This window comes from Mycolicibacillus koreensis, from assembly GCF_002104795.1.
In the GTDB taxonomy this organism is placed as follows: Bacteria; Actinomycetota; Actinomycetes; order Mycobacteriales; family Mycobacteriaceae; genus Mycobacterium; species Mycobacterium koreense.
Genome location: NZ_NCXO01000033.1, coordinates 1 through 48281 on the forward strand (window position 1 = coordinate 1; position 48281 = coordinate 48281).

At 69.4% G+C, this 48281-nt stretch carries 46 protein-coding genes and 1 pseudogene; 33 read left to right on the forward strand and 14 right to left on the reverse strand.

All coding sequences use genetic code 11. From position 1 onward, the window contains the following. Nucleotides 1-166 precede the first annotated feature (166 nt). Genes fadD17 through B8W67_RS14175 form a run of 3 tightly spaced genes read right to left on the reverse strand, consistent with a single transcriptional unit; the run spans nucleotide 167 to nucleotide 3992 of the window. The gene (gene fadD17 / locus B8W67_RS14165) at nucleotides 167-1684 is read right to left on the reverse strand and encodes a long-chain-fatty-acid--CoA ligase FadD17 (RefSeq protein WP_264033582.1); all 1518 of its coding nucleotides are present in this window, start codon (nucleotides 1682-1684) and stop codon (nucleotides 167-169) included. Between the two features lie 8 nt (nucleotides 1685-1692). Then, a complete protein-coding gene (locus tag B8W67_RS14170) occupies nucleotides 1693-2790 on the reverse strand; it encodes an acyl-CoA dehydrogenase family protein (protein WP_085304603.1) in 1098 nt (365 codons plus the stop codon). 23 nt (nucleotides 2791-2813) lie between these two features. Continuing rightward, nucleotides 2814-3992 (reverse strand): acyl-CoA dehydrogenase, encoded by a 1179-nt coding sequence (locus B8W67_RS14175; RefSeq protein WP_069393884.1) that lies wholly within the window; start codon nucleotides 3990-3992, stop codon nucleotides 2814-2816. Between the two features lie 190 nt (nucleotides 3993-4182). Between B8W67_RS14175 and B8W67_RS14180 the strand changes: the two genes are divergently transcribed. From B8W67_RS14180 to B8W67_RS14235, 12 genes are all read left to right on the forward strand, one after another. Next, a complete protein-coding gene (locus B8W67_RS14180) occupies nucleotides 4183-4374 on the forward strand; it encodes a ferredoxin (RefSeq protein ID WP_069393888.1) in 192 nt (63 codons plus the stop codon). Nucleotides 4375-4387: 13 nt separating this feature from the next. Further along, a complete protein-coding gene (locus B8W67_RS14185; protein WP_085304604.1) occupies nucleotides 4388-5296 on the forward strand; it encodes a 3-oxoacyl-ACP reductase in 909 nt (302 codons plus the stop codon). 147 nt (nucleotides 5297-5443) lie between these two features. Further along, on the forward strand, nucleotides 5444-6205 hold the full coding sequence (locus B8W67_RS14190) for an MlaE family ABC transporter permease (protein WP_069393882.1): 762 nt from the start codon (nucleotides 5444-5446) through the stop codon (nucleotides 6203-6205). Between the two features lie 10 nt (nucleotides 6206-6215). Further along, complete coding sequence (locus B8W67_RS14195; protein WP_085304605.1) at nucleotides 6216-7058, forward strand: MlaE family ABC transporter permease; 843 nt, start codon at nucleotides 6216-6218, stop codon at nucleotides 7056-7058. A gap of 9 nt (nucleotides 7059-7067) precedes the next feature. After that, a complete protein-coding gene (locus tag B8W67_RS14200) occupies nucleotides 7068-8267 on the forward strand; it encodes an MCE family protein (protein WP_085304606.1) in 1200 nt (399 codons plus the stop codon). Next, nucleotides 8268-9305, forward strand: a complete 1038-nt coding sequence (locus B8W67_RS14205) for an MCE family protein (protein WP_085304608.1) — start codon at nucleotides 8268-8270, stop codon at nucleotides 9303-9305. A gap of 13 nt (nucleotides 9306-9318) precedes the next feature. Beyond that, entirely contained in the window at nucleotides 9319-10362 is a 1044-nt protein-coding gene (locus tag B8W67_RS14210) for an MCE family protein (protein ID WP_085304610.1), read from the forward strand. Next, nucleotides 10359-11684: an MCE family protein gene (locus tag B8W67_RS14215; RefSeq protein WP_085304612.1), complete on the forward strand. Its 1326-nt coding sequence runs from the start codon at nucleotides 10359-10361 to the stop codon at nucleotides 11682-11684. Before B8W67_RS14210 ends, B8W67_RS14215 begins: the two co-directional genes overlap by 4 nt. A 5-nt stretch (nucleotides 11685-11689) precedes the next feature. Further along, the gene (locus tag B8W67_RS14220) at nucleotides 11690-12862 is read left to right on the forward strand and encodes an MCE family protein (protein ID WP_163797346.1); all 1173 of its coding nucleotides are present in this window, start codon (nucleotides 11690-11692) and stop codon (nucleotides 12860-12862) included. Beyond that, nucleotides 12862-14541, forward strand: coding sequence for an MCE family protein (locus B8W67_RS14225; protein WP_085304614.1), 1680 nt, complete (start codon nucleotides 12862-12864; stop codon nucleotides 14539-14541). Before B8W67_RS14220 ends, B8W67_RS14225 begins: the two co-directional genes overlap by 1 nt. Continuing rightward, nucleotides 14541-15215 (forward strand): Rv1363c family protein, encoded by a 675-nt coding sequence (locus B8W67_RS14230; RefSeq protein ID WP_085304616.1) that lies wholly within the window; start codon nucleotides 14541-14543, stop codon nucleotides 15213-15215. The genes B8W67_RS14225 and B8W67_RS14230 overlap by 1 nt, the downstream gene beginning before the upstream one ends. Further along, on the forward strand, nucleotides 15215-15709 hold the full coding sequence (locus B8W67_RS14235) for a mammalian cell entry protein (protein WP_069393685.1): 495 nt from the start codon (nucleotides 15215-15217) through the stop codon (nucleotides 15707-15709). Before B8W67_RS14230 ends, B8W67_RS14235 begins: the two co-directional genes overlap by 1 nt. A 10-nt stretch (nucleotides 15710-15719) precedes the next feature. Here the strand turns inward: B8W67_RS14235 and B8W67_RS14240 are convergent, their stop codons facing one another. The 3 genes from B8W67_RS14240 to B8W67_RS20345 are packed head-to-tail and all read right to left on the reverse strand — an operon-like array spanning nucleotide 15720 to nucleotide 17890. Continuing rightward, a complete protein-coding gene (locus B8W67_RS14240) occupies nucleotides 15720-16232 on the reverse strand; it encodes a hypothetical protein (protein WP_069393686.1) in 513 nt (170 codons plus the stop codon). 11 nt (nucleotides 16233-16243) lie between these two features. After that, on the reverse strand, nucleotides 16244-17725 hold the full coding sequence (locus B8W67_RS14245; RefSeq protein ID WP_069393687.1) for an alpha,alpha-trehalose-phosphate synthase (UDP-forming): 1482 nt from the start codon (nucleotides 17723-17725) through the stop codon (nucleotides 16244-16246). Next, nucleotides 17726-17890 carry a hypothetical protein gene (locus B8W67_RS20345; RefSeq protein ID WP_109470214.1) on the reverse strand — a complete coding sequence of 55 codons (165 nt, stop codon included), beginning with the start codon at nucleotides 17888-17890 and terminating at the stop codon, nucleotides 17726-17728. A 61-nt stretch (nucleotides 17891-17951) separates the two neighbouring features. On the opposite strand from B8W67_RS20345, the gene B8W67_RS14250 reads away from it, so the two are divergent. The 4 genes from B8W67_RS14250 (at nucleotide 17952) to B8W67_RS14265 (ending at nucleotide 21503) form a co-directional block, all read left to right on the forward strand. Continuing rightward, on the forward strand, nucleotides 17952-18857 hold the full coding sequence (locus tag B8W67_RS14250; protein ID WP_069393688.1) for an enoyl-CoA hydratase: 906 nt from the start codon (nucleotides 17952-17954) through the stop codon (nucleotides 18855-18857). Between the two features lie 62 nt (nucleotides 18858-18919). After that, nucleotides 18920-19741 carry an SDR family oxidoreductase gene (locus B8W67_RS14255; protein WP_069393689.1) on the forward strand — a complete coding sequence of 274 codons (822 nt, stop codon included), beginning with the start codon at nucleotides 18920-18922 and terminating at the stop codon, nucleotides 19739-19741. Beyond that, the gene (locus B8W67_RS14260) at nucleotides 19741-20598 is read left to right on the forward strand and encodes an SDR family oxidoreductase (protein ID WP_069393690.1); all 858 of its coding nucleotides are present in this window, start codon (nucleotides 19741-19743) and stop codon (nucleotides 20596-20598) included. The genes B8W67_RS14255 and B8W67_RS14260 overlap by 1 nt, the downstream gene beginning before the upstream one ends. A 44-nt stretch (nucleotides 20599-20642) precedes the next feature. Then, nucleotides 20643-21503 (forward strand): alpha/beta fold hydrolase, encoded by an 861-nt coding sequence (locus B8W67_RS14265; RefSeq protein WP_069393691.1) that lies wholly within the window; start codon nucleotides 20643-20645, stop codon nucleotides 21501-21503. Nucleotides 21504-21651: 148 nt separating this feature from the next. On the opposite strand, the gene B8W67_RS14270 is transcribed toward B8W67_RS14265, so the two are convergent. The 4 genes from B8W67_RS14270 to B8W67_RS14285 all read right to left on the reverse strand — a co-directional run bounded on the left by B8W67_RS14270 (nucleotide 21652) and on the right by B8W67_RS14285 (nucleotide 27184). Beyond that, nucleotides 21652-23205 (reverse strand): LCP family protein, encoded by a 1554-nt coding sequence (locus tag B8W67_RS14270; RefSeq protein WP_085304618.1) that lies wholly within the window; start codon nucleotides 23203-23205, stop codon nucleotides 21652-21654. A gap of 53 nt (nucleotides 23206-23258) precedes the next feature. Continuing rightward, nucleotides 23259-24482, reverse strand: coding sequence for a PPE family protein (locus B8W67_RS21545; RefSeq protein WP_069393693.1), 1224 nt, complete (start codon nucleotides 24480-24482; stop codon nucleotides 23259-23261). 14 nt (nucleotides 24483-24496) lie between these two features. Beyond that, entirely contained in the window at nucleotides 24497-25315 is an 819-nt protein-coding gene (locus tag B8W67_RS21550; RefSeq protein WP_085304620.1) for a PE family protein, read from the reverse strand. 255 nt (nucleotides 25316-25570) lie between these two features. Next, on the reverse strand, nucleotides 25571-27184 hold the full coding sequence (locus tag B8W67_RS14285) for a flavin-containing monooxygenase (RefSeq protein ID WP_174254796.1): 1614 nt from the start codon (nucleotides 27182-27184) through the stop codon (nucleotides 25571-25573). A 171-nt stretch (nucleotides 27185-27355) separates the two neighbouring features. On the opposite strand from B8W67_RS14285, the gene B8W67_RS14290 reads away from it, so the two are divergent. The 4 genes from B8W67_RS14290 (at nucleotide 27356) to B8W67_RS14305 (ending at nucleotide 31443) form a co-directional block, all read left to right on the forward strand. After that, on the forward strand, nucleotides 27356-28537 hold the full coding sequence (locus B8W67_RS14290; protein ID WP_069393696.1) for an acyl-CoA dehydrogenase family protein: 1182 nt from the start codon (nucleotides 27356-27358) through the stop codon (nucleotides 28535-28537). Nucleotides 28538-28547: 10 nt separating this feature from the next. Continuing rightward, nucleotides 28548-29462, forward strand: a complete 915-nt coding sequence (locus tag B8W67_RS14295) for a VOC family protein (protein ID WP_085304623.1) — start codon at nucleotides 28548-28550, stop codon at nucleotides 29460-29462. 137 nt (nucleotides 29463-29599) lie between these two features. After that, entirely contained in the window at nucleotides 29600-30484 is an 885-nt protein-coding gene (locus tag B8W67_RS14300; protein WP_069393698.1) for an IclR family transcriptional regulator, read from the forward strand. Beyond that, a complete protein-coding gene (locus tag B8W67_RS14305; RefSeq protein ID WP_234806763.1) occupies nucleotides 30481-31443 on the forward strand; it encodes a LipP1 family hormone-sensitive lipase in 963 nt (320 codons plus the stop codon). The genes B8W67_RS14300 and B8W67_RS14305 overlap by 4 nt, the downstream gene beginning before the upstream one ends. Here the strand turns inward: B8W67_RS14305 and B8W67_RS14310 are convergent. After that, nucleotides 31363-32652, reverse strand: a complete 1290-nt coding sequence (locus B8W67_RS14310) for an NADH:flavin oxidoreductase (RefSeq protein ID WP_069393700.1) — start codon at nucleotides 32650-32652, stop codon at nucleotides 31363-31365. The genes B8W67_RS14305 and B8W67_RS14310 overlap by 81 nt on opposite strands. Before the next feature lie 101 nt (nucleotides 32653-32753). Between B8W67_RS14310 and B8W67_RS14315 the strand changes: the two genes are divergently transcribed. Beyond that, entirely contained in the window at nucleotides 32754-33131 is a 378-nt protein-coding gene (locus tag B8W67_RS14315; protein WP_085304625.1) for a hypothetical protein, read from the forward strand. Further along, entirely contained in the window at nucleotides 33124-33747 is a 624-nt protein-coding gene (locus B8W67_RS14320; RefSeq protein WP_069393702.1) for a Dabb family protein, read from the forward strand. Before B8W67_RS14315 ends, B8W67_RS14320 begins: the two co-directional genes overlap by 8 nt. Before the next feature lie 6 nt (nucleotides 33748-33753). Here B8W67_RS14320 and B8W67_RS14325 read toward each other — a convergent pair whose 3' ends face one another. Together B8W67_RS14325 and B8W67_RS14330 are read right to left on the reverse strand one after the other, a co-directional pair. Further along, entirely contained in the window at nucleotides 33754-34641 is an 888-nt protein-coding gene (locus B8W67_RS14325; RefSeq protein ID WP_069393703.1) for an SDR family NAD(P)-dependent oxidoreductase, read from the reverse strand. Continuing rightward, on the reverse strand, nucleotides 34638-36563 hold the full coding sequence (locus tag B8W67_RS14330) for a flavin-containing monooxygenase (RefSeq protein ID WP_085304626.1): 1926 nt from the start codon (nucleotides 36561-36563) through the stop codon (nucleotides 34638-34640). Before B8W67_RS14330 ends, B8W67_RS14325 begins: the two co-directional genes overlap by 4 nt. 117 nt (nucleotides 36564-36680) lie before the next feature. Here B8W67_RS14330 and B8W67_RS14335 point away from each other — a divergent pair, with 117 nt between their 5' ends. The 11 genes from B8W67_RS14335 (at nucleotide 36681) to B8W67_RS14385 (ending at nucleotide 48147) form a co-directional block, all read left to right on the forward strand. Then, nucleotides 36681-38315 carry an acyl-CoA synthetase gene (locus tag B8W67_RS14335; RefSeq protein WP_085304628.1) on the forward strand — a complete coding sequence of 545 codons (1635 nt, stop codon included), beginning with the start codon at nucleotides 36681-36683 and terminating at the stop codon, nucleotides 38313-38315. A gap of 20 nt (nucleotides 38316-38335) precedes the next feature. Continuing rightward, nucleotides 38336-39445 carry a zinc-binding dehydrogenase gene (locus B8W67_RS14340; protein ID WP_069393705.1) on the forward strand — a complete coding sequence of 370 codons (1110 nt, stop codon included), beginning with the start codon at nucleotides 38336-38338 and terminating at the stop codon, nucleotides 39443-39445. Between the two features lie 17 nt (nucleotides 39446-39462). Then, nucleotides 39463-40881: an aldehyde dehydrogenase family protein gene (locus B8W67_RS14345; RefSeq protein WP_069393706.1), complete on the forward strand. Its 1419-nt coding sequence runs from the start codon at nucleotides 39463-39465 to the stop codon at nucleotides 40879-40881. Further along, the gene (locus B8W67_RS14350) at nucleotides 40878-41660 is read left to right on the forward strand and encodes a crotonase/enoyl-CoA hydratase family protein (RefSeq protein ID WP_069393707.1); all 783 of its coding nucleotides are present in this window, start codon (nucleotides 40878-40880) and stop codon (nucleotides 41658-41660) included. The genes B8W67_RS14345 and B8W67_RS14350 overlap by 4 nt, the downstream gene beginning before the upstream one ends. After that, nucleotides 41660-42811 carry an acyl-CoA dehydrogenase family protein gene (locus B8W67_RS14355; RefSeq protein WP_069393712.1) on the forward strand — a complete coding sequence of 384 codons (1152 nt, stop codon included), beginning with the start codon at nucleotides 41660-41662 and terminating at the stop codon, nucleotides 42809-42811. The genes B8W67_RS14350 and B8W67_RS14355 overlap by 1 nt, the downstream gene beginning before the upstream one ends. Then, the gene (locus B8W67_RS14360; protein ID WP_069393708.1) at nucleotides 42808-43863 is read left to right on the forward strand and encodes an acyl-CoA dehydrogenase family protein; all 1056 of its coding nucleotides are present in this window, start codon (nucleotides 42808-42810) and stop codon (nucleotides 43861-43863) included. The genes B8W67_RS14355 and B8W67_RS14360 overlap by 4 nt, the downstream gene beginning before the upstream one ends. A 96-nt stretch (nucleotides 43864-43959) precedes the next feature. After that, nucleotides 43960-44433 carry a nuclear transport factor 2 family protein gene (locus tag B8W67_RS14365; protein ID WP_174254755.1) on the forward strand — a complete coding sequence of 158 codons (474 nt, stop codon included), beginning with the start codon at nucleotides 43960-43962 and terminating at the stop codon, nucleotides 44431-44433. Then, nucleotides 44430-45314, forward strand: coding sequence for an SDR family NAD(P)-dependent oxidoreductase (locus B8W67_RS14370; protein WP_069393709.1), 885 nt, complete (start codon nucleotides 44430-44432; stop codon nucleotides 45312-45314). The genes B8W67_RS14365 and B8W67_RS14370 overlap by 4 nt, the downstream gene beginning before the upstream one ends. Then, entirely contained in the window at nucleotides 45311-46312 is a 1002-nt protein-coding gene (locus B8W67_RS14375; RefSeq protein ID WP_069393710.1) for an alpha/beta hydrolase, read from the forward strand. Before B8W67_RS14370 ends, B8W67_RS14375 begins: the two co-directional genes overlap by 4 nt. A gap of 130 nt (nucleotides 46313-46442) precedes the next feature. Continuing rightward, nucleotides 46443-47519, forward strand: a complete 1077-nt coding sequence (locus B8W67_RS14380) for a hypothetical protein (protein ID WP_069393714.1) — start codon at nucleotides 46443-46445, stop codon at nucleotides 47517-47519. A gap of 28 nt (nucleotides 47520-47547) precedes the next feature. Beyond that, on the forward strand, nucleotides 47548-48147 hold the full coding sequence (locus B8W67_RS14385; protein WP_069393711.1) for a TetR/AcrR family transcriptional regulator: 600 nt from the start codon (nucleotides 47548-47550) through the stop codon (nucleotides 48145-48147). Nucleotides 48148-48161: 14 nt separating this feature from the next. Here the strand turns inward: B8W67_RS14385 and B8W67_RS14390 are convergent. Next, nucleotides 48162-48281 (reverse strand): annotated as a pseudogene (locus B8W67_RS14390) (4-hydroxy-2-oxovalerate aldolase); the annotation flags it as partial.

Here is a 48281-nt window from a genome sequence, read left to right on the forward strand (position 1 = left end):
CACCGAAGTAGTTGAACCTCAACAGGAAATTTCGCTGAACAGCAAGAAGGCGCCCACCAAAACTCTAGGAGCGCCACATAGTTTCGATTGTAGGGAGGGGGTCCGACATTGTTCGGACGGGCGCGGAGCACCCCCGCGGATCACCGCCGCGGATCAGCCCCGCGGATCACCGCCGGATCGCGAACACCGGGTCGGAGCAGTCGGTGGCCTCGGCGGACAGCGTGCGTTTGAGGACCTTGAACGTCTCGGTGCGGGGCAACTCGGTGGCGACTCGCACGACCGCCGGCCATTGTTTGGGCCCCAGGTCGGGTTGGGCGGCGAGGAACCCGCGGAACGCGTCGGGGTCGAACGCGGCGCCCGGGGCGATGACCAGCGCCGCCATCACCTGGTCGCCCACCGCCGGGTCGGGGATGGGGTACACCGCGGCCTCGACGACGTCGGGATGGCGCAGCAGCGCCCGTTCGATGGGGGCGGTGCCCAGGTTTTCCCCGTCCACCCGCATCCAGTCGCCCAGGCGCCCGGCGAAATAGGCGAAGCCGGCCTCGTCGCGGTAGGCCAGATCGCCGCTGTGGTAGATCCCGCCGGCCATCCGCTGCGCCTCGGCGTCGGGATCGTTGTAGTAGCCGCGGAACTGCCCGGGGCCGGCGGTGTTGACCAGCTCGCCGACCACGCCGGGCGGGCATTCCTCGCCGGTGTCGACGTCGACGATCGTCACCCCGTCGAGCAGCGGGCCCAGTGCGCCCTCGGGGGTCTCGGGGGTACGTCCGATGCTCACCCCGCCCTCGGTGGATCCGAACCCGTCGACGACGGTGACGTCGAACCGTTCGGCGAAGCGCGCCAGGTCGCGCGCGGCGCCCTCGTTGCCGTACACCAGTCGCAGCGGGTTGACCGCGTCGTCGGGCGCGGGCTCGGTGGCCACGATGTAGGACAGCGGCTTGCCGACGTAATTGGCGTAGGTCGCCCCGTAGCGTCGCGTGTCCGCGATGAACTGGGACGCGGAGAACTTGCGCCGCAACGCGATTGAGGCGCCCGCAGCGACTGCCGGAGCCCAGCCGGCCATGATCGCGTTGGAGTGGAACAGCGGCATCGCCAGGTAGCAGGTGTCCGCCGGGGTCAGGCCGAACCGCTCGGAGAGCAGGCGACCGGGGTGGGCCACCTTCCACTGGGTGCAGCGCACCGCCTTGGGGTCTCCGCCGGTGCCGGAGGTGAAGATCAACATGAACAGATCGTCGGGGTCGACGGACGGAAAGCGCAGCTGCGCACCGCGATAGCCGGCCACCTCGGCGGCGAACCCGGCGGATTCGACGTCGATGGCGCCCGCGATCTCCGGCGCGGGGGACGACGAGGCGGGCGACACGGCGGAGTCGGTGAGCACCAACTGGCAGTCGGCGTGGGCGATGTCGCGCTCCAGCGCCGGCCCGCGCCGGGTCGGGTTGAGGCCCACCGGCACGATCCCGGTCACCGCCGCGGCCACCAGCATCGCCGAGAAGAACGGGGTGTTTCCCGCCAGTATCCCGACGTGCGGTGGCCGGTCGGGGTCCAGGCGCGCCCGCAGTGCTGCACCCAGCTCGGCGCCGAACTGAAGGTGCTCGCGCCAACCGGTGAACGTGTCCTCGGCGTAGACGCCCCGATCATCGACCGCGGCCAGCGGCTCGAGCATTGCGGTGACGGTCGGATCGGCCACGGTGGGCCTCAGGCCGGGGTGTCGGCCAGGTTGCGTCCGATGGCCAGCAACGCCCCGGTCGCCCCACCGATGGTGAACTCGGTCTGCTTGGCGGCCAGGAAGTAACGGTGCACCGGGTGGTCGACGTCGATGCCGACCCCGCCGTGCACGTGCACGATCGTGTGAGCGACCCGGTGACCGGCTTCGGCCGCCCAGAACGCGGCGGTCGCGACCTCGTTGTCGGCGGGCAGATCCTCCCCGACGCGCCAGGCGGCCTGGGTCAGGGTCAACCGCAGCCCCTTGAGGTCGATGTACCCGTCGGCCATCCGCTGGGCCACCGCCTGGAAACTGCCGATCGGCCGGTCGAACTGTTCACGTTCCCGGGCGTACTCGGCGGTCAAACCCAAGCCGCGCTCGAGCACGCCGAGCTGGTATGCGCTGCGCCCCAAGATGTCTCGGATCGATAGCCAGTCGATCACGGTGGCGTCGCCGACCTTCTGGGAGGCGGGGATGCGCACACCGGCCAACTCCAGGTGCCCGACGCTGCCGTGGCCGGTGGTGTCCAGGGCGGTCACCGTCACGCCGGGAAGATCGGCGTCGACCAAGAACACCGCCGTGCCCTCGTCGGTGTCGGCCGGAACCAGGATGGCGTCGGCCACCGGGGCGTAGCCGACCTGGGTGCGGGTGCCCGTGAGGGTGTAGTCGTCGCCGGAGCGCACCGCGCGTACCGGACCCTCGCCCATCTCACCGGCGAGAGCCGCCGTCAACACCGTGGTTCCCGCCACCGCCGGGGTGGCCCAATCCTGTTGCAGCGACTTCGATCCGAAGCGGGCAAGGGCTCCGGCGCCGAGGACCACCGACTCCAGGTAGGGCACCGCGGCGAGCTGGCGGCCCAGGGCGACGAGCACCGCGTTCTGCTCGAGCACGCCGAGCCCGCCGCCGCCGACCGATTCGGGCGCGGCGGCCGAGAGGATGTCGGCGTCGGTGAGCTTGCGCCACAGCTCGCGGTCGAACCGCTGCTCCTGGTGGTCGAGGGTGCGCTGATGCTCGGGTGTGCAGACGCTGTCGACGATCGTGGTGACCAGACCGGAGAGGTCCTGCGCGGCTTCGGTAGTGGAGAAATCCATGGTGATCCTTATGGCGTGACGGGTCAGCGGCTGCGGGGCAGCCCGAGGGCCACCATCGAGATGATGTCGCGTTGCACCTCGTTGGTGCCCCCGCCGAAGGTCAGAATCAGTGCCGCACGGTGCATGCGCTCCACCCGGCCGCGCAGCAGCGCGCCGGCGGAATCCTGGCGCACGGTGGCAGCGGTGCCGAGCACCTCCATCAGCAGCCGGTAGGCCTCGGTGGCCAACTCGGTGCCGTAGACCTTCGCCGCGGACGCGTCGGCCGGCGACGGTGAAGCGCCCTCGGCGGAGGCGAGTTCCCAGTTGTAGAGCTTGAGGACCTCGGCCTTGGCGTGTACCCGCGCCAGGTTCAGCTGCACCCACTGGGAGTCGATGAGCCGATTGCCGTGGACGTCCTTGGTGTTCTGAGCCCACTCGCGGACCTCGCCCAGGGCCAGGAAGATCGGCTGCGCGGACACCAGGGCGACGCGCTCGTGGTTTAGCTGGTTGGTGACCAGTTTCCAGCCGGCGTTCTCCTCGCCGACCAGGTTGGTCACCGGCACCCGCACATCGGAGTAGTAGGTGGCGCTGGTGTCGGGGCCGGCCATGGTGTGTACCGGGGTCCAGGAGAAGCCCTCGGCGGTGGTCGGCACGATCAGCATCGAGATCCCGCGGTGCTTCTTGGCCTCGGGGTTGGTGCGCGCCGCCAGCCACACGTAGTCGGCATAGGCGATCAGCGACGTCCACATCTTCTGGCCGTTGATGACGTACTCGTCGCCGTCGCGCACCGCGGTGGTGCGCAGGGCCGCCAGATCGGTTCCTGCCTCCGGCTCGGAGTAGCCGATCGCGAAATGCAGGTCCCCGGCGGCGATTCGGGGCAGAAAGAACTTCTTCTGCTCCTCGGTGCCGAACGCCATGATCGTCGGCGCGACACTGTTGATCGTCAAAAACGGCACCGGGGCGCCGGCGATCGCGGCCTCGTCGGTGAAGATCAACTGGTCCATCGGGGGGCGCGCCTGCCCGCCGTACTCGGTGGGCCAGCCCAGCGCCAGCCACCCGTCGGCGCCCATCTGGGCGACGGTCTCCCGGTAGACGTTGCCGGTGCCGTACTCGCCCTGGGTGCTGCTGAGGGCCTCGCGGCGCTCCGGGGTCATCAGGGTCGTGAAATAGGACCGCAGTTCCCGGCGCAGGTCCTCCTGCTCGGGCGTGTAGCTAATGCGCATGGGCGCAGTGACCTCCTCGCGACCACCAAGTCTGATTCAGCATCGTGCCACAGGACGCCCGCCGGCGGCCCCCGCACTCGCCATTCCTTGTAACACGTTCTAGTCTGAGGGTCCAAGCCGTATTCTGAGGGGGCAGCCCCCCAAGCCCCGGGCGGCTCGGCCAGTGCAAGGCCAGTACAAGGAGGTAGTCATGCGAGTGGAAGTCGACCTCGACCGCTGTGAGGGCAACGCCATCTGCGTTGGCATCGACCCCGACCTGTTCGAGCTCAACGACGACGAGCAGTGCCACGTCAAAATCGCCCCCGTCCCCGCGGACAAGGAGGCTCACGCCCAGCAGGCGATCGACGAGTGTCCCCGTGCCGCGCTGATCCGTAGAGACTAGAGGTATTCACAAATTGACTGACAGCAACAACGCGACCGATCTGTCCGGCACGGTTGCGGTGGTGACCGGTGCCGCCGCCGGGTTGGGCCGCGCCGAGGCGATCGGGCTGGCCCGCGCCGGCGCCACCGTGGTCGTCAACGACATCGCCGGGGCGCTGGAGAACTCCGACGTTCTCGACGAGATCGCCGCCGCCGGCTCCAAGGGCGTGGCCGTCGCCGGGGACATCAGCGCCCGGGCCACCGCCGATGAGCTGGTGAGCACCGCCGACAAACACGGCGGGCTGGCCATCGTGGTCAACAACGCCGGGATCACCCGCGACAAGATGCTGTTCAACATGTCCGATGAGGACTTCGACGCGGTGCTCGCGGTGCATCTGCGCGGACATTTCCTGCTCACCCGCAACGCGGCCGCCTACTGGCGCGACAAGGCCAAGGCCGGCGACGGGACCGTCTACGGACGCCTGGTCAACACCTCCTCCGAAGCCGGGCTGGTCGGCCCGGTGGGGCAGGCCAACTACGGCGCGGCCAAAGCCGGGATCACCGCGTTGACGCTGTCGGCGGCCCGGGCGCTGCAGCGCTACGGCGTGCGGGCCAATGCGATCTGCCCGCGGGCGCGCACCGCGATGACCGCCGACGTGTTCGGCGACGCGCCGGCCGACGGCGAGGTGGACCCGCTCGGCCCGGAGCACGTGGTGACCCTGGTGCAGTTCCTGTCATCGCCGGCCGCCGAGGCGGTCAACGGGCAGGTGTTCATCGTCTACGGCCCCGAGGTCACGTTGCTGGCGGCGCCGACCGTCGAACACCGCTTCACCGCCGACGGGCCCGCCTGGCAGCCGGCCACGCTCGGGGCGACGTTGCACGAGTACTTCGCCGACCGGGACCCGTCGGTGAACTTCGCCGCGACCGCGGTGATGGGCTCCTGACCCGACGTTTGCCGGATTTTTCTGCACAAAATCGCCTTTGACTGCGAGAACACGTTCTCGTTAATATGATCCGGCTCACGTAGCCCGTACCAATCCGTACAGTCCCATCCAAGCGTCTCTGAGCTCTGCGCGAGAGAGGAATCGAAGTTGATCCAGCAGCTTGCGGTTCCTGCCCGGGCTGTCGGCGGCTTCTTCGAAATGTCGATGGAGACGTTTACCGGGATGCTGCGCCGACCGTTCCAGCTGCGCGAATTCCTGGACCAGACCTGGATGATCGCGCGGGTCTCGCTGGTGCCGACGCTGCTGGTCGCGATCCCGTTCACCGTGCTGGTGTCGTTCACGCTCAACATCCTGCTGCGCGAGATCGGCGCCGCCGCCCTGTCCGGGGCCGGCACCGCGTTCGGCACCGTCACCCAGCTGGGTCCGGTGGTCACCGTGCTGGTGGTCGCCGGTGCCGGGGCCACCGCGATCTGCGCCGACCTCGGTGCGCGCACGATCCGCGAGGAGATCGACGCGATGCGGGTGCTGGGCATCAACCCGATCGACCGGCTGGTGGTGCCGCGCGTGCTGGCCTCGACGTTCGTCGCGTTGCTGCTCAACGGCCTGGTTTGCGCGATCGGGCTCTCCGGCGGCTACCTGTTCTCGGTGTTTCTGCAGGGAGTGAACCCCGGCGCGTTCGTCAACGGGCTGACGGTGCTCACCGGTCTGCCCGAACTGCTGCTCGCCGAACTCAAGGCGCTGCTGTTCGGGGTGGTCGCCGGGCTGGTCGGCTGCTACCGCGGCCTGACGGTCAAGGGCGGGCCCAAAGGGGTCGGCAACGCAGTCAACGAGACCGTGGTCTACGCGTTCATCTGTCTGTTCGTCATCAACGTAATCATGACCGCCATCGGCGTGCGGGTGCTGAGCTGATGAGGCGCCGATGAGCTACGACGCCACCCTGCGCTTCCGCCGACTGGTGGCCGAGGTGCCCCGTTTCGCCGACGGTTTCGGTGAACAGGCCCTGTTCTACGGCCAGTCCATGCGCTACATCCCCAACGCGCTGACCCGGTATCGCCGCGAAACCATCCGGCTCATCGCCGAGATGACCATGGGCACCGGCGCACTGGTGCTCATCGGCGGCACCGTCGGGGTCGCCACCTTCTTGACCCTGGCCTCCGGCGGTGTGGTCGCCGTACAGGGGTTCTCCTCGCTCGGCGACATCGGCATCGAGGCGCTGACCGGATTCCTCTCGGCGTTCCTCAACGTGCGCATCATCGCCCCGGTGGTCGCCGGGATCGCGCTGGCCGCCACCATCGGCGCCGGCGCCACCGCCCAGTTGGGGGCGATGCGGGTCGCCGAGGAGATCGACGCCGTCGAGGTGATGGCGGTGCACTCGGTGTCCTATCTGGTCTCCACCCGGCTGATCGCCGGGCTGATCGCGATCATCCCGCTGTATTCGCTGGCGGTGCTCGCGGCGTTCTTCGCGGCACGGTTCACCACGGTGTACATCAACGGACAGTCCCCGGGACTCTACGACCACTACTTCGACACCTTCTTGAACCCGACCGACCTGCTGTGGTCGTTCCTGCAGGCGATCGTGATGTCGGTGGCGGTGATGCTGGTGCACACCTACTACGGCTACAACTCCTCCGGGGGACCGGTCGGCGTCGGGATCGCCGTCGGTCAGGCGGTGCGCACCTCGCTGGTCGTCGTGGTCGTGATCACGTTGCTCATCTCACTCGCCGTCTACGGCGGGTCCGGCAACTTCAACCTCTCGGGATAGCGGGGGGATATGGCCGACACCGAAGCGAACCGCACACACGTCAGAATTGCCGCGGCAATCCTGGCGTCGATTCTGCTGGCCGCCGCCGTGTTCACCTACCTGGCCTACACCTCGGCGTTCTCCCCGACCGACACGATCACTGTCACCGCGGAGCGCGCCGGGCTGGTCATGGACCCCGACGCCAAGGTCAAATACCGCGGGGTGCAGGTCGGCAAGGTCACCTCGATCGACTTCCTCGGCGACCAGGCCCAGTTGACGCTGTCGATGCAGCGCGGCGAACTGCACCACATCCCGTCGAACGCGACCGTGCGGATCGCCAGCAACACCATCTTCGGGGCCAAATCGGTGGAGTTCCTGCGCCCGGACACCCCGGCCGAACCGCTGCGGCCCGGCACCGTCATCCAGGCGTCGTCGGTGCAGATCGAGGCCAACACCTTGTTCCAGACGCTGACCGACGTGCTCAACAAGATCGACCCGGTGCACCTCAACGCCACCATGACCGCGGTCGGGCAAGGGCTGCGCGGCCACGGCGACGACCTCGGTGTGACGCTGACCGGACTCAACGACTATCTGGGGCGGCTGAACCCGAAACTGCCGACGCTGCATGCACTGTTCGCCAAGACCGCCACCGTCGGCAACATCTACGCCGACGCCGGCGACGACCTGGTCACGGTCATCGCCAACACCCCGTCGATCAGCGACACCATCGTCGACCAGCAGGACAACCTCAACGCCGCGCTGCTGGCCGCCACCGGGCTGGCCAACAACGCCTACGAGACCCTGGAGCCGGCCGCCGACGACTACATCGCCGGGATCCAGCGGATGCGCGCCCCGGCGCGGGTGCTCGGCGAATACTCCCCGGAGTTCGGGTGTGTGCTCGAAGCGCTGGTCACCGCGAAACGCAACTTCGGCCCGATCATCGGCGGGATCAAACCGGGGCTGTTCGTGTCGTCGAACTTCGTGCCCGGCGTGCCGGCCTACACGTATCCGGAGAGCCTGCCGCTGGTCAATGCCTCCGGTGGGCCGAACTGCCGGGGTCTGCCGAACTTCCCGAACAAACAGATCGGCGGCACCTGGTATCGGGCCAAGTTCCTGGTGACCGACAACGCCTATGTACCCTTCGAGCCCAACACCGAGCTGCAGTTCGACGCGCCGTCGACCGCGCAGTTTTTGTTCAACGGGGCATTCGCGGAACGGGACGAGTACTAGATGCGCGCCGACAAGACGATGGTCAAGGTCACGGTGTTCACCGTGGTCATGCTGCTGGTCGCCGCGGCGCTGGTGGTGATCTTCGGGGAGTTCCGGTTCGCCGCGGGCAATACCTACCACGCCACCTTCACCACCGCCTCCCGGCTCCAGTCGGGCCAGGACGTGCGCATCGCCGGTGTCCCGGTGGGCAGCGTGAAAAAGGTTGCTTTGCAACCGGATAACACCGTCGACGTCACCTTCGACGTCAACAAGCGTTATCAGCTCTACACCTCCACGCAGGCACTGGTCCGCTACGAGAACCTGGTCGGCGACCGGTATCTGGAGATCACCTCCGGGCCCGGGGAGCTGGACAAGTTGGCACCGGGTGCCACACTGCCGGTGGACAACACCCGGCCGGCGCTGGACCTCGACGCGCTACTCGGCGGGCTGCGGCCGGTCCTCAAGGGCCTCGACGGCAACAAGGTCAACGAGATCACCGGGGCGGTCATCGAACTGCTGCAGGGCAACGACGGCGCGCTGTCGCAGATGCTGGCCTCCACCAGCGCGTTCAGCCAGTCCCTGGCCGCCCGCGACGAGCTCATCGGTGACGTCATCACCAACCTCAACACGGTTTTGACCACCGTCGACGCCAAGAGCGCGGAGTTCGACGCCAGCGTCGACCAGTTGCAGCAGCTGATCACCAGCCTCGCCGAGGGGCGCGACCCGATCGCCGGGGCGATCGGCCCGCTGGCCACCGCGGAGACCGAGCTGACCGACATGCTGGTCAAGGGCCGCCGCCCGGTGCAGGGTGTGCTGGAGAACGTGCGGCCGCTGGCGACCACCCTCGACGACCGCAAGGGCGACCTCAACGACGTGCTCGAGCCGCTCGCCGAGAACTACATGCGGCTCAACGCGCTCGGCGCCTACGGGTCGTTCTTCAACATCTACTACTGCTCGGTGCGGCTGAAGTTCAACGGTCCGGCCGCCAGTGACATCCTGATCCCGTTCGGCGGTCCTGCCGACCCGTCCAAGGGGAGGTGCGCTCCTGTCAAGGATTGAGGGCACGACGCTCATGGATCGCACCCTGCGCACCGGAATCTTCGGTGTGGTGCTGGTGGCTTCCCTGGTGCTGGTGTCGTTCAGCTACACCGCGATCCCGTTCTGGCCACAGGGCAAGAACTACGTCGCGTACTTCACCGATGCCAGCGGCATCTCGCCGGGCAGCGACGTGCAGATCTCCGGGATCAAGGTCGGCAAGGTCGGCTCGGTGTCGCTGGCCGGCGCCAACGCCCGGGTCGATTTCACCGTCGACCGCAAGCTGCGCATCGGCGACCAGTCGCTGGCGGCGATCAAAACCGAGACCGTGCTCGGGGAGAAGGCACTGGCGATCACCCCCGCCGGCGCCGGCTCGGTGACCACCATCCCGGTGGGCCGCACCTCCACCCCGTACACGCTGAACACCGCCCTGCAGGATCTCGGCGCCAACACCAAGGCCCTGGACAAAAAGCAGCTGGAGCAGGCGCTCGGTGTGCTCACCGACGCGCTGGCGCAGGCCACCCCGCATCTGCGGGGCGCCCTCGACGGCATCGCCGGGCTCTCCCGCAGCCTCAACAAACGCGACGGTGCGCTCGCCGAGCTGTTGAGCCACGCCAAGTCGGTGACCTCGGCGCTGTCCGAGCGCGCCGACCAGGTCACCGCGCTGGTCAACGACGGCAACCAGCTGTTCGCCGCGCTCGATCGGCGTCGTCAGGCGCTGGCCGCGCTGATCGCCGGCATCGACGACGTCTCCACCCAACTCTCGGGCCTGGTCGCCGACAACCAGAGCGAGTTCGGCCCGGCGCTGAGCAAACTCAACCTGGTGCTCGACAACATGCTCGAGCGCAAGGAGCACATCAGTGAGGCGCTGCGGCGGCTGCCCGGCTACGCCACCGCGCTCGGCGAGGTGGTCGGCTCCGGTCCGGGTTTCCAGATCAACCTCTACGGCATGCCCCCGGCCACCATCGCCGAGGTGCTGCTCGACGCCTACTTCCAGCCCGGCAAGCTGCCCGACAGTCTGTCGGACTACCTGCGCGGCATGATCTCTGAACGCATCGTGGTGAGGCCGAGGTCGCCATGACGGTTATGTCTTCGCTGAGTTACCGCAACCACCTGGCGCGCCGCATCCTGGTCGGCGCGCTGGTCGCGATGCTGGTCGCCGGGATCTATGTGGTCTGGCCCAAACAGCACGGCCAGAAGGTCGTCGCCTACTTCAGTTCGGCGGTCGGGCTGTACCCGGCCGACGACGTGCGGGTGGCCGGGGTGCCGGTGGGGCGCATCGACGCGATCGAGCCGCGCGCCGACGACGTCAAGGTCACGATGACGCTCGATCCGGGTGTCAAGGTGCCCGCTGAGGTGCAGGCGATCGTGGTGGCCCCCAACATCGTGTCCGCCCGGTTCGTGCAGTTCGTCCCCGCCTACACCGACGGGCCGACGCTGCCCGACGGCGCCGCCATCAAACTGGAAAACACCGGGGTGCCGGTGGAGTGGGACGAGGTCAAAGCCGAGTTGACCAAGCTCAGCCGTGAACTCGCCCCGCAGGTCGATGAGATGTCCGGCCCGTTGAGCGCGCTGGTCAACCAGGCCGCCGACACCTTCGACGGCAACGGCGACTCGTTCCGTGCGGCGCTGCGGGAGCTGTCGCAGTCCGCCGGGCGTCTCGGGGACTCCCGCGGCGACGTGTTCGGCACCGTGCGCAACCTGCAGATCCTGGTGGAGGCGTTGTCGGGCAGCAACGAGCAGATCGTGCAGTTCTCCAACCATGTGGCCTCGGTGTCGCAGGTGCTCGCCGACAGCGCGGTCGGTCTCGACGACACGCTGGGCACCCTCAACCAGGCGTTGGCCGATGTGCGCGGGTTCCTCAACGAGAACAATCAGGTATTGATCGACTCGGTGAACAAGGTGACCGAACTGAGCCAGATCACCTACGACCAGAGCGATGATCTCGAACAGGTGCTGCACATCACGCCCAACGGGCTGGCGAACTTCTACAACATCTACGACCCCGCCCAGGGCACCGTGACCGGGCTGCTGTCGGTGCCGAACATGGCCAACCCGGTGCAGTTCATCTGCGGCGGCACGTTCGACCCGGGCACCAGCCCCGACAACTACAAGCGGGCCGAGATCTGCCGTCAGCGGATGGGGCCGGTGCTGCGCCGGGCGTCGATGAACTTCCCGCCGCTGCTGTTCCACCCGATCAACTCGATCACCGCCTACAAGGGGCAGGTCATCTACGACACCCCGGAGACCGAGGCGAAGGCGAAGACCCCGCTGCCCTACCTGCAGTGGCAGCCCGCGCCGGGGGTGACCCCGCCGAGTGCGGAGGAGATCTCCAAGATGTTGTTGCCGGCCGAGCCCGGCACCGAATCCGAGACCGATCCCGAGAAGGGGGAGGGGCAGTGAGACCGGTGGTGGTGGGCGCGGCGCTGCGCCGGGCCGGCGGGCGCGTGCTGGCCGCGGGGCTGGCCGGGCTGCTGTTGGCCGGATGCCAGTTCGGCGGGTTGAACTCGTTGGACCTGCCCGGCACCAAGGGCCACGGCAGCGGCTCCTTCGACATCTGGCTGCAGGTTCCCGACGTCACCACGCTGCCGCAGAACTCCCCGGTGATGATCGACGACGTCACCGTCGGCAGCGTCTCGGGTGTGCGGGCCGTCCAGCGTCCCGACGGCACCTTCTACGCGCTGCTCAAACTGTCGCTGGAAGGCCATGTGGCGCTGCCGGCCAACGCCACCGCCACCGTCGCGCAGACCTCGCTGCTGGGGTCGCAGCACATCGAGCTCGCCGAACCGCGCGACGTGGCACCGATGGGCAAACTCACCAAGGGTTCGGAGATCCTGCTGGAGAAATCCCACCGCTACCCGAGCACCGAGGAGGTGCTGGCCTCGCTGGGGGTGGTGGTCAGCAACGGCAACCTTGGTGCGCTGCAAGACATCACCGACGAGATGTACACCGCGGTGGCCGGGCGCACCGACGGGCTGGGCACACTGCTGCCGCGGCTGGCGGAGCTGACCTCGTCGCTGGAGGACCAGACCGGCGACATCATCGCCGCGATGGACGGGCTCAACCGGTTCGCCGGCAAACTCGCCGCCAACAAGGATGACCTGACCGCGGCGTTGGCCGCACTGCCCGGCGCGTTGGGCGTGCTCAACGACAACAGCGCCACCATGGTCGACGCGTTCGCCGCGCTCGGCCGGGTCGGGGAGGTCGCCGCCCGGGTGCTCAGCGAGACCAAAGAGGACTTCGTCGCCGACATGATCGACTTCTACCCGGTCATCAAGGCGCTGGCCGAGAACGGCGACCACCTGGTGTCGGCGCTGCCGATCGTCGCGACGTTCCCGTTCACCGGCAAATACATCAAGAACGCGGTGCGCGGGGACTACCTCAACGTGTTCGTCACCTTCGACATGACCCTTCGGCGGTTCGGTGAGACGATGTTCACCACCTCCGGCATCGACCCGAACATGGCGCACATGGCCGAGATCCTCAACCCGCCGGACTATCTGGTCGGCGCGATGGCCAACCTGTCCGGGCAGGCCGCCAACCCGTTCGACGTGCCACCGAAGAACGGGGGTGGGGGCTGATGCTCGACCGCCTCACTCGCATCCAGTTGGCCATCTTCTCGGTGGTCACGGTTCTGGCCGTCGGTGCGATCTCGATCTTCTACCTGCAGGTGCCCTCGGCGCTGGGGATCGGCACCTACAAGGTGACCGCCGATTTCGTCGCCGCCGGCGGCCTGTACGAGAACGCCAACGTCACCTACCGCGGGGTCACCGTGGGCCGGGTGGAGTCGGTGCGCCTCAACGACGACGGCGTGGACGCCCGGATGCGGCTCAACGCCGGGATGGCGATCCCGGACAACGTCACCGCCACCGTCAAGAGTGTCTCGGCGATCGGGGAGCAGTACGTCGATCTGGTGCCGCCGGACAACAGCGCCACCGACAAATTGCGTGACGGCGCCCGCATCGGCCAGGACCGCACCCACATCGGCCAGGACATCGCCGGGCTGCTCGAGGAGGCCGACGCGTTGGTCTCCAGCCTGTCGGACACCCGGCTGCGGGATCTGCTCGCCGAGACGTTCAAGGCGTTCAACGGCTCCGGGCCGGAGCTGGCCCGGATGATCGAGGCGTCCCGGCTGGTCATCGACGAGGCCAACGCCAACGCCGACCAGACGTTCGCGCTGATCGACCAGGCCGGCCCGCTGCTGGACGCCCAGATCCGCAGCGGTGACGACATCAAGGCGATGGCCGACGGGCTGGCGCGGTTCACCACCGAGATGCGCGGCGCCGACCCGCAGTTCCGTCAGACCCTGGCCGCCGCACCCGGCGCCGCGGATGCGGCCAACACCGCGTTCTCCGGCATCCGGCCGTCGTTCCCGGCGCTGGCGGCGAACATCGCCAACCTGGGCCGGGTCGGGGTGATCTACCACAAGTCGATCGAGCAGGCGCTAGTGATCTTCCCCGCCCTGGTCGCGGCGCTGATCACGGTGGCCGGGGGCGTGCCGCCGGATGAGGGCGGCAAGCTGGACTTCAAGGTCGACCTGGGCGATCCCCCGCCGTGCATGGTCGGGTTCGTGCCGTTCACCGAGATCCGGTCCCCGGCCGATGAGACGCTGCGGGAACTGCCCGACGACCTGTACTGCAAGACCGCCCAGAACGACCCGGCGGTGGTGCGCGGCGCGCGCAACTACCCGTGCATGGAGGTCCCGGGCAAACGGGCGCCGACCGTGCAGCTCTGCCGCGACCCGGAGGGCTTCAAACCGATCGGCTCCAACCCGTGGCGCGGCCCGCCGATCCCCTACGGCAGCGTCCCGGTGACCGACCCGCGGATGACCAACCCGATGAACAAGTTCCCCTACATCCCGCCGGAGGCCGACTACGACCCGGGCCCGCCGGTGGTGAACCTGCCGCCCGGGGTTCCGCCCGGGCCCGGGCCCGCCCCCAACCCGCCGTTCCCGCTGCCGGTACCGCCCAACGAGGTGGGTCCGCAGCCGGCGCCGTGGCCGTACTACGCGCCGCCGGAGGAGAACATGCCCACCTCCCCGGGCGGCAACGACGGGCTGCCGCCGTACAACCGGCCCCCGCCCGGGCCGCCGCCCGGGCCGGATCCGCAGGCCGCCGGCCCGGCCTACGGCACCTATGACGAGAGCACCGGGGAGTTCGTGGACCAGGACGGTACCCGTAGCGTGTTCGCCGCCGGGGCACGTGACGGGCTGCCGGCGGAGAACTGGGTCGATTTGATGCTCGACCCGCGACCCGCATAATGGCCGACGTGGTGAACGAGGAGACGACGCGGATCCGCCGCCGGGCCTCCCGGCAGGCCGGCCCGGCCGGTGAACCCGCGACCGCGCGGGTGCCGCTGCCGGCCACGGCGGCCCCGGCACGCCCCCCGACGCTGCGCCGGCCCGGCCGCCGCCGCGCCCCCGAGGCGCTGCTGGCGGCGGCCGCCGGCGTCACCGCGCTGGTGATGACCGTCGCGCTGGCGGCCGCGGTGGCGGTGCTCGCGGCCCGTCAGCACACCGCCCACGCCGAGCAGCAGCGGGCGCAGCGGTTCGTCGACACCGCCAGCCAGACCGTGGTCAACATGTTCACGTTCCGCCAGGACGCGTTGCAGGAAAGCATCGACTTGTGGATCAACGACCTCGCCGGTCCGCTGCGCGACAAGTTCTCCCAGCCGGGCGCCGTCGACGCGCTGACGAAGTTCCTGCACTACACCAACAACGACTCCGAGGCGACGATCAACTCCGCGGCGCTGGAGGACATCGACGAGGAGACCAACCGGGCGTCGGTGCTCATCGCGGCCCGGGTCACCCCCACCAACATCGACGACGGGGTCAACCAGCCGTCCCAGCCGTACCGGCTGCGGGTGGTGGTGCAGGAGGACAGCAGCGGGACCATGCGCGCCTACGACCTGCTCTGGCCCGGCGGGGGCAACTGATGACGGTGTGGGCGCGGCGGGCGTCGGTGGCGCTGATCGGGGTGCTCGCCTGCGCGGTGGTCGCACTCGGCGCCGTCGGCGGCGGGCTGTACTGGGATCGGGTGCAGTCCCGCGCCGAGCAGTCCGCCCGCGCCGAGCTGCCGGCGTTGGCGGCCGAGACCATTCCCCGGATCTTCGGCTTCGACTACCAGACCGTGGAAACCACCATGACCGACGTCTACCCGATGCTCACCCCGCGCTACCGGCCCGATTTCGAGCAGCAGGTGACCACCGTGGTGATCCCGCAGGCCCGGGAACGCAAGCTGGTCAGCCAGATCTCGGTGATCGGTCAGGGGATGGTCGACGCCGGCCGCACCTCGGCGAGCGTGCTGGTGTTCCTCAACCGCACCGTCACCGACCCGAGCGGGGAACCGTTCGTCGAGCCGGCCCGGGTGCGGGTCGACTACCGCAAGATCGACGGCAAATGGCTCGTCGACATGATCAAGCCGGTCTGAGCGGCACCGCTCAGAACGGGCACCACCACGGGTCGTCGCACCACAGCGGGTGCTCGTTGTTGGGGATCGGGGTCGGCTCGACGTAGGTCAACGTGAACGGTTTGCTGACCTTCGCCGCCGGCAGCCCACAGACCGGCGCGTGGGTGGTGGTGTGGGTGCCGGCGAGGGTGTTGCTGTCGAAGGTGTAGGTCTCCATCGTGTAATCGTGGCTGCCGTCGTCGCACTTGACCCCGTCGGGCACCGGGATGGTGGCCGCCCACTGGCCGCTGGTCAGCCGGAACTCGCCGGCCTTCTCGATCGAGGTGTGCGGCACCGTGGTGGAGATGTGCAGGGTGCAGCCCAGCGGCACACAGGTCGAATAGATCACCCACATCTCCAGCGGGGCGTCCGGTTCGTGGTAGTCGTACACCCCGGTGATCGTCGGCATCGGCGGTGGCGGCGGGGGATCGGCGACGGCCGCCGGCAGGCCCGCCGCACCGGCGAACGCGACCGCGGCGGCGGTCAGGCCACTGGCAAATCTCATGGTGTCCCCATCTAAGCAGAGTCGCCCGGACCGCTCGCCGGATTGGTCGGCGCCGCCGTGCTCGCCAACGCATCCAGAAACGAGCGGGCCCAGCGGTCCACGTCGTGGGTGAGCACCTGGCGTCGCAGCGCCCGCATGCGCCGCCGGCCGTCCTCGGGGGTCTGGGTGATCGCCGTCTCGATGACGTTTTTGACCCCGTCGAGGTCGTGCGGGTTGACCAGGTAGGCCTGGCGCAGTTCGTCGGCGGCGCCGGTGAACTCGCTGAGCACCAGCGCCCCACCCAGGTCGCTGCGGCAGGCCACGTACTCCTTGGCGACCAGGTTCATGCCGTCGCGCAGCGGGGTGACCAGCATGACGTCGGCGGCGACGAAGAACGCGATCAGCTCGTCGCGCGGGATCGGCCGGTGCAGGTAGTGCACCACCGGATGCCCGACCCGGCTGTACTCGCCGTTGATGTGGCCGACCTGGCGCTCGATGTCGTCGCGCAGCGCCCGGTAGGACTCGACCCGCTCCCGGCTGGGGGTGGCCAACTGCACGAACACGGTGTCCTCGCCGTGGGCGCGGCCCTCGGCGAGCAGTTCGGTAAACGCCTTGAGGCGCACGTCGATGCCCTTGGTGTAGTCCAGCCGGTCCACCCCGAGCAGGATCGTGCGCGGATTGCCCAGCTCGGCGCGGATCTCCCGGGCCCGTCGGCGGATGTCGCGGTTGCGGGCCCGCCGGTCCAAGGCGGCGGAGTCGATCGAGATCGGGAAGGCCCCCACCCGCACCACCCGGTCGTCGTAGGCGGCCTCGCCGAACCGGGAGCGCACCCCCACCGACGCGCGGGAGGTGGCCGCCCCGGCCAGCCGGCGCGCCAGGATCAGGAAGTTCTGCGCGCCGCCGGTGAGGTGGAAACCGACCAGGTCGGCGCCGAGCAGGCCCTCGGTGATCTCGGTGCGCCACGGCATCTGCATGAACAGCTCCACCGGCGGGAACGGGATGTGCAGAAAGAACCCGATCGTCAGATCGGGGCGCAGCTCCCGCAGCATCCGCGGCACCAGTTGCAGCTGATAGTCCTGCACCCAGACGGTGGCGCCGTCGGCGGCCGCCGCCGAGGTGGCCTCGGCGAACCGGCGGTTGACCTCCACGTAGCGGTCCCACCAGCCGCGGTGGTAGATCGGTTTGACGATCACGTCGTGATACAGCGGCCACAGGGTGGCGTTGGAGAACCCCTCGTAGTACTGCGCGACGTCGTCGTCGCTGAGCGTGACCGGGTGCAGCACCAGGTCGCCGTCGATGATCGGCTCCCGCTCGGCCGGTGAGAGGTCGGCCACGCCCGGCCAGCCCACCCAGGCGCCGCGCCGGCGGCGCAGCAGCGGTTCCAGCGCGGTCACCAGACCGCCGGGGCTGCGTTGCCAGGTGGTGGTGCCGTCGGGGTGACGTTCCAGGTCGATCGGCAGACGGTTGGCGACCACCACGAAGTCCGACGTGCCGGTCGGGACCCGTTCGGTCACTCAGGCCTCGATCTTGGCCGGCCCGATACCCAGCATCGACAGGAACACCCGGCACTCGTCGGCGTCGGTGGCGTAGGCGGCCACCACCCGCCGGGCCTGACGCTCGGTGGTGTCGGCCAGGGGTTCCACCTCGCCGAGTTCGGAGGAGTCTGATTTAGCAGCCATGGGCCAACTCTAGGCGAAATGCCCTGCTGGTGGCAGCCCGGTGACCGGTATCGTGCCGGGGATGACCGCTGAACCGGTCACCGACCTGGTGACCTACGAGACCCTCGAGGACGGGCGGATCGCCCGGATCTGGCTCAACCGCCCCGAGACCCACAACGCGCAGACCCGCACCCTGCTGGTCGCCCTCGACGAGGCGTTCACCCGCGCGGAGGCCGACGACACGGTGCGGGTGGTGATCCTCGCCGCCCGCGGCCGGAACTTCTCCGCCGGGCACGACCTCGGCTCGGAGGCCGCCCTGGCCGAGCGGCGCCCCGGACCCGGCCAGCACCGCACCTTCACCACCCACGGCGGCACCCGCAGCGGCGTGGCGGAGAAGACCTACCTGCAGGAATGGCATTTCTACTTCGAGAACACCCGGCGCTGGCGGGACCTGCGCAAGATCACGATCGCCGCCGTGCAGGGCAACGTGATCTCCGCCGGGCTGATGCTGATGTGGGCGTGCGACCTGATCGTCGCCGCCGACGACGCCCGGTTCTCCGACGTGGTCGGGGTGCGCCTGGGTATGCCCGGGGTGGAGTACTACGCCCATCCGTGGGAGTTCGGCCCCCGCAAGGCCAAGGAACTGTTGTTGACCGGGGACTCCATCGACGCCGACGAGGCCCACCGTCTGGGCATGGTGTCGAAGGTGTTCCCCGTCGACGACCTCGCCGAGAACACCCTGGCGTTCGCCCGCCGGATCAGCGAACTGCCGACGATGGCGAGCCTGCTCATCAAGGACTCGGTCAACGCCGCCGCCGACGCGATGGGCTTCACCGAGGCGCTGCGGCACGGGTTCCACATCCACGAACTCGGCCATGCGCACTGGTCTGCGGCCAACGACAACCGGTTCCCGGTGGCGCTGCCGCCGGAGGTGCCCGACTGGCGCACCGCCGGGCCGACCCAGCTGGCGCGCCGCGACCGCCCCTAGAGGCGGCCCGCCGGCGGTGTAGCGTCCGCAGCAGACATGGCGGTTCGGCGACAGGAGTCGATGTGCAGCTGGGCTTAGCGGATCGCGCCTATCTGGTCACCGGCGGGGGCAGCGGGATCGGCCGCGGCGTGGCCGACGCGCTGGTCGCCGCCGGCGCGGCGGTGCTGCTGGTCGGGCGCGACGAGCAGCGGCTGGCCGCCGCGGCCGATGGGCTCGGCGAGCCCGACCGGGTGCGCTACCGCAGCACCGACATCACCGACGAACGGCAGGTCGCCGACGCGGTCGCGGAGGTGGTCGACTGGCGCGGCCGGCTGCACGGGGTGGCGCACTGCGCCGGCGGCTCGCAGACGATCGGGCCGGTCACCCAGATCGACGCCGCGGCCTGGGACGGCACCGTCGCGCTGAACCTCACCGGCACCATGCATGTGCTCAAACACAGTGCCGCGCAGCTGGTGCGCGGCGGGGGCGGGGCGTTCGTCGCGATCTCGTCGATCGCGGCGAGCAACACCCACCGCTGGTTCGGCGCCTACGGGCCCACCAAGGCCGGGGTCGACCACCTGGTGATGTTGGCCGCCGACGAGCTCGGCGCCTCCCGGGTCCGGGTCAACGGGATCCGGCCCGGGCTGATCCGCACCGAGCTGGTCACCGCCATCCTCGACTCCCCGGCGCTGTCGGCGGACTACCGGGTCAACACCCCGCTGCCGCGGCCCGGCGAGGTCGGCGACATCGCGAACCTGACCCTGTTTTTGCTCTCCGACGCCGCCGAGTGGATCACCGGGCAGATCATCAACGTCGACGGTGGCCAATCATTGCGCCGCGGACCGGATTTCACTGGGATGCTCGAGCCGGTATTCGGCGCCGAGGGGTTACGGGGAGTGCTCTGATGGGCGTGTACGCAGTCACCGGCGCCGCATCCGGGATGGGTCGACAGGCCGCGGAGAAGCTCCGCGCGGCCGGCCACCGGGTCATCGGGGTGGATATGCGCGACACCGAGGTGACCGCGGACCTGTCGACGCCGGCCGGGCGGGCGGGTGCGGCGCAGGCGGTGCTCGACGCCGCCGAGGGGAGTCTGGACGGCGCGGTGCTCGCGGCCGGGCTGGGCCCCACCCCCGGGCGCGGCGGTGTGCGGACGTTGCTGCAGGTCAACTATTTCGGTGTGGTGGAACTGCTGGGGGCGTGGCGTGCGGCGCTGGCCGCCTCCGACGGGGTCGCCAAGGTGGTGGTGATCGGCAGCAACTCCACCACCGTCACCCCCGCGGTCCCGGGTCTCGCGGTGCGCGCACTGTTGGCCTCCAAGGCGCGCCGCGCCGAACGGGTGGTGGCGGTGTTCGGCCCCGGGGCCCCGTCGCTCGCCTACGCCGCCTCCAAGATCGCGGTGTCGCGCTGGGTGCGCCGTCACGCGGTGCTCCCGGCGTGGGCCGGCGCCGACATCCGGCTCAACGTGTTGGCGCCGGGGGCGATCATGACCCCACTGTTGGAGAAACAGCTCGCCACCCCCGGACAGGCCAAGGCGGTGCAGGCGTTCCCGGTGCCGGTGGGCCATTTCGGCGACGCCGGGCAGCTCGGCGACTGGATGATGTTCATGCTCTCCGAGCCGGCCGAATTCCTCTGCGGCAGCGTCATCTTCGTCGACGGCGGCTCCGATGCCTTTTTCCGGGCCGACGATTGGCCGCGCAGCGTTCCGGTGCGCACCCTGATCGGCTACGGCCGGCGGTTCCGGGCGTTTCGGGCCACCCGATAAAATCGATCGTGGCCCAACCGGGTCCCAACCAGGTCAGGAGAGAGATGGCGGCAGAGCTCAGCTACGACGACACCCTGCGGGAAGTCAGCACCGAGAACGGGGTGCTGCGCTACCACGAGGCCGGCGACGGTCCGCCGCTGGTGCTGTTGCACGGCTCCGGGCCCGGCGTGACCGGCTGGCGCAACTTCCGCGGCGTGCTGCCGACGTTCGCCGAGCGGTTCCGCTGCCTGGTGCTGGAATTCCCCGGGTTCGGGGTCAGCGACGACTTCGGTGGGCACCCGATGATCACCGCGTTCGCCGCGGTTCCGGCGTTCACCGAGGCGCTGGGGTTGGAGTCGGTGGCCATCGTCGGCAACTCGATGGGCGGTGCGGTCGGCATCAACTACGCGATCAGCAACCCCGAGCGGGTGCGCCGGCTGGTCACGATCGGCGGGATCGGCACCAACCTGCTCACCCCCGGCCCGGCCGAGGGAATCCGGCTGCTGCAGGAGTTCACCGACGACCCCACCCGCGACCGGCTGGTGCGCTGGCTGCGGTCGATGGTCTACGACCCGGCCGTGATCACCGATGAGCTCATCGAGGAACGGTGGGCGCTGGCCACCGACCCGGAGACCCTGGCCGGTGCGCGCCGGATGTACGGCAGCGAGGCGTTCGCGGCGATGGTCGCGATGATGCGCTCCGCCAAGGCCCCGCAGCCGTGGGCGATGATGCACCGGCTGTCGGTGCCGACGCTGGTGACCTGGGGCCGCGATGACCGGGTCAGCCCGCTGGACATGGCCCTGATCCCGCTGCGCACCATCCCCGACGCGGAGTTCCACGTCTTCCCCAACTGCGGGCACTGGACGATGATCGAGGCCAAGGACGCCTTCGAGCGCGTCGTGATCGACTTCCTCACCCGTCCCTGACCCCGGCATCCCCACGTCCCGGACCCCCGGAGCCCGGGTGGCGACTGAGATCGACGCCTGAGCGGACACACACCCGCGTATAGGGCCCCGTATGTCCGCTGAGACGTCGATCTCAGCAGGCTTCAGCCTCCGGCCGAGCCGGGAGGGGTCAGTTGACGCAGGGGATGCCGCCGCCGCCCTCGATGGGCCGGCCCTCGTCGGGGGTGGGCTCGGTGTTCCACGGGTCGTCGTCGGATTCCCATGTGCTGGCGGTGGTGCTGGTCGTGCTCGTGGTGGTCGTGGTGGTCAGCGCCGGCGGGTAGTAGCCGGGGCCCAGCGTGACCTGGATCCGGTCGGCCGGCAGCGCCGGGTCGGGGGCCTCGGCGACATCGATGTCGAGCAGTTCGCCGATGCGGGCTGCGTCGATGTCGGCGCCGGCGCCGTAGCTGATCACGGTGGTGGTGGGATCGCCGTCCTCGGCGTCGCGCACGGCGTCGGTGCCGTAGCCGATCTCCTCCAGCGAGTAGGAGACGGTGGAGGCCAGCCCCGCGGTGTCACCGGCGTTGACCACGTCGACGAGCGTGTTCGGGTCGGGCATGTGGTCGGTGGTGGTCGTCGGGGTGGTGTCCTTGCCGATCGCGGCGGCCACCTCCGCCCGGATCGCGGCCGGGTCGACGATGTTGACCGACTGGCCGTCGATCATGTCGTAGCGCAGCACCGGCAGCGTGCGGTACTCCACCTCGCCGCCGGCCAGGGCCTGCATCCGGCGGAACTGCTCTTCGCCCCACCCGGCGGAGAGCACCACGTTCTTGCGGACCACCGCCATCAGCCGTTTGAGTTTGCCGAGGTCGCTGAAGGTGCCGGAGTCGTTGAGTTGGTGCATCACCGACACCAGGAACGCCTGCTGGCGGTGGGTGCGGTCCAGATCGCCGTTGTCCAGGCCGTGGCGCTGGCGCACGAACGCCAACGCCTGGGCGGCGGTCAGACGTTGGCGTCCGGCGGGGAAGTCCGCGCCGGAGTACTCGTCGTAGACGGCGTGGTTGAGGCAGACCTCCACCCCACCGAGGCTCTCGGTGAGATCGTAGAAGCCGCCCAGGTTGACCTCGGCGAAGTAGTCGATCGGCACCCCGGTCAGGTTGCGCACCGCCCGCAGGGTCGCAACCCGTCCCGCTTCCCGGCCGCGGGTCTCCAACTCTTTTTGGTCCTCGACGCCGTCCTCGGCGAGCTGGTTGGCGGTGTAGGCCTTGGTCAGCCCGTAGGCCTCCTTGATCTTGATGTGGTCGTAACCCGGGATGCCGCTGAACGCGATGTAGTCGTCCCGCGGGATCGAGAACGCGACCACCCGGTTGTCGGCGCCGACATGCACCAGGATCAGCGTGTTGGTGTTGTAGCCGCCGTCGTCGGAGTCCCCGGCGTGCAGCTGGCTGAGCACGGCGTCGGGCAGGTCGTTGCCGTCCTGGTCCTTGCGGGAGTCCAGGCCCATCAGCAGGATGTTCATCTCCCCGCCGGTCGAGTGCGGGTCGTCGGCGGTGAGCGCGTCGGAGACGGTGATGCCGTCCAGGGCGCCGTGCGCCACCCAGTAGCCGGCCCCGGTCACCAGCATCGCGGCCACCGAGACCAGCGCGGTGAGGCTGCGCGCCAGGCCGCGCGCGACGCGCACCGACTGCCGCGGCATCCGGTGGCGGCCACCGGGGCGCGGCGCGGGACGGGCCTGCGCGGTCATCCCTCAAGTATGGGGCAGTGCGGGTGCGGAACGAAAAACGCCGGTGACCCGGCTCACTCGGCCTTCGGCTGGGCGCGGCGGCGCGGCGTCTTGCGTTTGCGTGCCTTCGACCGGGACAGCAGCGACGGGGATGCGACGTCGGCGCTGCGCCGGTTGCGCAGCGCCATCGGTGCCAGGGCCCCGGCCGCGACGAACCCGGCCGCGCTGGGGATGGTGAACCCGTCGGCCGACGCCGGTTCGGCGGCGTCGGCGAGCACCACGCCGTCCGACCCGTCCAGGTCGGGTGCGCCGTCCAGGTCGGGCGGGGCGGTGGCCGCCCAGCTCGGCGGGACCGACAGCCCGTCGACCTCGTAGGCGTCGCCGAGCGCGGCCACCGTCGCGTGCGGGGTGGCGGTCGGGCCGCCCGACGCCCCGGAGATGAGGTCCAGGCCCTGAGCGGTGGCGGTGGGCACCACACCGCGCCCGGCGGCCGACGCCGAGTTACCGACCGCGGCGGCGATGGCGGTGAACACGTTCCAGGACACGATGTTGCCCGCCGCGTTGGTTACCGTGGTGGCGCCGTTCCACAACCCGACGCCGCCGGTCGAATTCACCAGGTCGCCGAGGAAACCGGCGGGAGTGATGCTGCTGGCCGCGTTGCCCAGCGTGGTGGGTGAGATGGCGGTGTTGAGTTGCTGCATGGCGGCGGGCAGCTGGTCGACCAGCTGGGACAACCCGGCTTGGCCGGTGGCTGCCGGGGCGGCGACCCCGGTACCGTGCGGGCCGGTCGGTGCGGACAGCGGGGTGAGCTGCGCGGCGGCCGCCGACGCGGCGAGATAGCCGTACATGGCGGAGGCGTCCTGGGCCCACATCTCGGCGTAGTGGGCCTCGGTGGCGGCGATCGCCGCGGTGTTCTGGCCGAGGATGTTGGTGGCGACCAAGGTGGCCAGCTGCACCCGGTTGGCGGCGATCACCGGGGGCGGCACCGTCATCGCGAACGCGCTCTCGTAGGCGGCGGCCGACGCCATCGCCTGCGCGCCGGCCTGCTCGGCGGCCTCGGCGGTCTGGAACATCCAGGTCACGTAGGGCGCCAGCGAGGTGGCCATCGTCATCGCGGTCGGGCCCAGCCACTCTTCGGTGGTCAGCGCGGTGATCACCGACTGGTAGGCGATCGCGGTGGTGCCCAGCTCGCTGCCCAGCCCGTTCCACGCCCCGGCGGCGGCCATCATCGGGCCCACCCCGGGTCCGGTGTACATCCAGCCGGAGATGATCTCCGGGGGGAGTGCGGCAAAAATCATCGGGGTCCTTCCCGCTACACGGCCGGCGGTCGCGGCGTCAGTTTGGCTTTAATGGCGTACTTGGCGGCCCCGGCGGGTCCGTGGTGGTCACCGCCGGCGGCCGCCGGAAGCCCGCCCGGCACCCCGGCGAACGGCATCTGCGCCGAGGCCGCGCCGGCTCGGGCCACCCCGTTCAGGGCGGCGGCGGGATTGGCCGCGGTGGGTGCGGCGGTGCCCCAGCTGGCCGGCACCGAAAGGCGCCCGGCGCTGGCGGCCTGCCCGGTGGCGGCGCTGACCGGTGTGGCTGCGCCCGCGGTGCTGGCGGCCGGCGCGGCGGCCGGGGCGGCGCCCTCGGCCGCGATCGCCTCCCCAGCGCCCAGGTCGGTCTCGCCGGTGAGCGCCGCCGGCGGGATGGCGCTGAAAATGGAAGCGGCCGAGCCGAAGTTGCTGACCTGGCCGATGCCCATCATTGCGGCGTTACTCAGCAAGCTGGCCACCGGGCCGTAGGAGCCACCGCCGGTGACCATCCCCAGCAGACCCGACGACGCCGCTGACGAGCCGACATCCAGCGTGCTCAGCGACTCGGTGCCGCCGTAGGAGGCGGCGTTGGAGCCGAGGGTGTGCACCACCATCTGATGAATCGCGTCGGCCTGGGCGCTGATCTGCTGATACAGGGTGCCGTAGGCGGAGAACTGGGTGGCCTGCAGCGCCGAGACGGGGTCGGCGGCGGCCGGGGCGATCGTCGTGGTCGGGGCGGCGGCGGCGCCGTTGTGGGCGGCCAGGGCGGAGCCGAGTGCCTCCAGGTTGCCGGCGGCGACCGACAGGGCCTCCGGGCGGGTGGTGACAAAAGACATGTCTGCTCCTCGTCTGCAGAACGCGGACTCAACGAATGTGTTGCCACGCTAATGAATTGCGGGCTCAGCCTGCGCGTTCGAGTGACGAGAGAAAGGATCGTTAACGGTCTTTTAACACCCGGGCCCCATTTTTTAACGGAGTGTTTTCACCGGGCGTTTTCTCTGGAAATTTGCTGAAAGAATGGTGGGAGTGGTCGGGGTCGAGAACACCGGGACCGAGAACACCTAGGCAGCCCTAGGCAGCCCTAGGCAGCCCTAGGCAGCACGGTGCAGCACGAACCCCCGGTAGCCCTCGCGGGCGACCTCGTCGCAGATGTCGAGATACACCCCGAAGCCGCCGATGAACAGCATGAAGATCCGCGGTTTGCCGGGAACGTTGGCACCCATATACCAGGAGTTCGCGCGGGGGAACAGCGTCGCGTCGGCGAGTCGGTTGCATTCGGCGATCCAGTCCGAGACCGCCTCGGGGGAGGCCTCGATCGCGGCGTACCCGTGCTCGTCGAGGTAGGTGATCGCCGCGGCGATCCAGTTCACATTCGCTTCGGCGTGCAACACCATGTTGGCCAGCACCGCCGGGGAGCCGGGCCCGGACAGCAGGAACAGGTTCGGGAAGCCGTCGATGGCCATCCCGAGGTAGGTTCGCGGCCCGTCGGCCCATGCGTCGACCAGGCGCCGGCCGTCGCGACCGGCGATGTCGATCTTGGCCAGCGCACCGGTCATGGCGTCGAACCCGGTCGCCAACACGATCGCGTCGAGGTCGTAGTGCGCGTCGGAGGTGTTGATCCCGGTCGCATCGATGGATTCGATCGGTGTGGAGCGGACGCTGATCAACTCGACGTGCGGGCGGTTGAAGGTGGCGAAGTAGTTCGTATCGGTGCAGATCCGCTTCGTGCCGATCGGATGGTCGTTGGGGATCAGCAGGTCCGCCAGGTCGGGGTTGTCGATCATGGCGCGGACCTTCTCCTCGTAGAACTTGCGCGCCTCCTCGTTCGCCTGCAGGTCGGTCATCTGGTCGGCGAAGGTCTTGGAGAACAACACCCCGCCGAGATCCCAGCGCTTCTCGAATGCGGCGCGACGCTCCGCGGGGGAGGCCTCCATCGTCAGCTTCGGGTGCGTCACATGCGGTGAGCCCCCGCCGCTCTGCCACGAGCGCCGCCGGCGCTCGGCGTAGGTGGCCTTGATCTCGACGAGTTCGTCGTCGGTCAGCGGGCGGTTGCCCGCCGGGACGCTGTAGTTGGGGGTGCGCTGGAAGACGTAGAGGTGATCGGCCTGCTCGGCGATCACCGGGATCGACTGGATCCCCGAGGAGCCGGTGCCGATGACCGCGACCCGTTGACCGGTGAAATCCACGCCCTCGTGCGGCCAGTGGGCCGTGTGATAGATCCGGCCGGCGAAGTCCTTGAGCCCGGGGAAATCCGGTGTCAGTGCCGCCGACAGCGGTCCGGTCGCCATGACGACGAAACGGGCGCAGACGTTCTCGGTTCCCTCCGGGCCCTCGGCGGTGACCTGCCAGCGGCCGGTCGCCTCGTCCAGCGTCGCCGCCGTCACCCGGGTGTTGACGGTGATTCCGTTCCGCAACTGCAGTTTGTCGGCGACCCAGTTGATGTAGGCGAGGATCTCGGTCTGGGTCGCGTACTTCTCGCTCCACGACCACTCCTGCTGGAGCTCATCGGAGAACGAGTAGCAGTAGTCGACGCTCTCGACGTCGCACCGCGCGCCCGGATAGCGGTTGAAATACCACGTGCCGCCCACGTCGGGCGCCGCCTCGAACACCCGCACGGAGAGCCCCTGGCCGCGGAGTTTGTGCAGAGCGTAGAGCCCGCCGAATCCGGCTCCGACCACAACGACATCGGTCTGGCTGTCCGTCATATTCGTCACGGTCCGCACCGTAGGGTCGGCGGCGGGCCGCAGCAGACCCGCTTCCCGGTGACCGGGCGACGCGGTCTGGTCCCGGCGGTCCGGACCGCTGCGGTGATGATTAACTTCCGCTGACCGGGACAGCCGCCCGCGAACACCGCTCCGGCCGTCACCATCATGGGCATGACGAAACGGGTTATCGACAGCGTCGCCGAACTCTCCGACAAGCTCCGCGATCAGGCCGCCGAAGCCGAGAAGATCGGCAAACTGACCGACGACACGGTCAAGATCATGAAGCAGATCGGGTCCATCCGCTTGCTTCAGCCGAAACGCCACGGCGGCTTGGAGGTCCATCCGCGTGAGTTCGCCGAGACCGTGATGGCGACCGCGGCCCTCGACCCGTCGGCGGGCTGGATCAACGGCGTCGTGGGTGTGCATCCCTATCAGCTCGGATATGCCGACCCCCGTGTCGCCGAAGAGATCTGGGCCGACGACGCCGACACCTGGATCGCCTCCCCCTACGCCCCGCAGGGGGTCGCGAAGCCGGTCGACGGCGGCTACATCTTCAACGGCCGGTGGCAGTTCAGCTCCGGCACCGACCACTGCGACTGGATCATATTGGGCGCCATGGTCGGTGGCAGCGACGGCAAGCCGCTCATGCCGCCGCAGATGCTGCACATGATCCTTCCCCGCAAGGACTACGAGATCGTCGAGGACTCGTGGGATGTCGTAGGTTTGCGCGGCACCGGGTCCAAAGACGTGATCGTGAAGGACGCGTTCGTTCCGGACTACCGCACGATGGACGGAATGAAGGTCATGGACGGCTCGGCGCAACGGGAAGCCGGGATGACCGAGCCGCTGTATCTGATGCCGTGGTCGACCATGTTCCCGCTGGGCATCAGTTCCGCGGCCATCGGCATCGCCGAGGGCGCGCTGGCCGCCGCCCTGGACTATCAACGGGAGCGGGTGACCTCCAGCGGGGTCGCGATCAAGGACGACCCGTATGTGATGTTCGCGATCGGCGAGGCCGCGGCCGATATCGAATCCGCGCGTACGGAGCTGCTGGTCAACGTCGACCGCATCTACGACGTCGTCGCCGCCGGCGGCGAGGTCGACTTCGCCGATCGGGCCGCCGGGCGCCGCAACCAGGTGCGGGCGGTGTGGCGTGCGGTCTCCGCGGTCGACGAGGTGTTCGCCCGCTGCGGGGGGAACGCGACCCGCATGGACAAGCCGCTGCAACGCTACTGGCGTGACGTCCACGTCGCCCAGGCCCACGCCATCCACGTCCCCGGTACCGTGTACCACGCCTCGGCGCTCAGCTCGCTGGGTGTGGACCCGCAGGGGCCGCTGCGGGCGATGATCTGAGGGCCCGGCGATGATCAGCAGTCCGATCAAGAGTCTCGGCTACGTCATCGTCCAGGCAACGGACCTGGACCGCTGGCGTCACTTTGCCTTCGACGTTCTGGGCTTCGCCGAGGGCACCGGCGCCGATCCCGGCGCGCTGCACCTGCGGATGGACGAACGGTCCGCGCGCATCGTCGTCACGCCCGGCGAGGCCGACAGGATCGTCACCATCGGATGGGAGGTCCGCGACGGTGAGGCGCTGACCGATCTGGCGCGCGCCCTCGACGGCGCCGACGTGCCCTACCGGCACCTGTCGCAGCAGGAGGCCGACGACCGCCGGGTGGAGCAGGCCATCGCCTTCGACGACCCGTCCGGGCGGGCGCTGGAGGCGTTTCACGGCCCGGTCCTCGACCACAGCCCGGTCGTCACCCCGTTCGGCGCGCGGTTCGTCACCGGCGATCAGGGGCTCGGCCACGTCGTGGTGCCGGCCCTCGACGTCGAGGCCAGCGTCGACTTCTACACCCGGGTGCTCCGATTCCGGTCCCGCGGCGCCTTCCGGGTGCCGGTGCCCGCGGAGTTCGGGCCGGTGCGGGTGCGTTTCCTCGGGGTCAACCAACGTCACCACAGTCTGGCGCTGTGCCCGGCGTCGACCCTGCGCGACCCCGGCCTGATCCATCTGATGGTCGAGGTGGACACCCTCGACGCGGTCGGCCAGGCGCTCGACCGCGTGAACCGCGACGGCTTCCCGCTGTCCTCGACGCTGGGTCGGCACACCAACGACAAGATGGTGTCGTTCTACGTGCGCGCCCCCGGCGACTGGGACATCGAGTTCGGCACCGCCGGTGCGCGGGTGGACGAAGCGTTCTACACCGCCGAGGAGATCACCGCCGACAGCTACTGGGGACACCAGTGGGTCGATGACCTCCCGGCGGCGATGCGGCCCTAAAGGAGGGTCCAGCCGGCCCACCCCGTGCCTGGGGCCCCATTCGGTCCGATCATGTGACAAGACGCACATATGTGTGATAGTCATATTTCTAGACGACATATGCCTATCAGTAATATCTGGTCTTGGAGGACTGATTCATGACAGCGACCTTCGCGCCGCCCGCCCCGATCGCCCCCGCCGAGCCCAGCGATGCGCCGAAGGCGGTCATCGACCGTGTCTCGCTGATCCTGGACGCGTTCGAGGGGCCGGGGCGGCTCACCCTGGCCCAGATCGTGCGTCGCACCGGCCTGCCGCGATCGTCGGCGCACCGGATGCTGGAGAGCCTCGTCCAGCTGCGCTGGCTGCGCCGCGACGGCCGGGACTACGAACTCGGCATCCGGCTGGTCGAGCTGGGATCGCTGGCGATGCACCAGGATCGCCTGCACAACGCCGCCCTGCCCAAGCTGCGCGAACTGCACGCCGCAACCGGGCTGGTCGTGCACCTGGCGATCTTGGACGGGCCCGACGTCTTCTTCATCGAGAAGATCGGCAACCGGATGGCCTCGGCCATCCCCACCCGCGTCGGCGGGCGCCAGCCCGCGCACTGCACCGCGCTGGGCAAGGCGCTGTTGGCCTACGTCGACCCCGCCGAGCTCGACGAGATCTGTGCCGGGCCGTTGGCACACCGCACCCGCTACTCGATCGCCACCGGTACGCAGCTGCGGGCCGAGCTGGGCCGGATCCGCGAACGCGGTGTCGCCGTCGACCGGGAAGAGGCGATGGCCGGCGTGGGCTGTCTGGCGGCGCCGATCGGCAACCCCGGTGAAGCCGTGGCCGCGCTGTCGGTCTGCGGCCCGGCGGGCCAGATGACGTTCGATCAGCGGCTGGCCTCGCCGGTGCGGATGACCGCGCTGGCGATCTGGCGGGCCATGGAGGCGCGCATCGGTCGCGTGGCGCCGACCCTGCAGAAGATGCGGCCGCTGTCGGCCAGCCCCCTGGCGCACGGGCCGAGCCGGGAGCTCGCCGGGCGCCGGCCGGCGTGAGCGCCACCAAGGCGCCCCACGACAGCCTCGACCCGCAGATCGCCGCGATCATCGCCGATCTGGACGCGGGATTCCCTGCGGTGCACACCATGTCGGGAGCCCAGGCCCGCGCCGCGATCCGCCGGCGATTCGTCGCGCCGACATCCCCGGAGCCGGTGGCCGCGGTCGACGACGTCGTCGTCGCCGGCACGGGCGGGCCCATCGCGGTGCGGATCTACCGCCCGGCGGCGCCGGGGCCGATGCCCACCCTGCTCTACGCCCACGGCGGCGGGTGGGTGTTCTGCGACCTGGACAGCCACGACGGGTTGTGTCGCGACTTCGCCAACCGCATTCCCGCCGTCGTCGTCGCCGTGGACTACCGGCGGGCGCCGGACGAGGGCCGGTGGCCGGCCGCCGCGGAGGATCTCTACGACGCCTGCCGGTGGGCTGCCGACGAGTGTTCGCGCTGGGGCGGTGAGCGTCGGGCGCTGTTCGTCGGCGGGGACAGTGCCGGGGGTAACCTCGCCGCCGTCACCGCACTGCTCGCACGCGACCGCGGTGGCCCGGCGCTGGCCGGTCAACTGCTGCTGTACCCGATCGTGGCCGCCGATTTCGACAACGACTCCTACCGCCGGTTCGGATCCGGTTTCTACAACCCGCGTGAGGCGCTGCAGTGGTACTGGGACCAGTACGTGCCCGACCCCGCCGACCGTCGTGACCCCTACGCCTCGCCCTTGAACGCCGATCTGGACGGGCTGGCGCCGGCCGTCCTCGTCGCCGCCGGTCACGATCCGCTGCGCGACGAGGCCATCGCCTACGCCGAGGCACTGCAGGCCGCGGGTGTTCCGACCGTGCAGCGCTACTACGACGGCGCCATCCACGGCTTCATGACGATGCCGTCACTCGACATCTGTCGGGACGCCCGAGCCCGGGCGTGCGCCGACGTCGCCGACCTGGTCAGCAGAATCCTGGGCGACTGAGCGAGCCGCGGAATCCGCACTGGCATACCGCTGGTCGGGGTCCAGGACGCAATGGGTGCGGGAGAACACCGTCACCATGCACTTGTTGTTGTGGTTGCAGCGGCTGCGTGCCGTCGGATCGTCGCGCAGGGTGTTGACCAGGTCCGGTTCGCGCAGCAGCGCCCGCCCCATCGCCACGAAGTCGAACCCCTCCTGCATCGCGGTGTCGAAGTGCCCGCGTTCGGTGATCCCGCCCAGCAGAATGAGTTTCGTGTTCTGCACGACGGGCACGAACTGCCGTGCCGCCTCCAGCATGTACAGGTCGTGGTACGGGTAGCTGCCCATGATCGACTTGCCCAGCATTCGGACGGCCGGGCGCAGAGCCGGGGGCATCACCCGGGCGAACTCGCGCACCGGCACATCACCCCGGAACAGATACATCGGTTTGTACACCGACGATCCCTGGGTCAACTCGATCGCGTCGAGCATCGCGTCACCGTCGAGCAGCTGCACCGTTCGCAACGCCTCGTCGAGCCAGATGCTGCCGGGCAGACCGTCGTCCATGTTGACCTTGGCGATGAGTCCGAGCCGGTCGCCGACGACCTCGCGGACCCGGGCGGCGATCTCGCGAACCAGCCGTGAGCGTGCGTCGATGTCGCCGCCGTATTCGTCCGTGCGCCGGTTGATCAACGGGCTCAGAAACGAGCTGGGCAGATACAGGTGACCGAAGTGCAGTTCGACGGCGTCGAAGCCCGCGTCGGCGGCCACCCGGGCCGCCTGGCCGAATTGGTCGATGACGGCGGCGATCTCGTCGCGGCTGATCGCCCGGCAGTAGGCCAGCGACGTCGGATTGATGAATCGGCTCGGTGCCATCGCGGTGACCCCGGTCAGCTTCTTCGGTGCCACCACACCCGCGTGTCCCAACTGGGCCGAGATCGCTGCGCCGGCCTCGTGGACGGCGTCGGTCAACCGGCGCAGCCCCGGCACCGCTGCGGGGGCCATCACGATCTGGCCCGGGGCGCTGGCTCCCTGCGGCGACACACAGCAGTAGGCGACCGTCGTCATCCCCACACCGCCTTCGGCGTAGCGGCGGTGAAAGTCGATCAGGTCGTCGGTGACGGACCCGTCGGGGGAGCGTCCCTCCGACGTCGCGGCTTTGATGATGCGATTGCGCAGACGCACCGGCCCGAGTCGGGCGGGGGCGAAGGGATCGGGGCTGCGATCATCCATCGGGCTACAGTCACCGCCCCGGCCGGGGACGTCAACGGCGCTCTCCCGATCTCCGGGATGACGACCGGTCCGGCGAAACCCGCGCGCCCTACGCTGCTGGTATGTCCGATGCGCAGAGTCGCGACGTCGTCTTCGTCGTCGACCGGGTGGAGACCAAGCCCGGGCAGGCCCGAGAGTTCGTGCAGCGCTACCTCGCCGAATACGCCCCCGGGGCCCGTGAGCGCGGGATGACGTTGCAGCACATCCTGGTCAGCCCGCCCATCTGGTTTCCCGACCGGTCCAACACCGTCACCGCGACCTGGACCCTGCCCGGGCCGACACAGTGGTGGCAGATGACGTGGAAGGGTCGCGTTGACCCGCAGCTGGGCCGGTGGTGGTCGCAGATCGAGGCCCTCGTCGAGTCGCGAACCCGGTCGGTCGCCGCGGCCGCCGACCACGTCGATGCGCTGTGCGCGGTGACGGACGGCACCGATGTTTAGCGTGACCCGACTGGTGGACGTGGCGCCCGACGAGCGCCAACCGGTGCTCACCGCGCTGAGCGCCGCCGCCGAGAGGACGCGCCCCCGACGCTGGCTGGTCGCCCCGACCAACCCGTCCTCACGCAACGGCGGGGACATCCTGGTCCATCTGCGCTTCGACGACGCCGATCGCTGGCAACGCGGCGCAGGCGAATTCGCCGAGATCCTCGCCGGGCCGGCGATCACCCGCGTCAACGGCGCCACTTACCGTGGGACGCCGACCTCGCGCGGGGCGGCCGGGACCGTCTACCGGACCCTGTTGCTGCGGGTGCATCCGGGCGCGGACGCGCAGCGGGTGAGGCAGTTCGAGCAGGAACTGGCGGCGATGGCGGATTTCATCGGCGCGATCCGCGCCTGGCAGCTCAGCACGGTCATCGACCCGGTCGGGGCCACACCGTGGACCCATGTCTTCGAGCAGGAGTTCGCCGACGCCGCCGCGTTGACCGGCAGCTACCTGATGCACCCCATTCACTGGGCGTCGGTGGACCGCTGGTTCGACCCGGAGACACCCGATGTCATCGTCTTTGACCGGGTCTGCCACAGCTTCTGCGCCATGGCCCACCCGGTGCTGAGCTGAACGACCCTAGATCCCGGCCGGCGGGATGTGGGGATTGGCCGTGGCGGGCGGTTCCAGCGGCGGCAGGACCTGCGAGCCGTCCAGGCTGTGCACCGCAAGACCCTGGGACCACGGGTAGTTCAGGCTGAACGCCACCAGTCCCGTTCGCTGGGCAGCCGGCCGATGGCACATCGCCAGCACCGTCTCCGCGAGGTATTCCACCGGCTCGGTCGGGAAGGTCTCGGGGATCAGGGCGTCGGCCCCGGGGGTGCGCACCGCGCTCGTGGGCCCCACCGCGTTCACCGCGATGTTGGCGTCGACGAGTTCGGCGGCCAGCCCCTGGGTGAACCGGTGCAGCGCCGCCTTCACCGATGCGTAGATGACGTCGCCGGCGGTCTTGTTGTAGTCGCGATAGGGCCGAACCGGCGGTAGGCCGGTCACCGACCCGATATTGACGATCCAGCCCGCGCCGTTCTGCCGCATGTACGGTATCACGTTCTGCGCCAACCGAAACGGTGTCCGCAGATAGTGCTCGACGGTCCGGTCGAAGGTGTCGGCCGGCATCGTCTCGACCACCGAGTAGTCGGCGAACCCGGCGTTGTTCACCAGGATGTCGATCCGGCCGGTCCGCTCCACGACACCGGCGACCAGATCGGTGCGTTGCCGGTCGTCCTCGAGGTCGGCGGCCAGGCCGAACGCTCGGCCCCCGGCGGCCTCGATCAAGGCCACCGTCTCGCCGATGGTGCCCGGCAGCGCGGTCGACTGCTGCGCGCGGATCGACGCCGACGGGCTGTGCGACCGGGCGGTGACGGCCACCGTCGCTCCCTCGGAGGCCAATCGCTGTGCGATGGCGCGGCCGATCCCGCGGCTGCTTCCGGTCACCAATGCGGTCTTTCCGGTGAGAAGTCCGCTCACGCGATCACGAGATCCTCTTCGACCGGGGCGCGGTGGCTGCGCCACACGTCGATCAGCCGAAACGGGAAGGCGGTCACGATGCGTCCACCGGCCGACCGATAGTAGGTGTGCGCGGTCGGGGTGTGGCACCAGACGGTGTCGGCCATCGCCTCGTCGATCGCGGCGACGTAGTCGCTGAACGCCTCGGGGCGCACCTCGATGGTCGACGCATCGCGCAGCGCCATCAACTGCAGGCACTCCATCACGTAGTGCACCATCACCTCGACGCCGAAATTGTGTCCGGCGCCGTGGCCGGGACTGTAGTTCGGCGCCGAGGAGATGAACATGTTGGGGAAGCCCGGCACCATCCCGCCCCGGTAGGCGCTGGGGCTGCCGCCCCACACCGCGGCGAGTTCGACCCCGTCGCGGCCCCTGATGTCGACCGTCGACAGGAAGTCGAGGTGATAGCCGGTGGCGTAGATGATGACGTCCAGGTCGATCTGTCGGCCGTCACCGGTGACGATGCCACGTTCGTTGACGCTGGCGGGTTCGGCGTTCTCGACGTCGACGTGCGGGCGGGTCAGCGCGGCGTAGTAGCCGCCCGGGTCGCGGATGATCCGCTTGCCGTAGGGCGCGAAATCCGGTGTCACCTTCGCGGCCAGTTCGCTGTCGGCGCCGAACGTGCGGGCGATGTAATCCTGACAGATCCGGAGCAGGACATCGTTGGCCGGCGAGATCGACAGCGGATTCTCCGCCGCCCACTGCGGGTCGCGGATGATGACCGGGAAGTTGTTGTCCGCGGTGCCCCAGAACGACTTCAGCCGAGTCCAATTCGCGTAGAAGGGCACATGGTTGTTGAGCCAGCGCTTGTGTTCGGGAACGTCGTCGGTGAGACGCTTGCGGGGCGCCACCCAGTGCGGCTGACGCTGGAACACCGTCAGATGCTCCACCTCGTCGACGCAGGCGTCGACGATCTGAACGGCGGTGCAGCCGGCCCCGATGATCGCGACCCTCTTGCCCGACAGATCCAGGGCCGGATCCCACTGCGCGGAGTGCACGCTGATGCCCGCGAAGGTCTCCCGGCCCGCCAACTCCGGCCACCGGGGACGATTGAGGTAGCCGGCCGCCGGGATCACCACGTTCGCGTGGATCTCCTCGTGCACCCCGTCGGTGTCGACGGTGCGCACCCGCCAGTGCCGGCGTTCGTCGTCCCACCACATCGCCTCGACCTCGGTGTCGAACCGGATGTGGTCGCGAAGGCCGTTCTTGTCGCACACCGAGACCAGGTAGTCCTGATACTCGCCGCCGTAGGGGTAGTAGCTCGACCAGTCCCCGTTGATGTCGCGGGACAGCGAATAGTAGGCCGAGGGCGTGTCCACGCCGATCCCCGGATACTTGGTCGTGTACCAGGTGCCGCCGACCTCGCTGTTTCGGTCGATGATCTCGAAATCGATGCCGGCGTCGGCGAGTTCCAGAGCAGCCGCCAGACCCGCGATCCCCGCCCCGACAACGACCACCTTGAAATCGGGCGGCAGTTCCGCGGTGCGCGGCAGCACCGGCTGAAACGGGTGGAAGCCACCCTGCTCAAGAAGCAGACCGATGTACTCCTCGCTCACCTCGGTTCCCAGTGCCAGCGGGGCGATCCGGGCGAACAGCGCCGGATCGTCGTGCGGCACCGCCGAATCCGGTCGCTCTGCGGTCATCGCCTCGGCAACCGCGTCCACCAGCGCCGACATGGTGTCCTCGTCGGTCGCACCGATGACCTCCGGCGGATCCGGAACGAAAGTGATGTGGGGGGCGAACCGGTCGGCCACGGTGGCGTCCCCGGTGAGTTGGGCCAGCACCGCCACCAGCACGCCCGCGTCGGCCTCCCGCAGCATCGCGCGCATCTCGGCGGGGTCTGAGCCCACGTCGCCGACCGCCGTGGTCCCGTCGCTCGTCATCGAACCTCCTCGCTCGTCGTGCCGAGTATGGCCAAAGCCCAGCGCCGCAAGCGCCGGTTTGTCTACTGAGCGGGAGGTCGGTTGGTGGCCGCCCGCCGGCCACCTACAGTCACCGCCATGCCCGACCTCGACACCGTCCTGGTGCCGGCGCGCAGCCACGCCATCGGCGACATACCCCGACGGACCGCGCGCCGGACCCCGCACAGAACCGCCGTGATCGACGGCGCGGTCAGCGTGACCTTCGCCGAGTTCGAGCATCTGGTCGACCGCGCGACCGCCGCACTGCACGAGCACGGCTTCGGCCCCGGCGACCGGATCGCGCTACTGTCGCGCAACTGCTGGCAGTACGCCGTGCTGGCGTTCGCCACCGCCCGCGCCGCCGTGGTCCTGGTCCCGGTCAACTTCATGCTCACCGCCGAGGAGATCGCCTACATCCTCGGGCACAGCCGTGCGACCGGCTTCATCGTCGAAGCGGACCTGACCGATACCGCCGAGACGGCGATGGGGCTCGGCGGGATCGTCTCGACCCGCGCGGCCATCGTCCCCGCCGGCCAGAGCCTCCCGCGGGGCTGGGACGACTTCGACCGGTGGCTGGACACCACAGCGGACGCACCCGCGCCGAACGTCGCCGACGACCAGATGATCCGTTTGATGTACACCAGCGGGACCGAGGCGCACCCCAAGGGCGTCATGCACTCCAGCCGCAGCCTGATGGGCAACTACATCAGTTCGATCATCAACGGATCGATGACCGGTGACGACGTGGAGATCCACTCGCTGCCGCTGTATCACTGCGCCCAACTGGACAACTTCTTGATCCCCGATGTGTATCTGGGGGCCACCAGCATCATCGTGGCGCGCCCGGACCCCGCACTGGTGCTGGAGGCCATCGAGAAGTACGGCGTGACCAAGTATTTCGGCCCGCCCACGGTCTGGATCTCGCTGCTGCGATCCCCGGAGTTCGACCGGTCCGACCTCAGCAGCCTCCGTAAGGGCTACTACGGCGCCTCGCCGATGCCGATTGAGATCCTCGCCGAGATGCGCCAGCGTCTGCCCGACCTGCAGTTGTGGAACTTCTACGGCCAGACCGAGATGGCTCCGGTCGCTTCGGCGCTCGGCCCCGAGGACCAGGACCGCCACGCCGGAGCCGCGGGCCGGCCGGTGATCAATGTCGAAACCGCGATCGTCGACGACGACACCAATCCGGTCCCACAGGGAACGACCGGTGAGATCGTGCACCGCAGCCCGCATCTGATGCTCGGCTACCTCGATGACGACGACAAGACCGCGGAGGCGTTCCGCGGCGGATGGTTCCACTCGGGGGACCTCGGCTACGTCGATGAGCACGGGCTGCTGCACGTCGTCGACCGGAAGAAGGACATGATCAAGACCGGGGGCGAGAACGTCGCCAGCCGGGAGGTCGAAGAGGTCCTCTACCGGCACTCCGGGATCGAAGAGGCCGCGGTATTCGGTCTTCCCCACCCGCGGTGGGTCGAATCGGTCGCCGCGGCTGTCGTGTGCCGCGACGGGACCGACCTGTCCGAGGACGACATCGTGGCGCATTGCCGAACGCACCTGGCCGGCTTCAAAACCCCCAAGCACATCTACTTCGTGGACTCCCTTCCGAAGAACCCCAGCGGGAAGCTGCTCAAACGTCAACTGCGCGAGCTGTTCGGGTCCACTGGGCGGGAAGAAGACATCCGATTCAGCGCCGACACCCATAGCGTTACTGGAACACAACAGGTTCGGTGAACTGAAGGGATCAGGAACATATGGCGTTCACGGGTCGAATCGCGCGATTCGATGCTCCGGGAAAACCGTTCGAGATCGACACGGTCACGCTGCCGGAGCTGGGGCGCGGGGAGACGTTGATCAAGGTCAGCCGCACCAACATCTGCGGATCGGACCTGCACGCCTGGCACGGTTCCTTCGCCACGCGAGGGCTCGGTGGGCAACTGCCGACCGTGCTCGGCCATGAAATGGTCGGAACCGTCGAGGCGCTCGGCGAGGGTATCCGCACCGACGCCGACGACGCTCCGCTGCAGCAGGGCACCCGCGTCGTCTTTCCGTACTTCTTCTGCTGTCATCGGTGCCGGAACTGTCTGGCCGGCAGACGCAACGCCTGCTTGAAGCTGTCGATGGCGATGCTCGGGCGTGCCGATCAGCCCCCGTATTTCGTCGGCGGCTACGGAGACTACTTCCTGCTGCCGGCTGGGGCGGTGCTCTACACGGTCCCTGATTCCGTCCCGGATTCCATTGCCGCCGGAGCGAACTGTGCGCTTTCCCAAGTGATGTACGGATTGGAACGGGTCGACCTGCAGGGCGGTGAGCACGTCGTCGTCCAGGGGGCGGGCGCGCTCGGTCTGTACGCGGTCGCGGTGGCCAAGAGCCGTGGAGCTGCGAAGGTCATCGCGATCGACGGGGTTGCGGAGCGGCTCGCGTTGGCCACCGAGTTCGGGGCCGACGAGACCATCGACATCAGCCACGTCGACTCCGACCGGGAACGCATCAAGATGGTCCGGAGCCTGACCGGCGGGCACGGCGCCGATGTCGTGGTGGAGGTCGTCGGGAGCCCTGCGGCCATCGACGAGGGTCTCAAGATGCTCGGCCAGTTCGGCCGCTACGTCGAGATCGGCAACATCAACATCGGCCAGACCTTCGAATTCGACCCGTCGCGCTTCGTGTTCGGCAACAAGACCATGTTCGGTGTGTCGCTGTACGATCCGGCAGTTCTGGGGCGGGCAATGACGTTCTTGGCCAGCCATCAGGCCACATTGCCGCTGGAGCGGCTCACCGCCGAGTGCTATCCGCTAGATGAGATCAACGAGGCGTTCGCTGCCGCCGACAGCAGGAACAGTGTTCGTGCCGGCATCGTCTTCTGAACGAAAGTAGTTGAGAAATGCATGATTACGACCGTTCTAAGTTGTTCATCGACGGTCGATGGGTGCCGGCGTCGGGAACCGGGCACATCGATGTCGTCAACCCGGCCACCGAGGAGGTGATCGGCCGGGTCCCCAGCGCGACGGACGCGGATGTCGAGGCCGCAGTCGCCGCCGCTCAGCGTGCCTTCGATCCTGTGGTGAGTGTCGGCGAACGCCGCGAGCGTCTCGACGCGGTGATCGCGGCCATGACGAAACGTCTGCCCACCATCGCCGAGACCATCACCGACGAGATGGGCGCCCCGATCCGGGTCGCACAGACGGTCCAGACGCAGGTACCGCTCGCGGTCGCGAACGGTTTCGTCGAGGCGCTGGCCTCCTACCGGTTCGAGGAACGCATCGGCAATTCGCTGGTGACCCGTGAACCCTACGGCGTGGTCGCCGCGATCACCCCGTGGAACTATCCGCTGTACCAGGTCGTCGCGAAGGTGTTGCCGGCCATCGCCGCCGGATGTCCGGTGGTCCTCAAACCCAGCAACGAGGCGCCGTTGTCGGTGTTCGAGTTCATCGACGCGGTCGCCGAGGCCGGTCTACCCGACGGGGCGGTCAACCTGGTGTCGGGACCGGGCGCGGCGATCGGCGAACGGCTGGCGGGGCACCCGGGCGTCGACGTGGTGTCGTTCACCGGCTCCACGCAGGTGGGAAGCCGGGTCGGGGAGGTGGCCGGCCGGACGATCAAGAAGGTCGCGCTGGAACTCGGCGGGAAGTCGGCCAACGTCGTCCTCGACGGCGCAAACCTGGCCGCCGCGGTCAAAGTCGGTGTCGGCAACGCCTTCCTCAACGGCGGGCAGACCTGCATGGCCTGGACCCGGCTGCTGGTGCCCGAGAAGCACTATCAGGAGGCGCTGGAGATCATCGAGACCGCGGTGGGGAAATACACCGTCGGCGATCCGCGGGAGAAGGACACCCGCATCGGCCCGCTGGCCTCGGAGAACCAGTACGAGACGGTGCGCGGATACATCGAACGCGCCGAACGCGACGGGGCCAGGCTACTCACCGGCGGCGCCGACCCGGTCCGCGACGTCGGCTACTACGTCGCGCCCACGGTGTTCGCCGACGTCGACCCCGACTCCGAGCTGGGCCAGGAGGAGGTGTTCGGCCCGGTCCTGGCCGTCATCGCCTACACCGACACCGACGACGCCCTGCGCATCGCCAACGGGACCCCCTACGGCCTGTCCGGCGCGGTCTGGGCCGGCGACGACGAGACCGCGATCGGGTTCGCCCGGCAGGTCCGCACCGGCCAACTCGACATCAACGGCGGTCCGTACAACCCGGCGGCGCCGTTCGGCGGCTACAAGAAATCCGGCCTCGGTCGCGAACTCGGCCGTGTCGGCTTCGAGGAGTTCCTCCAAGTGAAGTCTCTACAGTTACCCGCATGAGTACCGTCAAACCCCTGCTGATCGAGGGGCACGAAGCGATCCAGACCTGGACGATCAACGTGCCCGACGCCGGTAACGCGATCACCGGCGCGGACCTCATCGCCGCGGTGGAGACCGCCGTCGACGCCGCCAACGCCGACACCGGGATCGGGGCGATCATCCTGACCGGTTCCGGACGCATCTTCTCCGCCGGCGGCAACGTCAAGGAGATGGCCGACCGCCGCGGCCTGTTCGGCGCGGACCCACTCGACCAGCGCTACGGCTACATCGACGGGATCCAGCGGATTCCCCGCGCGCTGGGGCGCCTGGAGGTGCCGTTGATCGCGGCGGTCAACGGGGCGGCGATCGGTGCCGGCTGCGACCTGGCCGCCATGTGCGACATCCGCATCGCCTCCGAGCAGGCCTATTTCGCGGAGAGCTTCGTGCAGCTCGGGCTCGTTCCCGGCGACGGCGGCAGCTGGTTTTTGCAGCGCGCGGTCGGCTACGAGCGCGCCGCCGAGATGACGTTTACCGGCGATCGCATCGACGCCGCCACCGCACACCGGTGGGGCCTGGTCAGCCAGGTCGTCGCGCACGACGACCTGCTCAGCGCCGCCCAGGAACTGGCGGAGCGGATCGTGAAGAACCCGCCGAAAGCCCTGCGGATGGCCAAACGCCTGCTGCAGGAGTCGCGGACGGGGTCGCTGGAATCGACGCTGGGTATGGCCGCGGCCATGCAGCCACTCGCCCACGGCGACCCCGAACACCAGCGCCGTCTGTCCCGGTGGAAGACGCGGTGATGACGCTGCCGCGACTCGTCGCCCCGGCGACCGTCGACCCCGCCGCCACCGCCGCCCTGCGCACCGAGGTGCGGGCATTTCTGGCCGACCAACGCGCGGCCGGTGCGTTCACCCCGGGTGTGGACTCGTGGCTGACCGGCTGGGACGAGTCCTTCACCGCCGCGCTGGCCGCCCGCGGCTGGCTGGGGATGACGGTGCCGACCGAGTTCGGCGGTGCCGGGCGCACCCACCTGGAGCGCTTCGCGGTCACCGAGGAACTGCTGGTCGCCGGTGCCCCGGTCGCCGCGCACTGGATCGCCGACCGCCAGATCGTGCCGGCGCTGCTCAAATACGGCACCGACGAGCACAAACACCGCTACCTGCCCGCGATCGCCGCCGGTGAATGCTTCTTCGGTATCGGGATGAGCGAACCGGACTCCGGGTCGGATCTGGCCAGTGTGCGCACCCGGGCGACGCGGGTCGACGGCGGCTGGTCGCTCAGCGGCACCAAACTGTGGACGTCGGGGGCCCACCGGGCGCACGCGTTCATCGTGCTGGCCCGCACCGAGGCGGTGGACACCACCGACCGGCACGCCGGTCTGAGCCAGTTCATCGTGCACCTGGACACCCCCGGAGTCGAGGTGCGCCCGGTCGTCTCGATGAACGGCCAGCACCACTTCAACGAGGTGATCCTCGACGGGGCGATCGTGCCCGACAGCGCGGTCCTGGGGGTGATCGGCGACGGCTGGCACCAGGTGACCTCCGAGCTGAGCTTCGAGCGCAGCGGCCCCGAACGCCTGCTGAGCACCTTCATCCTGCTGACCCATCTCACCGAGGCGATGGCCGCAGACCAGCTTCCCCGCGACGCGACCCTGGGACGGCTGGTGGCCCGGGTGGCCGGGCTGCACCAGATGTCGGCCGCGGTGGCGACGGCGTTGGAGCGCGGCGAACGCGCCGATCTGCCCGCGGCCGTGGTCAAGGTGCTGGGCACCACCACCGAGGGCGACATCGCTGATTTCGCCGACACGAACACCGGTGACGACATGACCGCCGCGCCGGGCCTGACCGACATGGTGGCCGCCGCGGTCGACCAACGACCCGGATTCACCCTGCGCGGGGGCACCAACGAGGTGCTGCGCGGGGTGATCGCCAGGGGATTGGGGATGCGATGACCGCCACCGAGTTCAGCACGGATCTGGGCGTGGACCCCGACCTGATCGCGATGATGGACGGCGTCTTCGCCGAGCACCGGCGCACCCGGGAGCAGACCGGCCCGGTGGTGGGCGACGCGGCGCTGTGGCAACGCCTCGACGGGCTCGGGCTGCTGCGGCTGACCGGCGCGCAAGAATCCGGGGGCAGCGGCGCGGGCTGGCCGCAGGCCGCCGAACTGCTGGCCGCCGCGGTTCGCCACGGCATCCGGATCCCCGTCGCCGAGCATGACCTGCTCGCCTGCTGGCTGCTGGAGACCGCCGGGTTGCCCGGCGACGCGGCGGCGCGAACGGTGTGCGTCGTCGACGGCGCCGGGACGGCCCGGCGGGTGCCGTGGGCCTCGGCGGTCGACCGGGTGGTCGTCGTGTGGCGCGACGGCGCCGACTACCGGCTCGCCGACCTCGACGTCGACGACCGGCGCGTGCAGATCAGCCGTGGCGTCAATCTGATCGGTGAGCCCCGCGACGACATCGGCGTCGAGACCGCCGCGTTGACCGGTGCGCCGGTGGCGCCCGCCGCGGTGCACACGCTGGGCCTCAAGTCGGCGCTGGTGCGGTCGGTGCAGGTCTGCGCGGCCATGGACGCCGCCCTGGCCCTGGTGGTCGAGTACACGTCACAACGCCTGCAGTTCGGGCGCCCGGTGTCGAAATTCCAGGCGGTGCAACACATGGTCGCCGACATCGCCGCCGAAGCCGCCCTGGCCCGCGCCGCCACCGAGGCCGCCCTGGCGGCCGCGGTGGCCAGTGAATGGGCCCCAGACAAGCTCGACAAGCTCGAGTTCCTCGTCGCGGCGGCACGGTCGTGCACCGGCCATGCCGCCTCGACGGTGACCCGCAACGCACACCAGGCGGTCGGGGCGATCGGAACCACCCGCGAACACCGGCTGCCGGAGTTCACCCGCGCCGCGTTGGCCTGGCGATCGGAGTTCGGTTCCGTCCGGTCCTGGGATGCCCGGCTCACCGATGCGGCGCTGGCCGCCGGACCCGCCGGGTTGTGGAGCCTGATCGCCGACTGATCAAGCGTTCCACTGATCGGGCACCGCGGTGCCACCCCGCGCGTCCCCGCGGTTCACTGTGCACACCGACCCACCACACCGACGAAGGACACCACTGTGAGCGAAGCCGTCATCACGCTGACCGAACTGCAAAACTTCCTCGGCGCCTTCTGGTTCCACTACGACGAGGCGCACTACGAGGAGATCACCGCAGCGTTCGCCGAGGATGCCCACTACGCGAGCCGCAGCGATTCCGGGTCATGCCCGTTCGAGGAGACCCTGACCGCCGACCTGTCCGGCGCGGCGGCCATCGGCCCCTGGCTGACCGAGCATCGCCAGGAGAGCCCGTCGCCGTTGCGGCATCACTCCACCAACCTCCACATCACCGGCACCGACGGGGACGTGACGTACGCGCGGCACTACCTGCTGGTCAACCAGGTGACCAACTTCGTTCCGTTCGCCGTGTCCAGCGGTGTCGTCGAGATCGGTGTGCGCCGTGCCGGCTCAACGCTGCAGTTCACGAAGATGGACGTCGTGCTCGACGTCACCGATTCGGTGCCGCTGAGCGAAATCGCCGCCGCCACCCCGTGAGTCCGGCCGAGGAGAACTTCGGCGGCGGCGTCGCCGTCATCACCGGCGCCGGGGCCGGGATCGGTGCCGGGCTGGCCCGCCACGCACACCGCCTCGGAATGACCGTCGTCCTGGCCGACGTCGACGGTGCGGCTGTGGAGCGCCTCGGCGAGGAGATCACCGCGGCCGGCGGCACCGCCGTGGCGTCGGTCTGCGATGTGCGCGACCCCGACGCCGTGGCCGACCTGGCGCAGCGGACCTACAGCGAGCTCGGTCCGGTGCGGCTGTTGGTCAACAACGCCGGCATCGAGCAGTTCGGCTACCTGTGGGACACCCCGGTGGCGAACTGGAACAAGGTCATGGACATCAACGTCGGCGGCGTCTACCACGGGGTGCGCGCCTTCCTGCCGAAGATGATCGCCGCCGCCACCACGGCGTGGGTGTGGAACATGTCGTCGATCGGTGGTGTCGCCGCCGTTCCCCTGCAGGCGCCCTACATCGTCAGCAAACACGCGGTGCTGGCGTTGACCGAATGTCTGCGCCTGGAGGTGGAGATGGCCGGGCACGCCGACCTCATCACCGTTCAGGCCGTCCTGCCGGGCGCGGTCCGCTCCAACATCTTCGAGGCCGCCGGCGGGGTCGACGCCGAGCAAGCCGGTGTCGACGCGGCCGCCGCGGAAGGCCACCGGGCCGCGATGCTCGACATCAAGGCCGAGGCGATGGATCCCCTCGACGCCGCCGCGCGCATCTTCGACCAGTCCGCCGCGGGCCGCTTCTACCTGCTGACCCAGCCGGACTACGTGGCCTCGGCGATGACCGAACGGGCCCGGACCCTGACCGAACAGACCCCGCCGCGCCTGCGCACCGAGCAGCGGTTCGACCCGCGCCGAGACCGGCGATGACCGACCGGCGACCCGAGTTGGACCCCGACGCCGCCCAGCGGGTGGCGGCGTTCGGGCCGCCGGTGCCGATGCGGCAGCGCGGTCTGCACGCGGTGCGGGAGTCGATCGAATCCGCGCCGCCGCCCACCGATATGCCGGCGATGAGCGAGATCACCGACATCGGCGTGCCGTCCGGGGCGCGCGACATCCCGGTGCGGCTGTACCGCCCGGTGCCGGCCGGCGACGACCCCAGCCCGATCATGGTGTACCTGCACGGCGGTGGGCTGGTGATGGGCTCCAACCGGTCGTTCGAGCCGCTCGCGCGGGGCTTGGCGCACGAGTCCGGTGCCGTCGTGGCCGCCGTGGACTACCGGTTGGCGCCGGAGTATCCACCGCCGGCACAGTTCGACGACGCCTACGTGGTGACCGCGTGGCTCAGCGCCCACGGCGGGTCACTCGGCCTCGACACCGAACGCCTGGTCGTGGCCGGCGACAGCGCCGGGGGCGGGTTGGCCGCGGCGGTGGCCCTCGCCGCCCGCGACCACCGCGGGCCGGAGATCTTCGCGCAGGTGCTGCTGTATCCCGGCGTGGACCGGGACATGGCGGCGGACTCGATCACCGCGCTGCGCGACGCCCCCATGCTGGGCCACGACGACATCGTCTACCTGCACGAACTGGCCGACACCGGCGCCGGCGGCTCCCACGATTGCTACCGGGTGCCCGCCTATGCGACCGACCTCTCCGGACTGCCGCCCGCCGTCGTGGTCACCGGTGCGTGCGACCCGATCCGCGACTGGGGCGAACGCTACGGCCACCGGTTGCGCGCCGCCGGCGTGCAGACCACCGTCACCCGCTATCCGGGCATGTACCACGGGTTTTTGATGCGCTACGGCGCCACCGCGCGCGGTCGGCTCGCCATGGCCGAGATCGGAGCGCTGCTGCGGGCGAAGTTCGCCCACCCCCTGCCGTTCGCCGCGCCGCGCGCGTCGGCGCAGCGCCCACCCGGCCAGCCCGATTAACCTCCCGGTGGCTGGAATCCGGGCGTCGGGACATGAGGTGACGCGGCGCACAATCGACGGCAACGATGGCGCAACGCTGGCCTACAGCTGGCCGGAGCCGGACTGCAACGATTACGAAGGAGTCGCCCCGATGCTCACCGAAGAGCGGCGCATGGAATTGTCCGACATTCTGCGGCCCGCCGCGCCTCCGCGGGAAATCACCGACGTCTACACCGACGACCAGCGCAACCGGCTGCTCGACATCGTGCACCGGGAGGGGCCGTGGCGGTTGATAATCGCGCAGCACTTCGCCTCGCCCGACGAGTTGATCGCCACGATGAGCGGTCGTTTTCCGGAAGGGTTCACCCCCACCCTGGATCTGTTCCTCACACCCACGTTCCGCGGGTTCCTCGCCAACTACGGCACGGCGCTGTACCCGGAGGTGCAGGACTGCTTCTACAACCCCGACTTCGTGGAGATGGCCAAGTCGTACTGGAAAGCCGACTACGCCAAGCCGCAGATGATGCTGTTCAACATCAACGGCCCGTGCGCCAACCGGGACCCCGGCCACCTGGACTCGCCGAGCTTCCGTGGCATCCGCTATGAGAACGCACCCACCTGGCTGGTCAGCGTGATGGGCAAGTCGGGCCTGTTCCAGGACTACCTCATCAAGATGGCCCAGGTGATCACCTGGTTCTCCCTGGATGGCACCAGCGGGTTCACCTACTGGCCGGAGGGGCCGTTGAAGCAGCCTCAGCGCATCATGCCGCCGGTCTACAACCGTGGCGTCGTCGTCCAGAACGAGATGCTGGTCCACCGGGGCGAAGCCAACGGGCCGTTGGATCAGCAGGTCCCCGAAGGACTCTCGTTCGACACGGTGTTCGGCGGTGATCCCGCATCTCGCGAGCACTGGCTTTTGAAGAACGGCGAGCAGGTGATCGCCCGGCACCACACCGACGAACTCCGGTTCCTGGTGCACTGGTCGGCGGAGGTCTTCGAGGACTACGACGAGCTGCGCAAGAACATGGACGGCTCCGACGACCTGACCATCGACAAGGCGATCGACATGATGGTCGATGACCTCGCCAAGAGCGGAACCAAAATCGACATCCCGGCCGAACCGCTGCACGACCCGCAGTTCATCAATGCGCTCAACGCCGGCTACGACCTCGGTGGGCCGGCGATCTACCCGGAGGGGGCATTCCCGAGCGCATTCCAGTTGGCGTGACCGGGCGTCGCCGAGCCCGGTGACCCCGATGGATCAAAGCGACCGGCGTGACCGGATTCTGACCGCGGCACTGCGCCACGCCGGCAACGGCTACCGGGAGGTGCGGATCCGGGAGGTCGCCGACGCCGCCGGGGTCGTCACGAGCACCGTCTACAGCCATTTTCCGTCCAAGGACGGTCTGCTGCTGGAGTGCCTGCTGGACTGGCTGGAGTGTTTCGCCGACGAGGGCGGGGTCACCACGGTCGACGCCGACGATCCCTACCGGCGACTGCTGCGCACCATCGAGGCCATCACCGATCAGCTTCCGCTGACACCGCGGCGCGCCGATTCGATGGCTCGGTCCTATCTGCACGCGACCGGGGCCGCGGCACGCACCGCTGAACTGGTGCGAGCGACGTTGATGCGGATCTTCACCGAAGCCTTGAGCCGCGACCGGCCTCGGCCGTTGGATCACGACCGACACGTCGCCGAACTGGTCACCGACGTGTGGATCGCCTCCGCTCTCGCGGTCGCCCAGAACCGGGCCACCCAGGATGATCTGCACCAGCGGCTCGGACACGCCATCGCCGCGATCCGCGAGACCGCCGCGCGCCGGGCGGCAGCGCACCCGGCGGTCACCGGACCATGAGGTCACCGCCCAAGCTATGGGGCTTGGGCCCCTTCGCGTTGGATTTCCAGGGCGATTTCGATGAGTTGGTCTTCCTGGCCGCCGATGAGTTTGCGCTGTCCGGCGCGGTGGAGCAGTTCGTGGGCGGGCACACC

What these genes read in the sequence shown, in the direction of transcription:
- B8W67_RS14170 (WP_085304603.1), bottom strand. Translation starts at nt 2,790, where the DNA reads ATGGATTTCTCCACTACCGAAGCCGCGCAGGACCTCTCCGGTCTGGTC.
- B8W67_RS14175 (WP_069393884.1), bottom strand. Translation starts at nt 3,992, where the DNA reads ATGCGCATTAGCTACACGCCCGAGCAGGAGGACCTGCGCCGGGAACTG.
- B8W67_RS14180 (WP_069393888.1), top strand. Translation starts at nt 4,183, where the DNA reads ATGCGAGTGGAAGTCGACCTCGACCGCTGTGAGGGCAACGCCATCTGC.
- B8W67_RS14195 (WP_085304605.1), top strand. Translation starts at nt 6,216, where the DNA reads ATGAGCTACGACGCCACCCTGCGCTTCCGCCGACTGGTGGCCGAGGTG.
- B8W67_RS14200 (WP_085304606.1), top strand. Translation starts at nt 7,068, where the DNA reads ATGGCCGACACCGAAGCGAACCGCACACACGTCAGAATTGCCGCGGCA.
- B8W67_RS14205 (WP_085304608.1), top strand. Translation starts at nt 8,268, where the DNA reads ATGCGCGCCGACAAGACGATGGTCAAGGTCACGGTGTTCACCGTGGTC.
- B8W67_RS14210 (WP_085304610.1), top strand. Translation starts at nt 9,319, where the DNA reads ATGGATCGCACCCTGCGCACCGGAATCTTCGGTGTGGTGCTGGTGGCT.
- B8W67_RS14215 (WP_085304612.1), top strand. Translation starts at nt 10,359, where the DNA reads ATGACGGTTATGTCTTCGCTGAGTTACCGCAACCACCTGGCGCGCCGC.
- B8W67_RS14225 (WP_085304614.1), top strand. Translation starts at nt 12,862, where the DNA reads ATGCTCGACCGCCTCACTCGCATCCAGTTGGCCATCTTCTCGGTGGTC.
- B8W67_RS14230 (WP_085304616.1), top strand. Translation starts at nt 14,541, where the DNA reads ATGGCCGACGTGGTGAACGAGGAGACGACGCGGATCCGCCGCCGGGCC.
- B8W67_RS14235 (WP_069393685.1), top strand. Translation starts at nt 15,215, where the DNA reads ATGACGGTGTGGGCGCGGCGGGCGTCGGTGGCGCTGATCGGGGTGCTC.
- B8W67_RS14240 (WP_069393686.1), bottom strand. Translation starts at nt 16,232, where the DNA reads ATGAGATTTGCCAGTGGCCTGACCGCCGCCGCGGTCGCGTTCGCCGGT.
- B8W67_RS20345 (WP_109470214.1), bottom strand. Translation starts at nt 17,890, where the DNA reads ATGGCTGCTAAATCAGACTCCTCCGAACTCGGCGAGGTGGAACCCCTG.
- B8W67_RS14250 (WP_069393688.1), top strand. Translation starts at nt 17,952, where the DNA reads ATGACCGCTGAACCGGTCACCGACCTGGTGACCTACGAGACCCTCGAG.
- B8W67_RS14260 (WP_069393690.1), top strand. Translation starts at nt 19,741, where the DNA reads ATGGGCGTGTACGCAGTCACCGGCGCCGCATCCGGGATGGGTCGACAG.
- B8W67_RS14265 (WP_069393691.1), top strand. Translation starts at nt 20,643, where the DNA reads ATGGCGGCAGAGCTCAGCTACGACGACACCCTGCGGGAAGTCAGCACC.
- B8W67_RS14270 (WP_085304618.1), bottom strand. Translation starts at nt 23,205, where the DNA reads ATGACCGCGCAGGCCCGTCCCGCGCCGCGCCCCGGTGGCCGCCACCGG.
- B8W67_RS21545 (WP_069393693.1), bottom strand. Translation starts at nt 24,482, where the DNA reads ATGATTTTTGCCGCACTCCCCCCGGAGATCATCTCCGGCTGGATGTAC.
- B8W67_RS21550 (WP_085304620.1), bottom strand. Translation starts at nt 25,315, where the DNA reads ATGTCTTTTGTCACCACCCGCCCGGAGGCCCTGTCGGTCGCCGCCGGC.
- B8W67_RS14285 (WP_174254796.1), bottom strand. Translation starts at nt 27,184, where the DNA reads ATGACGGACAGCCAGACCGATGTCGTTGTGGTCGGAGCCGGATTCGGC.
- B8W67_RS14290 (WP_069393696.1), top strand. Translation starts at nt 27,356, where the DNA reads ATGACGAAACGGGTTATCGACAGCGTCGCCGAACTCTCCGACAAGCTC.
- B8W67_RS14295 (WP_085304623.1), top strand. Translation starts at nt 28,548, where the DNA reads ATGATCAGCAGTCCGATCAAGAGTCTCGGCTACGTCATCGTCCAGGCA.
- B8W67_RS14300 (WP_069393698.1), top strand. Translation starts at nt 29,600, where the DNA reads ATGACAGCGACCTTCGCGCCGCCCGCCCCGATCGCCCCCGCCGAGCCC.
- B8W67_RS14310 (WP_069393700.1), bottom strand. Translation starts at nt 32,652, where the DNA reads ATGGATGATCGCAGCCCCGATCCCTTCGCCCCCGCCCGACTCGGGCCG.
- B8W67_RS14315 (WP_085304625.1), top strand. Translation starts at nt 32,754, where the DNA reads ATGTCCGATGCGCAGAGTCGCGACGTCGTCTTCGTCGTCGACCGGGTG.
- B8W67_RS14320 (WP_069393702.1), top strand. Translation starts at nt 33,124, where the DNA reads ATGTTTAGCGTGACCCGACTGGTGGACGTGGCGCCCGACGAGCGCCAA.
- B8W67_RS14330 (WP_085304626.1), bottom strand. Translation starts at nt 36,563, where the DNA reads ATGACGAGCGACGGGACCACGGCGGTCGGCGACGTGGGCTCAGACCCC.
- B8W67_RS14335 (WP_085304628.1), top strand. Translation starts at nt 36,681, where the DNA reads ATGCCCGACCTCGACACCGTCCTGGTGCCGGCGCGCAGCCACGCCATC.
- B8W67_RS14340 (WP_069393705.1), top strand. Translation starts at nt 38,336, where the DNA reads ATGGCGTTCACGGGTCGAATCGCGCGATTCGATGCTCCGGGAAAACCG.
- B8W67_RS14345 (WP_069393706.1), top strand. Translation starts at nt 39,463, where the DNA reads ATGCATGATTACGACCGTTCTAAGTTGTTCATCGACGGTCGATGGGTG.
- B8W67_RS14350 (WP_069393707.1), top strand. Translation starts at nt 40,878, where the DNA reads ATGAGTACCGTCAAACCCCTGCTGATCGAGGGGCACGAAGCGATCCAG.
- B8W67_RS14355 (WP_069393712.1), top strand. Translation starts at nt 41,660, where the DNA reads ATGACGCTGCCGCGACTCGTCGCCCCGGCGACCGTCGACCCCGCCGCC.
- B8W67_RS14360 (WP_069393708.1), top strand. Translation starts at nt 42,808, where the DNA reads ATGACCGCCACCGAGTTCAGCACGGATCTGGGCGTGGACCCCGACCTG.
- B8W67_RS14375 (WP_069393710.1), top strand. Translation starts at nt 45,311, where the DNA reads ATGACCGACCGGCGACCCGAGTTGGACCCCGACGCCGCCCAGCGGGTG.
- B8W67_RS14380 (WP_069393714.1), top strand. Translation starts at nt 46,443, where the DNA reads ATGCTCACCGAAGAGCGGCGCATGGAATTGTCCGACATTCTGCGGCCC.
- B8W67_RS14385 (WP_069393711.1), top strand. Translation starts at nt 47,548, where the DNA reads ATGGATCAAAGCGACCGGCGTGACCGGATTCTGACCGCGGCACTGCGC.